General features: G+C 66.7%; 59 protein-coding genes and 1 pseudogene. 27 read left to right on the forward strand and 33 right to left on the reverse strand.

The genetic code is table 11. The annotated features are described in order from the left end of the window. Nucleotides 1-462 precede the first annotated feature (462 nt). Nucleotides 463-660 (forward strand): hypothetical protein, encoded by a 198-nt coding sequence (locus tag LGN19_RS16590; RefSeq protein WP_039344264.1) that lies wholly within the window; start codon nt 463-465, stop codon nt 658-660. After that, nucleotides 657-2,054: an ATP-dependent RNA helicase DbpA gene (gene dbpA / locus LGN19_RS16595; protein ID WP_174956701.1), complete on the forward strand. Its 1,398-nt coding sequence runs from the start codon at nt 657-659 to the stop codon at nt 2,052-2,054. Before LGN19_RS16590 ends, dbpA begins: the two co-directional genes overlap by 4 nt. 21 nt (nt 2,055-2,075) lie before the next feature. On the opposite strand, the gene LGN19_RS16600 is transcribed toward dbpA, so the two are convergent. Then, complete coding sequence (locus LGN19_RS16600) at nt 2,076-2,960, reverse strand: LysR substrate-binding domain-containing protein (RefSeq protein ID WP_226216042.1); 885 nt, start codon at nt 2,958-2,960, stop codon at nt 2,076-2,078. 122 nt (nt 2,961-3,082) lie between these two features. Here LGN19_RS16600 and hndA point away from each other — a divergent pair, with 122 nt between their 5' ends. Then, nucleotides 3,083-4,033 (forward strand): 2-hydroxy-1-naphthoic acid nonoxidative decarboxylase, encoded by a 951-nt coding sequence (hndA, locus tag LGN19_RS16605; RefSeq protein WP_226216044.1) that lies wholly within the window; start codon nt 3,083-3,085, stop codon nt 4,031-4,033. Between the two features lie 71 nt (nt 4,034-4,104). Here the strand turns inward: hndA and LGN19_RS16610 are convergent, their stop codons facing one another. From LGN19_RS16610 to LGN19_RS16690, 17 genes are all read right to left on the reverse strand, one after another. Then, nucleotides 4,105-5,007, reverse strand: coding sequence for a transporter (locus LGN19_RS16610; protein WP_226216046.1), 903 nt, complete (start codon nt 5,005-5,007; stop codon nt 4,105-4,107). Between the two features lie 121 nt (nt 5,008-5,128). Next, nucleotides 5,129-5,950, reverse strand: coding sequence for an alpha/beta fold hydrolase (locus tag LGN19_RS16615; protein WP_174956697.1), 822 nt, complete (start codon nt 5,948-5,950; stop codon nt 5,129-5,131). Between the two features lie 36 nt (nt 5,951-5,986). Continuing rightward, nucleotides 5,987-6,178, reverse strand: coding sequence for a 2-hydroxymuconate tautomerase (locus tag LGN19_RS16620; protein WP_226216048.1), 192 nt, complete (start codon nt 6,176-6,178; stop codon nt 5,987-5,989). Between the two features lie 28 nt (nt 6,179-6,206). Then, on the reverse strand, nt 6,207-6,995 hold the full coding sequence (dmpH, locus tag LGN19_RS16625) for a 2-oxo-3-hexenedioate decarboxylase (RefSeq protein WP_122948558.1): 789 nt from the start codon (nt 6,993-6,995) through the stop codon (nt 6,207-6,209). Further along, nucleotides 6,992-8,038: a 4-hydroxy-2-oxovalerate aldolase gene (dmpG, locus tag LGN19_RS16630; protein WP_011356549.1), complete on the reverse strand. Its 1,047-nt coding sequence runs from the start codon at nt 8,036-8,038 to the stop codon at nt 6,992-6,994. Before dmpG ends, dmpH begins: the two co-directional genes overlap by 4 nt. Nucleotides 8,039-8,078: 40 nt before the next feature. Continuing rightward, nucleotides 8,079-8,999 carry an acetaldehyde dehydrogenase (acetylating) gene (locus LGN19_RS16635; protein ID WP_122948557.1) on the reverse strand — a complete coding sequence of 307 codons (921 nt, stop codon included), beginning with the start codon at nt 8,997-8,999 and terminating at the stop codon, nt 8,079-8,081. Between the two features lie 40 nt (nt 9,000-9,039). After that, nucleotides 9,040-9,822, reverse strand: a complete 783-nt coding sequence (dmpE, locus tag LGN19_RS16640) for a 2-oxopent-4-enoate hydratase (protein WP_226216050.1) — start codon at nt 9,820-9,822, stop codon at nt 9,040-9,042. Between the two features lie 28 nt (nt 9,823-9,850). Then, entirely contained in the window at nt 9,851-11,362 is a 1,512-nt protein-coding gene (locus tag LGN19_RS16645) for a 2-hydroxymuconic semialdehyde dehydrogenase (RefSeq protein ID WP_226216052.1), read from the reverse strand. An 89-nt stretch (nt 11,363-11,451) separates the two neighbouring features. Further along, on the reverse strand, nt 11,452-11,901 hold the full coding sequence (locus LGN19_RS16650) for a GlcG/HbpS family heme-binding protein (protein ID WP_226216054.1): 450 nt from the start codon (nt 11,899-11,901) through the stop codon (nt 11,452-11,454). Nucleotides 11,902-11,923: 22 nt separating this feature from the next. Further along, nucleotides 11,924-12,868 (reverse strand): catechol 2,3-dioxygenase, encoded by a 945-nt coding sequence (locus LGN19_RS16655; RefSeq protein ID WP_174956692.1) that lies wholly within the window; start codon nt 12,866-12,868, stop codon nt 11,924-11,926. 17 nt (nt 12,869-12,885) lie between these two features. Beyond that, a complete protein-coding gene (locus tag LGN19_RS16660; protein WP_122948553.1) occupies nt 12,886-13,242 on the reverse strand; it encodes a 2Fe-2S iron-sulfur cluster-binding protein in 357 nt (118 codons plus the stop codon). A 1-nt stretch (nt 13,243) separates the two neighbouring features. After that, nucleotides 13,244-14,308, reverse strand: coding sequence for an NADH:ubiquinone reductase (Na(+)-transporting) subunit F (locus tag LGN19_RS16665; protein WP_226216056.1), 1,065 nt, complete (start codon nt 14,306-14,308; stop codon nt 13,244-13,246). A 25-nt stretch (nt 14,309-14,333) separates the two neighbouring features. Beyond that, nucleotides 14,334-14,690, reverse strand: a complete 357-nt coding sequence (locus LGN19_RS16670; RefSeq protein ID WP_122948551.1) for a phenol hydroxylase subunit P4 — start codon at nt 14,688-14,690, stop codon at nt 14,334-14,336. 80 nt (nt 14,691-14,770) lie between these two features. Beyond that, complete coding sequence (locus LGN19_RS16675) at nt 14,771-16,321, reverse strand: aromatic/alkene/methane monooxygenase hydroxylase/oxygenase subunit alpha (protein WP_226216058.1); 1,551 nt, start codon at nt 16,319-16,321, stop codon at nt 14,771-14,773. 38 nt (nt 16,322-16,359) lie between these two features. Beyond that, nucleotides 16,360-16,629: an MmoB/DmpM family protein gene (locus LGN19_RS16680; RefSeq protein WP_226216060.1), complete on the reverse strand. Its 270-nt coding sequence runs from the start codon at nt 16,627-16,629 to the stop codon at nt 16,360-16,362. A 35-nt stretch (nt 16,630-16,664) separates the two neighbouring features. Then, complete coding sequence (locus tag LGN19_RS16685; protein WP_226216062.1) at nt 16,665-17,660, reverse strand: phenol hydroxylase; 996 nt, start codon at nt 17,658-17,660, stop codon at nt 16,665-16,667. Between the two features lie 16 nt (nt 17,661-17,676). Beyond that, complete coding sequence (locus LGN19_RS16690; protein ID WP_307872252.1) at nt 17,677-18,009, reverse strand: phenol hydroxylase subunit; 333 nt, start codon at nt 18,007-18,009, stop codon at nt 17,677-17,679. 184 nt (nt 18,010-18,193) lie between these two features. Here LGN19_RS16690 and LGN19_RS16695 point away from each other — a divergent pair, with 184 nt between their 5' ends. Continuing rightward, nucleotides 18,194-19,882: a sigma-54-dependent Fis family transcriptional regulator gene (locus LGN19_RS16695; protein ID WP_226216064.1), complete on the forward strand. Its 1,689-nt coding sequence runs from the start codon at nt 18,194-18,196 to the stop codon at nt 19,880-19,882. A 1-nt stretch (nt 19,883) separates the two neighbouring features. Beyond that, nucleotides 19,884-20,639, forward strand: a complete 756-nt coding sequence (locus LGN19_RS16700) for a GntR family transcriptional regulator (protein ID WP_226216066.1) — start codon at nt 19,884-19,886, stop codon at nt 20,637-20,639. 24 nt (nt 20,640-20,663) lie between these two features. Here LGN19_RS16700 and LGN19_RS16705 read toward each other — a convergent pair whose 3' ends face one another. Next, nucleotides 20,664-21,488 carry a phosphate/phosphite/phosphonate ABC transporter substrate-binding protein gene (locus LGN19_RS16705; RefSeq protein WP_226216068.1) on the reverse strand — a complete coding sequence of 275 codons (825 nt, stop codon included), beginning with the start codon at nt 21,486-21,488 and terminating at the stop codon, nt 20,664-20,666. 301 nt (nt 21,489-21,789) lie between these two features. Here LGN19_RS16705 and LGN19_RS16710 point away from each other — a divergent pair, with 301 nt between their 5' ends. The 3 genes from LGN19_RS16710 to LGN19_RS16720 all read left to right on the forward strand — a co-directional run bounded on the left by LGN19_RS16710 (nt 21,790) and on the right by LGN19_RS16720 (nt 24,714). Next, on the forward strand, nt 21,790-22,815 hold the full coding sequence (locus LGN19_RS16710; protein ID WP_226216070.1) for a fatty acid desaturase: 1,026 nt from the start codon (nt 21,790-21,792) through the stop codon (nt 22,813-22,815). Between the two features lie 112 nt (nt 22,816-22,927). Further along, nucleotides 22,928-23,359 (forward strand): hypothetical protein, encoded by a 432-nt coding sequence (locus LGN19_RS16715; RefSeq protein ID WP_226216072.1) that lies wholly within the window; start codon nt 22,928-22,930, stop codon nt 23,357-23,359. A gap of 152 nt (nt 23,360-23,511) precedes the next feature. Then, nucleotides 23,512-24,714 carry a benzoate/H(+) symporter BenE family transporter gene (locus LGN19_RS16720; RefSeq protein ID WP_226216074.1) on the forward strand — a complete coding sequence of 401 codons (1,203 nt, stop codon included), beginning with the start codon at nt 23,512-23,514 and terminating at the stop codon, nt 24,712-24,714. A 25-nt stretch (nt 24,715-24,739) separates the two neighbouring features. On the opposite strand, the gene LGN19_RS16725 is transcribed toward LGN19_RS16720, so the two are convergent. Then, a complete protein-coding gene (locus LGN19_RS16725) occupies nt 24,740-25,627 on the reverse strand; it encodes an NAD(P)H-binding protein (protein ID WP_226216076.1) in 888 nt (295 codons plus the stop codon). Between the two features lie 360 nt (nt 25,628-25,987). Then, nucleotides 25,988-26,905, reverse strand: a complete 918-nt coding sequence (locus LGN19_RS16730; RefSeq protein ID WP_226216078.1) for an AraC family transcriptional regulator — start codon at nt 26,903-26,905, stop codon at nt 25,988-25,990. Between the two features lie 193 nt (nt 26,906-27,098). Between LGN19_RS16730 and LGN19_RS16735 the strand changes: the two genes are divergently transcribed. Then, complete coding sequence (locus tag LGN19_RS16735; protein ID WP_226216080.1) at nt 27,099-27,299, forward strand: hypothetical protein; 201 nt, start codon at nt 27,099-27,101, stop codon at nt 27,297-27,299. Between the two features lie 26 nt (nt 27,300-27,325). Here the strand turns inward: LGN19_RS16735 and LGN19_RS16740 are convergent, their stop codons facing one another. Next, on the reverse strand, nt 27,326-28,279 hold the full coding sequence (locus LGN19_RS16740) for a LysR family transcriptional regulator (RefSeq protein ID WP_122948538.1): 954 nt from the start codon (nt 28,277-28,279) through the stop codon (nt 27,326-27,328). A 100-nt stretch (nt 28,280-28,379) separates the two neighbouring features. Between LGN19_RS16740 and LGN19_RS16745 the strand changes: the two genes are divergently transcribed. From LGN19_RS16745 to LGN19_RS16755, 3 genes are all read left to right on the forward strand, one after another. Continuing rightward, nucleotides 28,380-29,738 (forward strand): NAD(P)/FAD-dependent oxidoreductase, encoded by a 1,359-nt coding sequence (locus LGN19_RS16745; RefSeq protein WP_226216082.1) that lies wholly within the window; start codon nt 28,380-28,382, stop codon nt 29,736-29,738. A 332-nt stretch (nt 29,739-30,070) separates the two neighbouring features. Further along, nucleotides 30,071-30,505 (forward strand): phosphatase, encoded by a 435-nt coding sequence (locus LGN19_RS16750; RefSeq protein ID WP_174378646.1) that lies wholly within the window; start codon nt 30,071-30,073, stop codon nt 30,503-30,505. Between the two features lie 179 nt (nt 30,506-30,684). After that, nucleotides 30,685-32,304 (forward strand): histidine-type phosphatase, encoded by a 1,620-nt coding sequence (locus LGN19_RS16755; protein ID WP_226216084.1) that lies wholly within the window; start codon nt 30,685-30,687, stop codon nt 32,302-32,304. 89 nt (nt 32,305-32,393) lie between these two features. Here LGN19_RS16755 and LGN19_RS16760 read toward each other — a convergent pair whose 3' ends face one another. From LGN19_RS16760 to LGN19_RS16770, 3 genes are all read right to left on the reverse strand, one after another. Then, on the reverse strand, nt 32,394-32,924 hold the full coding sequence (locus LGN19_RS16760) for a YcxB family protein (protein ID WP_226216086.1): 531 nt from the start codon (nt 32,922-32,924) through the stop codon (nt 32,394-32,396). Between the two features lie 230 nt (nt 32,925-33,154). Then, nucleotides 33,155-33,835, reverse strand: coding sequence for an alanyl-tRNA editing protein (locus tag LGN19_RS16765; RefSeq protein WP_226216088.1), 681 nt, complete (start codon nt 33,833-33,835; stop codon nt 33,155-33,157). Nucleotides 33,836-33,871: 36 nt separating this feature from the next. Beyond that, nucleotides 33,872-34,891: a sterol desaturase family protein gene (locus LGN19_RS16770; protein WP_226216450.1), complete on the reverse strand. Its 1,020-nt coding sequence runs from the start codon at nt 34,889-34,891 to the stop codon at nt 33,872-33,874. Nucleotides 34,892-34,985: 94 nt separating this feature from the next. Between LGN19_RS16770 and LGN19_RS16775 the strand changes: the two genes are divergently transcribed. Both LGN19_RS16775 and LGN19_RS16780 read left to right on the forward strand, forming a co-directional pair. Next, nucleotides 34,986-36,032, forward strand: coding sequence for an AraC family transcriptional regulator (locus LGN19_RS16775; protein ID WP_226216090.1), 1,047 nt, complete (start codon nt 34,986-34,988; stop codon nt 36,030-36,032). 83 nt (nt 36,033-36,115) lie between these two features. Further along, entirely contained in the window at nt 36,116-36,421 is a 306-nt protein-coding gene (locus LGN19_RS16780; protein WP_226216092.1) for a hypothetical protein, read from the forward strand. Between the two features lie 35 nt (nt 36,422-36,456). Here LGN19_RS16780 and LGN19_RS16785 read toward each other — a convergent pair whose 3' ends face one another. After that, a complete protein-coding gene (locus tag LGN19_RS16785; RefSeq protein WP_226216094.1) occupies nt 36,457-36,753 on the reverse strand; it encodes a hypothetical protein in 297 nt (98 codons plus the stop codon). A gap of 488 nt (nt 36,754-37,241) precedes the next feature. Between LGN19_RS16785 and LGN19_RS16790 the strand changes: the two genes are divergently transcribed. Both LGN19_RS16790 and LGN19_RS16795 read left to right on the forward strand, forming a co-directional pair. Then, a complete protein-coding gene (locus LGN19_RS16790) occupies nt 37,242-38,816 on the forward strand; it encodes an EAL domain-containing protein (protein WP_226216095.1) in 1,575 nt (524 codons plus the stop codon). Nucleotides 38,817-38,968: 152 nt separating this feature from the next. Beyond that, nucleotides 38,969-39,217 (forward strand): annotated as a pseudogene (locus LGN19_RS16795) (2-keto-3-deoxygluconate permease); the annotation flags it as partial. 431 nt (nt 39,218-39,648) lie between these two features. On the opposite strand, the gene LGN19_RS16800 reads toward LGN19_RS16795, so the two are convergent. The 7 genes from LGN19_RS16800 to LGN19_RS16830 all read right to left on the reverse strand — a co-directional run bounded on the left by LGN19_RS16800 (nt 39,649) and on the right by LGN19_RS16830 (nt 42,201). After that, entirely contained in the window at nt 39,649-39,855 is a 207-nt protein-coding gene (locus tag LGN19_RS16800; protein ID WP_226216097.1) for a hypothetical protein, read from the reverse strand. Between the two features lie 9 nt (nt 39,856-39,864). Continuing rightward, nucleotides 39,865-40,077 carry a 30S ribosomal protein S21 gene (rpsU, locus tag LGN19_RS16805; protein WP_226216098.1) on the reverse strand — a complete coding sequence of 71 codons (213 nt, stop codon included), beginning with the start codon at nt 40,075-40,077 and terminating at the stop codon, nt 39,865-39,867. A gap of 33 nt (nt 40,078-40,110) precedes the next feature. Continuing rightward, nucleotides 40,111-40,320 (reverse strand): hypothetical protein, encoded by a 210-nt coding sequence (locus LGN19_RS16810; protein ID WP_226216100.1) that lies wholly within the window; start codon nt 40,318-40,320, stop codon nt 40,111-40,113. A 47-nt stretch (nt 40,321-40,367) separates the two neighbouring features. Then, the gene (locus LGN19_RS16815; protein WP_226216452.1) at nt 40,368-40,646 is read right to left on the reverse strand and encodes a hypothetical protein; all 279 of its coding nucleotides are present in this window, start codon (nt 40,644-40,646) and stop codon (nt 40,368-40,370) included. Nucleotides 40,647-41,048: 402 nt separating this feature from the next. Beyond that, nucleotides 41,049-41,204: a hypothetical protein gene (locus LGN19_RS16820; RefSeq protein WP_226216102.1), complete on the reverse strand. Its 156-nt coding sequence runs from the start codon at nt 41,202-41,204 to the stop codon at nt 41,049-41,051. A gap of 234 nt (nt 41,205-41,438) precedes the next feature. Further along, nucleotides 41,439-41,642 (reverse strand): cold-shock protein, encoded by a 204-nt coding sequence (locus LGN19_RS16825; RefSeq protein ID WP_085038287.1) that lies wholly within the window; start codon nt 41,640-41,642, stop codon nt 41,439-41,441. Between the two features lie 274 nt (nt 41,643-41,916). After that, nucleotides 41,917-42,201 (reverse strand): hypothetical protein, encoded by a 285-nt coding sequence (locus LGN19_RS16830; RefSeq protein WP_226216104.1) that lies wholly within the window; start codon nt 42,199-42,201, stop codon nt 41,917-41,919. Between the two features lie 702 nt (nt 42,202-42,903). On the opposite strand from LGN19_RS16830, the gene LGN19_RS16835 reads away from it, so the two are divergent. The 11 genes from LGN19_RS16835 (at nt 42,904) to LGN19_RS16885 (ending at nt 55,590) form a co-directional block, all read left to right on the forward strand. After that, the gene (locus LGN19_RS16835) at nt 42,904-43,119 is read left to right on the forward strand and encodes a hypothetical protein (RefSeq protein WP_226216106.1); all 216 of its coding nucleotides are present in this window, start codon (nt 42,904-42,906) and stop codon (nt 43,117-43,119) included. Nucleotides 43,120-43,550: 431 nt separating this feature from the next. Beyond that, entirely contained in the window at nt 43,551-45,935 is a 2,385-nt protein-coding gene (locus LGN19_RS16840) for a DNA polymerase II (RefSeq protein ID WP_226216108.1), read from the forward strand. A 501-nt stretch (nt 45,936-46,436) separates the two neighbouring features. Then, complete coding sequence (locus tag LGN19_RS16845) at nt 46,437-48,503, forward strand: FUSC family protein (protein WP_226216110.1); 2,067 nt, start codon at nt 46,437-46,439, stop codon at nt 48,501-48,503. Next, nucleotides 48,500-48,724: a DUF1656 domain-containing protein gene (locus tag LGN19_RS16850; RefSeq protein ID WP_122948523.1), complete on the forward strand. Its 225-nt coding sequence runs from the start codon at nt 48,500-48,502 to the stop codon at nt 48,722-48,724. The genes LGN19_RS16845 and LGN19_RS16850 overlap by 4 nt, the downstream gene beginning before the upstream one ends. Nucleotides 48,725-48,726: 2 nt before the next feature. After that, nucleotides 48,727-49,626, forward strand: coding sequence for an efflux RND transporter periplasmic adaptor subunit (locus LGN19_RS16855; protein ID WP_226216112.1), 900 nt, complete (start codon nt 48,727-48,729; stop codon nt 49,624-49,626). Then, on the forward strand, nt 49,620-51,032 hold the full coding sequence (locus LGN19_RS16860; RefSeq protein WP_226216114.1) for an efflux transporter outer membrane subunit: 1,413 nt from the start codon (nt 49,620-49,622) through the stop codon (nt 51,030-51,032). The genes LGN19_RS16855 and LGN19_RS16860 overlap by 7 nt, the downstream gene beginning before the upstream one ends. Before the next feature lie 113 nt (nt 51,033-51,145). Continuing rightward, nucleotides 51,146-52,093 carry a transcriptional regulator CynR gene (gene cynR / locus LGN19_RS16865; protein ID WP_226216116.1) on the forward strand — a complete coding sequence of 316 codons (948 nt, stop codon included), beginning with the start codon at nt 51,146-51,148 and terminating at the stop codon, nt 52,091-52,093. Between the two features lie 427 nt (nt 52,094-52,520). After that, complete coding sequence (locus LGN19_RS16870) at nt 52,521-52,820, forward strand: hypothetical protein (protein ID WP_122948520.1); 300 nt, start codon at nt 52,521-52,523, stop codon at nt 52,818-52,820. Nucleotides 52,821-52,900: 80 nt separating this feature from the next. Next, nucleotides 52,901-53,866 (forward strand): LysR family transcriptional regulator, encoded by a 966-nt coding sequence (locus LGN19_RS16875; protein WP_226216118.1) that lies wholly within the window; start codon nt 52,901-52,903, stop codon nt 53,864-53,866. A gap of 155 nt (nt 53,867-54,021) precedes the next feature. Further along, a complete protein-coding gene (locus LGN19_RS16880) occupies nt 54,022-54,345 on the forward strand; it encodes a DUF4148 domain-containing protein (protein ID WP_174956668.1) in 324 nt (107 codons plus the stop codon). 108 nt (nt 54,346-54,453) lie between these two features. Continuing rightward, nucleotides 54,454-55,590: a J domain-containing protein gene (locus LGN19_RS16885; protein WP_226216120.1), complete on the forward strand. Its 1,137-nt coding sequence runs from the start codon at nt 54,454-54,456 to the stop codon at nt 55,588-55,590. The last annotated feature ends 38 nt before the right edge of the window (nt 55,591-55,628 follow it).

Raw genomic sequence — 55,628 nt, forward strand, 5'->3', positions numbered from 1 at the left:
TGCTCTTGTAGCCGTATCGGCCAGACGCGTAGCGCCTCACCACTTCCCGCTTGAATTTCTCGTCGTACTGCGCCATGAAAAACACCCCAAAGGTTGGATTCGCATCCAACTTTTGGGGTGCAGTTCATTCGGGGCGGCCGTTTTTTCTTGGTGGCGGCGATCAGGGCCTGTTTTCGCAAATAACAGGCCATGAATGCCCGCCATCCCCGAAGGCGTCGCCCGCAGCCGGTCGTCCGCAGCCGGTCGCCCGCAACCGGCCGTCCACAGCCGATCGTCCGCAACCGGCCGCCCGCTTCCGCTAGAATTGCGGCACGCGCGACCCCGTCGCCGCCCGATCCATCATCCGCATCGACGCATACAAGCGACGCCCGATGCGGCCCGCGCCCGAGCTGCGCGAGCGCCGCCCGCCGTTGCCGCGCCCGCCCGGGCGCGCCATCAACCGAATTCAGCTGGAGAAAGACCGTGTTTACCTGCCGAAACCAGAGCTGCGGCACGCAGTGGGAGCAGTCCGACGTCGTCATCAAGGACGAAGGCCAGGGGCTGCTGTTCCGCTGCCCGCTGTGCGGCGCGCGCAACTACCTCGAACGCTTCGAAGACGACGAAGGCAAGGTCGTCTACGAGCAGATGGAAGGCCGCCCTTACCTCGGAGACCTGGAATGACCCAGCCGACCGCCACGCCGTTCAGCGCGCTGTCGTTGACGCCCGCCACGCTCGCCAACCTCGCGCAGCTCGGCTATGTCGACATGACGCCGATCCAGGCCGCGAGCCTGCCGATCGCGCTGGCCGGCCAGGACCTGATCGCGCAGGCGAAGACGGGCAGCGGCAAGACCGCCGCGTTCTCGCTCGCGCTGCTGGCGCGCCTCGATGCGCGCAGCTTCGACGTGCAGGCGATGATCCTGTGCCCGACGCGCGAACTCGCCGACCAGGTCGCGCAGGAGGTGCGCCGCCTCGCGCGCGCCGAAGAAAACGTGAAGGTGCTGACGCTGTGCGGCGGCACGCCGATGCGCCCGCAGGCGCAGAGCCTCGAGCACGGCGCGCACATCGTCGTCGGCACGCCGGGCCGCATCATGGATCACCTCGATCGCGGCAACCTGAAGCTCGACGCGCTGAACACGCTGGTGCTCGACGAAGCCGACCGGATGCTCGACATGGGCTTCTTCGACGACATCGCGAAGGTCGCGCGGATGTGCCCGACCACGCGCCAGACGCTGCTGTTCTCCGCGACCTATCCGGACGGCATCGTGAAGCTGAGCCAGCAATTCCTGCGCAACCCGAAGGAAGTGAAGCTCGAAGAACGCCACGACAACAGCAAGATCCGCCAGCGCTTCTATGAAGTGACGGAGGACGAGCGGCTGCATGCGGTGGGCCAGTTGCTGAACCACTACCGGCCGGTAAGCACGATCGCGTTCTGCAACACGAAGCAGCAATGCCGCGACCTGCTCGACGTGCTGCATGCGCAGGGCTTCCACGCACTCGCGCTGCACGGCGAGCTCGACCAGCGCGAGCGCGACCAGGTGCTGATCCAGTTCGCGAACCGCAGCTGCTCGGTGCTGGTCGCAACCGACGTCGCCGCGCGCGGGCTCGACATCGCGCAGCTCGAAGCGGTGATCAACGTCGACGTGACGCCCGACCCCGAAGTGCACGTGCACCGCATCGGCCGCACGGGCCGCGCGGATCAGGACGGCTGGGCGCTGAGCCTCGCGAGCATGGACGAGATGGGCCGCGTCGGCGGGATCGAGCAGGCGCAGAAGCGCGACGTCGAATGGCATCCGCTCGCGGAACTGACGCCGGCCGACGACGGCGTGCTGACGCCGCCGATGGAAACGCTGCAGATCCTCGGCGGGCGCAAGGACAAGATCCGCCCGGGCGACGTGCTCGGCGCGCTGACCGGCGACGCCGGGTTCGACGGCAAGCAGATCGGCAAGATCAACGTGACCGAGTTCTCGACCTATGTCGCGCTCGAGCGCGGCGTGGCGCGCGACGCGCTGCGCAAGCTCAATGCAGGCAAGATCAAGGGCAAGCGGGTCAAGGTCCGGTTGATGGACGAGGAGTGATGCCGGCGCGCGCCGCGGCACTCACGCGGCGCGCTCACCCAGCATCGCCAGGTACTCCCGTACCGCCCCCCATTCCCCGCCGATCCGGCTGAGCGCGACGAGTTCAGAGCCCGGCACGCCGCCGGCGAGTTTCCGGTACACGATGTTCGGCGCCGCGATCCGGCTCAACGGCGACGGCACCAGCGCCACCCCGAGGCCAGCCCCCGTCAACGCCAGCACCGACAGCGTGCTGCTCACCTTGTGTGCGATGCGCGGCGTCTTGCCGAGCACCTGCCGCAGGATCGCAAGCTGCCCTTCGTCGTCACCGTCCGCCGCATAGAAAATGAACGGCTCGTCCGCGAGTGCCGCGACGCTCACCGAGCGCTGCTTCGCGAACGCGTGCCGGTCGTTCATCATCACGTCCCACGCCCAGCTGCCGACCGTCCGCACGGCCAGCTTCGGATCGAATGCCGTGCCAAAAGCCGGGCAATAGCCGATGTCGAGCCGGCCCGCGAGGATCGCGTCCTGCTGCGCGGCCGGCGCCATCTCGTGCAGGTCGAGCGTCACCTCCGGCCACGCCGCATGAAACGCAATCAGGTCGTCGGACAGCCGCCCCGTCGCGACCGCATTGCCGACGAAGCCGATCCGCACCACGCCCGTCTCGCCGCGCGCCGCGCGCTGTACGACCGCCTTCGCGCGCTCGGCCTGCTCAAGCGTGTGCCGCGCCTCGGTCACCAGCAGCCGGCCGGCATCCGTCAGCGCCACCTTGCGCGTGCTGCGCTCGAACAGCCGCGTGCCCAGTTCCTCCTCGAGCGCGCGAATCTGCATGCTCAGCGCGGGCTGCACGATATGCAGCCGCTCCGCCGCACGGCCGAAATGCCCCTCTTCGGCAACCGCGAGAAAGTAGCGCAAATGGCGAAGGTCCATACGGTCAATTCATCACTGAGAACAATCAATCCTGAAATTTAATCTATTGGATTGAAAAATCAACCACGCGCATCCTGACGGTCAGACGTTGCACCGCAGCGCACTTCCACAGGAGCCGAATCATGTCCGACCGCAACCGTATCGATGTTCACCAACACGTCGTCCCGCCGTTCTGGGCCGATGCGCTGCCCGCCCACGGCGGCGATCCGTCCGGCTGGGGCAGCCCCACCTGGAGCCCGGAAGGCGCGATCGCGTTCATGGATTCGCTCGAGATCCAGACCGGCGTGCTGTCGCTGACGGCACCCGGCGTCCAGGGCTGGACCGGCCAGGCCAAGCGCGACATGGCGCGCCAGGTCAACGAATACGTGGCCGGACTCGTCGCAAAGTGGCCGACCCGCTTCGGCAACTTCGCGACGCTGCCGCTGCCCGACGTCGACGGCACGCTCGCCGAAATCGACCACGCGTTCGACACGCTGAAAGCCGACGGCGTCGTGCTGCTGAGCAACTACGGCGGCGTCTATCTTGGCGATCCGGCCTTCGAATCCGTCTGGGCAGAACTCGACCGCCGCCGCGCGGTCGTGTTCATCCACCCGGCGAAGCCCGCGATCGATGCGATACCCGGGATGCCCGGCCCGCTGCTCGACTATCCGTTCGATACGACGCGCACGGCCGTCCAGCTCGTGCTCAACGGCGTGATCGCGCGGCACCCGAACGTGCGGATCATCCTGTCGCACGCCGGCGGCTTCCTGCCGTACACCGCGTACCGCTTTGCCGAACTCGCACCGGGCGTGCGCAACGATGTGCCGAACCGCGACGGGCTGCTCGACCTGCTGCGCACGTTCTACTTCGATACCGCGCTGTCGTCGCCGTCCGCGCTGCCGAGCCTCACCGCGTTCGCACAACCCGATCGCGTGCTGTACGGCAGCGACTTCCCGTACGCGCCGCCCGCCGTCAGCACGTCGTTCACCCACGCGCAGGATGCGTATGCGGCACTGGGCGCCGATCGGCACGCCGCGATCAACCATGCGAACGCATTGCCGCTGTTCCCGCGTCTCGCTGCGCTCGCGCGGTAACTTATGACGCGGTAAAGCGTGACGCCCCGCAACGGCGGCGTCACGCGTGCAACCGGCTGCGCGCCGTCAGGTCAGAACGGAATGACGGCCTTCGCCCACACGGCCTCCCCGGCCGGCCGGTTGCGCACGAAGAACTCCTTCACGACGCGCGCTTCCACGCTGATCTTGCTGAACTGATAGCGAAACCCCGGCCCGATCGCGAAGGTCTGCCCGCGAAAGCCGTCGCCCGCGACCGGCTGCCCGTTCTGCATGTCGTCGGTGGTCTGCTTGACGAAGTAGCCGGACAACCCGACCCGCGCCTTCGGCGTGACTGCATAGCTCGCCGAATAGTCGATGTGAAACAGGTTCCCCGAGTGATAGTGCGTGTCGTTGTTCGGCGAGTTGAAGCTGTACGTGATCTTCGCGGACACCTCGACCTTGTCGTTCGGCAGCCACGACACGCCGAATACCGGCCGTGCGGTGTAGTAGTTCTTGCCGGTGTTCAGCGCCGAATGCGCGTCGTACTGCCCGGTCGGAAACACGAACTCGATCGCCGCGACCGTGCGCAACGCGCCCGAACCCCACGCGATCAGCGCGGGGCTGACGATCAGGTCGCCGAGATTGGTGCGGTCGAACGACGCGCCGCCCGCATCGAGCGCAAGGTGCTGCATCGGCAGCACCGCATACGCGCCATAGCGCCCGCCGAGCACCGACAGGTTCGACATCCAGACCACGCGCGGAATCAGCACGTCCGCATCGAGCTTGAAGCCCGGCACCGAACCGTTGCCGTGCGAATCGTTGAAGCGCGACGCGTGGTAATGCGTGTAGTACAGCAGCGCGTACAACCCGGCCGGCGGCAGCGCGCCGGCAAAAAATGCCTCCGCGCCCTCGCCGATCGTGTCGCCGCCGCCTTCCGTCGCCCACGCGCCCGTGCTCAATGCGAGGCCCGCGCATGCGGCGAGCGAACACAACCCGAATGCAGACTTCCGTTTCATCGATGTCTCCAATATTCGTTCTACTGAATTGATTTTTTATAGGTGTGCCGTCATGGGCACCCGCATTGCCGCCGCTTGCGCCGGTGCTCGCTACGCGGCGGCAACACGTCCTGCCGATAGGCTATGCGCTGAAATGGTCGATGACGAGCTGGTTGAAGCGTGCTGCGTGCTCGATCTGCGTCCAGTGCCCGCACCGGCCGAACACGTGGAGCTGGGCATTCGGCAATAAATCGAGCAGCTTCAGCGAACTGTCGAGCGGAATCACGCGGTCTTCGCGCCCGTGCACGATCAGCGTGTCGTGCGTCAGCGCGCGCAGCTGCGCTTCATCGCTCGCGAGCGCATCGACCCAGCGCTGGCGCGGCGCCGGAAACATGTTCGCGAACGCCTCCTGGTAGCCGGGCCGCACGCTCGCGTCGTAGCGCAGCTTCGCGAGTTCGTCGTTCACGAGCGCGCGATCGAACGCGAAGATGTCCAGCAGCGCGCGCATGTTGGCGATCGACGGCGTATAACCCCATACCGCGTCGAGCCCTTCGGTCAGCGTGAAACGCGTGCCGGCCGCGCCCATCAGCACAAGCTTGCCGACCCGCTCGGGCGCCCGGATCGCCAGCGCCAGCGCGAGCGCGCCGCCGAACGAATTGCCGACCACGTGCGCGCGCTCGATGTCGAGCGCGTCGAGCAGGCCGAGCGCGTGATCGACCCAGTGGTCCATCGAATAGCGGTACCCGGCCGGACGCTCGGTTTCGCCGAATCCCGCCATGTCCGGCGCGATCACGCGAAACTGCCGCGCGAGCGCGGGCATCGTGAGCCGCCAGTTCGCATAGGCGGTCACGCCCGGCCCCGAGCCGTGGATCAGCAGCACGGGCGGCCCGTCGCCGGCGTCGTGATAGTTCGTGTCGATGCCGCCGGCAACGATCCGGCGGCCGATTTCAGGATTGGATGACATGACGCTCCTTCAGTCGATTCATGGGGACGTGGCGCGTTACCGCCCGCGCTGTTTCGCGCTCTGCCCGCCGATCCCGAAATGCCCCTTCGGCATCTCGGTGATGATCACGCGCACCGATTCGACCGGCGCCTCGAGCGAGCGATGAATGGCCTGCGTGACTTCGGCGATCAGGCGTTCCTTCTTGTCGTCGTCGCGGCCTTCGAGGATGTAGAGATGAGCAACCGGCACGATGGCCTCCTGTTTGGTCGTGTTTCGTTCAGATGAAACGCAGGCCGATCGAGCCGATGTCCTGCACGCGCAGCGTCACGCTGTCGCCGGCTTCGACGGCCACCGCCTCGGTGATGCCGCCCGACAGGATCAGGCTGCCCGCGGGAATCGATTCGCCGCGCGCGCCCAGGTGGTTCGCGAGCATCGCGACCGCGGCGGCCGGATGCCCGAGCACCGCCGCACCGGCGCCGAACGCCACCGGCAGGCCGTTTTTCTCGAGCACGATGCCGAGCGTGCGCAGGTCGACGCCCTCCACCGCGAGCGGCCGCCCGCCCGCGACGAAGCGCGCGGCCGACGTGTTGTCGGCCACCACGCTCTTCAGGTCGAACTTGAAGTCGCGGTAACGGCTGTCGATCACCTCGATGCCGGCGATGACGAAATCCGTCGCGGCGAGCACCGCACCGATATGGCAGCCCGGTCCTTTCAGCTCGGCCTTGGTCACGAATGCGATCTCGGGCTCCACCTTCGGATGGATCAGTGCCGACGTGTCGCACTCGCCGCCGTCGGGCAGGTCGTACAGATCGGTGAGGAAGCCGAACACGGGCGTGTCGACGCCCATCTGGCGCATCTTCGCGTGCGACGTCAGGCCGGCCTTGTAGCCGACGATCCGTGCACCGCGCCCGAGTTGCCGGCTTCGGATGGCGTCCTGCACCGCGTAGGCATCGTCCCAGTCCATCTCCGGATGACGGTCGGTGATCTTCGGCGTGTCGCGCGCGTCGCGCATGCAGCCGTCGAGATGCTCGGCGAGCGCTTCGACGATATCGGTGGTCAGGTTCATGCAGCCTCCCGCTTGGCTTGCGCCGCGCGCGCCTTCGCGAGCGTCAGCGCGGTGTCTTCGATCATGTCCTCCTGCCCGCCGACCATCCCGCGCCGGCCCAGCTCGACGAGAATGTCGCGTGCCGGAATCCCGTACTTGTCGCCCGCGCGCTTCGCGAACAGCAGGAACGAGCCGTACACGCCCGCGTAGCCGAGCGTCAGCGCGTCGCGGTCGAGCCGGATCGGGAAATCCATCATCGGCACGACGAGATCCTCCGCGACGTCCTGGATCTTCCACACGTCGACGCCCGTCTCGATGCCCATCCGCTCGCACACGGCGACAAACACTTCGAGCGGCGTATTGCCCGCGCCCGCGCCGAGCCCGGCCGCCGCGCCGTCGATCCGGTTCGCGCCGGCCTCGATCGCGGCGATCGAGTTCGCGACACCCATCGCGAGGTTGTGGTGGCCGTGAAAACCGAGTTCCGTCTGCGGCTGCAGCGCGTCGCGCACCGCGCCGAGGCGCGCCTTCACGTCGTCGGGCAGCATGTAGCCGGCGGAATCGGTGATGTAGATGCAGTTCGCGCCGTACGACTCCATCAGCTTCGCCTGCTTCACGAGCCCTTCCGGGCTGTTCATGTGGCTCATCATCAGGAAGCCGACGGTATCCATGTCGAGCTTGCGCGCCATCGCGATGTGCTGCTCGGAGACATCCGCCTCGGTGCAGTGCGTCGCGACGCGGATCGTATGCACGCCGAGCGCGTGCGCCTCCTTCAGATGGTCGACGGTGCCGATGCCCGGCAGCAGCAGCGCCGATACCTTCGCGCGCTTGAGCAGCGGGATGACCGCGCCGAGGTATTCGGCGTCGGTGTGCGCGGGAAAACCGTAGTTGACCGACGAGCCGCCGAGCCCGTCGCCGTGCGTGACTTCGATCAGCGGCACGCCGGCCGCGTCGAGCCCGGTCGCCACCGCGCGCATCTGGTCGAGCGTCATCTGGTGACGCTTCGGGTGCATGCCGTCACGCAGCGTCATGTCGTGGACGGTGATTCGCTTGCCTTTGAGATTCATTGCCATTTCCTTGTTCGTCCGGTCGTGGGATGCGCGCGCGTCAGGCTGCCTGCGCAGCGGGCTGGAGCGCGAGGCGGCCGGCCAGCAGCTCCTCGGCGAACATCTCGGCGGTGCGCGCGGCGGCGGCCGTCATGATGTCGAGGTTGCCCGCGTATTTCGGCAGGTAGTCGCCGAGGCCTTCGACTTCGAGGTAGATCGACACGCGGTTGCCGTCGAACACGGGCCCGTTGACGAGCCGGTAGCCGGGCACGTAGCGCTGCACGTCGGCGATCATCGCGTGCACCGATTCGACGATGCGCGCCTCGTCGGGCGCGGTCTCGGTCAGGCAGTGCACGGTGTCGCGCATGATCAGCGGCGGGTCGGCCGGGTTGATCACGATGATCGCCTTGCCTTCCTTCGCGCCGCCGACCTGTGCGACCGCCGCCGCCGTGGTGCGCGTGAATTCGTCGATGTTCTTGCGCGTGCCGGGGCCGACCGAGCGCGACGACACGGTCGCGACGATCTCGCCATAGGCAACCGGCTGCACGCGGGACACCGCGCGCACCATCGGGATCGTCGCCTGGCCGCCGCACGTGACCATGTTCACGTTCATCTCACCGGAGCCGATGTGCTCCATCAGGTTCACGGGCGGCACGCAGTACGGGCCGATCGCGGCCGGCGTCAGGTCGATCATCAGCACGCCGAGCGCATTGAGCTTGCGGCTGTTCTCCGCGTGCACATACGCGCTCGTCGCGTCGAACGCGATCTGCACGCCGTCGGCCTGCACGTGCGGCAGCAGGCCGTCAACGCCGTCCGCGGTCGTCTTCAGGCCGAGTTCGCGCGCACGCTTCAGGCCGTCGGAATCGGGATCGATGCCGACCATCCAGACAGGTTCGAGCACGGGGCTGCGCATGAGTTTGGCGAGCAGGTCGGTGCCGATGTTGCCGGGGCCGATCAGCGCGCAGCGGATCTTTCGGGTCATGGGGAATTCCTCGTTTGCCAGTAAAGGGGAACGGCGCCGCTCACGCGAACCGCACCGAACATGCGCCGATCCCGCCGATCGACACGCGGAAGTTGTCGCCGGGGCCGGCCGGCGCCATCGCGGCGAGCGCGCCGGACAGGATCACTTCGCCGGCCTTCAGCGGGATGCCGAGCCGGCCGAGCGTATTGGCGAGCCACGCGACGGCATTGACCGGCGAGCCGAGCGCGGCCGCGCCGGCGCCGGTGCCGATCACGTCACCGTTCTTCTCGAGCACCATCCCGCAGGTCGCGAGATCGACGCGGCGCGTGCTCACCGCCTGGTCGCCGAGCACGAACACGCCGCACGACGCGTTGTCGGCCACGGTGTCGCCGATCCGGATCTTCCAGTCGCGAATCCGCGAATCGACGATCTCGAAGCACGGCATCACGCATTCGGTCGCGGCCAGCACCATTGCGTTCGTCACGCCGGGCCCGAGCAGGTCGCGCTTCAGCACGAACGCGATCTCGCCTTCCGCCTTCGGCTGGATCAGTGTGTCGAGCGCGATGCACGCGCCGTCGCCGTAGACCATCCCCGACAGCAGGTAGCCGAAATCGGGCTGGTATACGCCGAGCATGTCCATCACGGCCTTCGACGTGACGCCGATCTTCTTGCCGATCACGGTTTCCCCGGCGTCCAGGCGGCGCTGCACGAAGCGCTGCTGGATCCGGTATGCGTCGTCGACCGACAGGTCCTCGTGCTGCGACGTCAGCGGCGCGATGGGCGTGCGCGAGGTCATCGCGTCGTACAGCCGGTCGCCCAGCGCGGTAATCAACGTGGAGTCCATAAGAGTGTTCCGATCAGTAACGGGTGGGTCAGAGCTTGATGCAGACGTTGCGCAGTTCCGTATAGAACTCGAGCGAATGCACGCCGCCTTCGCGGCCGATGCCCGATTGCTTCGCGCCGCCGAACGCGGTGCGCAGGTCGCGCAGGAACCAGGAATTGACCCACGCGATGCCGACGTCGATCGACGCGGCGACACGATGCGCACGGGACAGGTTGGTGGTCCAGATCGCGGTCGACAGCCCGTATGTGTTCGAATTTGCGCGGCCGATCACCTCGGCTTCCGAATCGAACGGCATCACGAGCGTGCACGGCCCGAAGATCTCGTCGCGCGCGATCGGCGAATCGTCGCCAAGGCCCGTCCAGATCGTCGGCTGCACCCACGCACCGTCGCGCAGGTCGTCCGGCATGGACGGCACGCCGCCGCCCGTCACGACCGTCGCGCCGAGTTCGGCCGCCTGGCGGTAGTACGACAGCACCTTGTCGCGGTGCTCCTGGCTGATCAGCGGGCCGATGCCGGTCGTGTCCGCTTCCGGGCGGCCCGGCCGCAGTTGCTCGGCACCGGCCTTCAGCGCGGCGACGAAGCGCTCGAACAGCGGACGCTCGACATACACGCGCTCGGTGCCGAGGCACACCTGCCCGGCGTTCGCGAAGCACGAGCGCAGCGTGCCTTCGACGGCCGCGTCGAAATCGCAATCGGCAAACACGATCGCCGCGTTCTTGCCGCCCATCTCGAGGCTGACCGGCCGCGCGCCGTCGGCCGCCGCCTTCATGATCGCCGCGCCGGTGCGCGTCTCGCCGGTGAACGTGATTGCGTTCACGCCCGGATGGGTCGTCAGGAATTCGCCGGCCGAGCCGGGCCCGAACCCGTGCACGACGTTGTAAACGCCGCGCGGCACGCCGGCTGCGTTCATCACCTCGCCGAGCAGCGCGGCCGTCTGCGGCGTTTCCTCCGACGGCTTCACGACCACCGTGTTGCCGCACGCGAGCGCGGGGCCGACCTTCCACGTCATCAGCAGCAGCGGCAGGTTCCACGGGCAGATCACGCCGACCACGCCGACCGGGCGGCGGATCGCGTAGTTGAGCGCGCCCGCGCCGTCCGGCGTCGCCATTTCGAAGGTTTCGCCCGGCACGTTCTTCACGACGTCGGCGAACACCTTGAAGTTCGCCGCGCCGCGCGGGATGTCGATGTGGCTCGCAAGGCTGACCGGCTTGCCGGTATCGGCCACTTCGGCTTCGAGAAAATCGTCGAAGCGGCGCGTGATGCCGTCGGCCACCGCGTACAGGATGTCGACGCGCTGCGCGACGGTCAGGCCGCCCCACGGCCCCGACAGCGCCGTGCGCGCCGCCTGCACGGCCGCGTCGACATCCGCGCGGCTCGCTTCGGCCACGCGCGCGATCACCGCGTTGTCGAGCGGCGAGCGCTTGTCGAACCAGCGGTCGCCCGCGCGATAGTCGCCGTCGATGAAGTTGCGGACGCGCCGCGGTTCCGGCTGCCCGCCGGCGGGGCCGCGTGTCGCGGCGAGAGGTTCCGTGTCGTACATGATGTGGTTGCCGATAGTCGTGAATCCGTGATCCGGCGCGGTCGCGAAGGACGTTCGCGCGCCGCGTGCCGTGTTGCGCATGCCGCCCGTCACCCGCCGCCGAAGCCGGCCGCGTCGAGGCCCGCACGCGCGCATTGCTCGTCCTGCGCCTCGCTGCCGCCCGACACGCCGATGCCGGCGATCAACGCGCCGTCGTCGACGATCGGCAACCCGCCGCCGAACGCGACGAAGCGCGGGCGCAACACGAGCCCCTGCCGCACGGCCGCCGAATGCGCGGCCAGCGCGTCGTGCCACGCACCGGTCGACAAGCCGAAGCTCGCGGCCGTGTACGCCTTGTCGATCGCGATGTCGATCGAATGCAGCGGCGCGCCGGGCATCCGCACGAATGCCGCGAGCAGGCCGGCCGCATCGACGACCGCGACGTTCACGCGCACGCCGAGCCGCTCGGCCGCCTCTGCCGCCGCCTGCGCGGCGCGCGACGCGGCGGGCCAGTCGATCGTGCGCGTGACGACGCTGCGGGTCGAATCGTTGCTAGCCATGACGTTGTACTCCTTGCGTGGGTCAGGTGTAGACGGTCGTGAACGCTTCGTTCAGTTCACCGGAATGGAAGAAGATCCCGCGCCCGAGCTCTTCCTCGGTCCACGTCGTGACCGGGCGGTCGGGCTGCGCGAGATAGCCGAGCCCCGCGAAGGTTTCGTTGCGGTTGCCGCTCGGATCGAAGAAATAGATGGTCGTGCCGCGCGTGATGCCGTGCCGCGTCGGCGCGACGTCGATCTTCACCTTGTTCTTCGCCATCACGTCGGCCGACTTCAGCACGTCGGCCCAGTCGTCGAGGAAGAACGCGATGTGATGCAGCCCGTTACGCGGGCCGCCGACGAACGCGATGTCGTGCGGCGTCGAGCTGCGGAACATCCACGTCGCGGCCTGGATCGTGTTGCCCGGGCCGACCATGACCTGCTCGGCCAGATGGAAGTCGAGACACTCGGCCATGAAGCGCGTGTTCTCCTCGACACGGTTCACGCCGGCTTCCGGGTTCAGCTCGCACATCAGCAGGCAGTGGTCGAGCCAGTGCACGGCCGAGCCCGGGATGTCGTCGGGCCACGGATCGGGATTCAGCGAGCCGACCGCGGTGCCGACCAGCTCCTTCTTCGCGAACAGCCGCAGCTCGTGCCCGCTCGGCAGCAGGAAGCGCAACTGGCGGCCCACCGCCGGCAGCGCGCCCTCGGGCAGCATCTCCGTCCGGATGCCGTACGCCTCGATCCGCTGCTGCAACGCGTCGAGATCGGCGTCGTGCTCGACCTTGTAAGCCGCATGCTTGAGCCCCGCCTGATCGGACGGCGACAGGATCAGCGAGTACCGATCCCATTCGTCCCAGCATTTCAGGTACACGTTGCCGGCCGCATCGCGCATCGTCTCCTGCATGCCGAGCACGCGGATGTAGTGACGCAGCGCCGCCTCCATGTCCATCACCTTCAGATTGACATGACCAATACGCATCACACCCATGGTGAGTCTCCTCCTGGTTACTTGTTGAATATCGGCGCCCCGGCGCAGGCCGAGCCGCAGAAAAACGGCTTTTTCAGCCGGCCCGCCACTTCCAGCTCGACGTCGCCGTCCGGCGCGACGCGGCACGCGAGCGCATAACCGTCGCGCTCTTCGTCGGCGCTCACGTGTGCGCGGCTGATCGGCCCGAGCCGATGCACGGCGCCGCGCAGCACACGCACCTTGCACACGCCGCACCCGCCGTTCAGGCAGCCGACCGGGATGCCGCGCCGGCCGAGCTTCGCCATCCCGGCCAGCAGCGATTCGCCGGAGGCGCACGCATAGCGCTCGTCGGTCTGCGCGATCGTTACCGTGGCGCACACGCGGCCCGCGTCCATCTCACACCCGCCGGAACAGCGGGCTGCGCGTCTGTTGCGCGTCGGCCGCCGAGATGAACTTCTCGTGATAGATGTCGCGCTCGAACAGGCGGCCCTTCATCAGCGCGGTGATGCACGCGTCGATCATCGCGGGCGGCCCGCACAGGTAGGCCTGATGACCCGAGAAGTCGCCGTCGAAATGCGCGTTCGCGACGTCGTGCACGAACCCTTGTGCGACCCCGCCGCCCGCATCCGCTGCGCCGTCGGACAGCGCGGGCACATACGTGAAGTTCGGGTAACGCTCGGCGAGCGCGCGGAATTCGTCGTGGTAATAGAGTTCCTTCGCGTTGCGCTGGCCGTAGACCAGCGTGATCGGCGCGGTGACGCCGCCGTCGAGCAGGTCCGCGATCATCGAGCGCGGGCTCGACAGGCCCGAGCCGCCGGCCATGAAGATCATCGGCAACGCGGCCGAGCGGCGCACGAAGAAGCGGCCGTACGGGCCCGACAGCCGCACGCGGTCGCCGGTCGCCAGCTGCTCGTGCAGGTAGCCGGTGCCGAGCCCGCCCGGCACCTGCCGCACGTTCAGCTCGATCTCGCCGGTGGCGGCGACGTCGGCCGGTGAATTCGCGATCGAGAACGCGCGGCTCTGCCCGAGCCCCGGAATCTCGAGCTGCACGTACTGGCCGGCCTGGAAATGGATCGGCTGCGACAGCTTCAGGCGGATCGACTTGATGGTCGGCGTGAGTGGCTCGATGCGCGTGACGTCCGCCGCGAAATCCCTGACCGGGATGATCTCGGCGTCGGGTTCCTCGTCGACGTCGGCCTCGATCACGGTGTCGGCCTGCAGCGTCGCGCAGCACGCGAGCGCCTTGCCTTCCTCGCGCTCGAAGTCCATCAGCGCGAACGGGTTCGCGTCGCCGAGATCGGTCTCGCCGTCGAGCACCGCGACCTTGCAGGTGCCGCACAGCCCGTGACAGCACGCGTGCGGAATGTAGATGCCCTGGCGCAGCGCCGCGTCGAGCATCGTCTGTCCTTCCTCGACTTCGATCGTGACGCCCAGCGGCTCGATGGTTAGTTGGTGGCTCATGATGGTTCGCCCGTCCGCGTCGCGGTCAGAAGCTCGCGCCGCCGAGGCCGTCGAGGCCCGGCGTGCGGAAGCTGATCAGGTCCTTGTGCCCGAGGCCGTTGCCGGCCAGGCTCTTCTCCGCGTCCGGCGCCCACGGCTCGCCCGAGCGGAACCACTCGACGCGATCCCAGTCGATCTTCGCGAAATCCGGGTGGTAGCCGTAGACGGGCGGCAGCACGTCGCGCGCGAGCGCGCCGAACGGCAGGTCCGGCGGCAGCGGCAGGCAGAACGGCGCCGGGAACATCAGGTGGTCTTCCCAGCACACGTAGAGCAGCGGTGCGGGAAACTTCCCGACCGCGTCCTTGATCGGGAAGTCGTAGGGTTTGAGCGCGATGACGGCCATGCTTGTCTCCTGTCGGCCGGCGTTCGCGCATGCGCGCGTGCGCCGGTCTCGTTCAAGGTTTCGTCGGTGTGACGTATTGATCAGTTGCTCGTGGCCTGGCCACGCCATGCCGCGAAGTTCTTCTGGTCTTCCGAGCCTTCGAAATCGAGGTTGTCTCGGCCCATGCCCACCGCGTAGTAATCGAGCACGGCGGCGAGCGGATCGAAGCCTTCCGCGCTCGGGTCCACATCGGGCGGGAAGCAGTTGCCCTGGTGGATCTGGTGCACGGGCAGCCACGCCTGCACGTACTTCTGCGGCTCGTGATCGAAGATTTCCTTGCAGTGATCGCTGCAGAAATGGAACTTGTTGCCGAGGTAGTCCGATTCGCGCGCGCCGATCTTCCGCGGGTTGCCTGGCTCGGTGAACAGCATCGGGATCTGGCAGGTCTGGCACAGCATCGGCAGCGTCTTCATGTAGAAGCGGTTGCCGGCCTTCGCCTGCTCGCCCCAGTAGTCGAAGCGCGGGCGGTAGTAGCGGTCGAACGAGTCGGGATACTTCGCGGACAGCCACGCCATCTCGTCCTCGGTCGGCACCCACGTGTGGAACGCGGACGCCGCGTTGAAGCCGTAGAACGTCGACCAGGCCTGGTGGCTGATGTGATCCTTGCCTTCGCACGCGTCCTGCCAGCCCTTCGGCTCGCGAATGCCGTAGCGCGCGAGATCCTTGAACAGCGCGCCGCCGTTCTGCTCCGCGTACATTTCCCACGATTCGCGCCAGCTCATCACGCGCTTCGGCTGCATGTAGTCCATCATCATCGCGACGAGCGTCAGCAGCCGGTAGCCGCGCCAGAACCATTTGTCGATCCAGCGCTGCACGATCGGCACGTTGCCCGGATCCTGCTCGAGCAGGAACTTGATGCACTCGATGCCGAGCGTCATGTGACGCGATTCGTCCGACTGCGCGGAGAAGCCGAACGTGACGGTCGACATGTCGCCGTTGTACGCCGCGCCCGACATGAACGGCACGAACAGCAGGTTCGTCAGCACGTATTCGAACGAGAAGCTCACGGCGGTCAGGAACTCGAACGGCCCCGACGAGTACGCATCCTCGAAGAACGACTTCGGCACCGACAGGTACCAGACGCGATCGAACCAGTGATTCGAGTGATGGAACCCGTTGAAGAACTTGTTGTACGTCGACATCGCGTGCGTTTCGGTCTGGTAGTGCCGCAATTCGTCGATCGACTGCATCTGGCACGCGATGCGCGCGCCCTCGCCGGTGAAGTGCCGGCCGACGTGCGCGAAGCCGCGATGCGCGAGGTATTCGAGCGGCGTCACGCCCTGGATGAACAGCTTCAGCGCGTTGATGTAGCGTGCATCGGTCACGCCGAGGAACGCGTTGTTCTGCGTGAACGCGTCGATCACCGCGTACAGCTTCTTTTCCTTCTCGCCCTGGTATTTCCAGTACGCGTCCATCGTCAGGCGAAACGGGTCGACCCACTTGTCCCAGTCGTGGATCTTGATGCCCTCGTAGCGGTCGTACGGGAATACCTTGTCCATCGGCTGGTAGGTCGTCTCCCAGCCGAGGCCGCGCGTCATCGCCGCGTAGCGGTCCTTCAGGCCGAGTTTTTTCTTGAGCGTTGGCGTGTCCATTCGTGTCTCCGGTGTTGTCGGTGCGCGTGGCGCGTCGTTCAGTGCGACCAGCTCAGCGTGAACTGGTCGTCGTCCTCGTCGATATGGCCGGACAGCGTGATCAGGTTCACCTGAAGCTGCTGCAGGTCGAAACGCGTGCCGGTCAGTTCCTCGATCGTTTCGCGGCGGATCGTCAGCCGGTCGGGCGAATCGATCTTGACCATCCCGGGCGACTCGACCACCACCGCGAGCGGGTTGTCGGCGACGATCGCCTCGACGATCGGTATGGACTCCTCATTGGCCTGGAAGGCGATGAATACGTTGGACATGCTGGTTTCCTGGATGAAAGGTGGGCGGCCCGGGCTCAGAGCACGATGCCGAGCTTCGCGACACGCGTATGGAACTGTTCCCGCACTTCGTCGAGCGCCGCGCGGCCGTCGTCCTGCAACGCCAGCGCCGCCACCGGCGCGAGCGCGGCTTCAGCCCGCGCGGACCAGTCGCGCGTCCAGCGTGCCAGCAGCGCGCGGTTGTCGTCGGATTCGGCGGCCATCGTCTTCACGACGGCATCGATCCAGCGGTTCGATTCGGTGTGCCATTCGGGCATGAACGCGGTCAGCATCGCCACCGCCGAGCCGCCCGCGAGCGCGATCCGTTCGTCGACGAAGCGGTCGTACACGAGCGGGTAAAGCAGCCCGTCGAGCGCCAGGTTCTGCGCGACGAACAGCTCGACCGGATCGGCGACCACCAGCGTGTCCTCGACATAGCGCCGCAGCGGCTGCCACGCGGCGCAGGTCGTCCACGCCGCCTTGGCGGTGTCGAGCACGTCGGGCTCGGCCATCGCGAGCGCGAGCCGCGTGAGGTACTGCGCGACCCCGAGGTTGTCCATCGCGTGGAACATCGCGGGCGCCGTGAACGCGGTGCCGTAGCCGAGCGCGCAGACCTGCGCGTTGTTCATGTTCGCGCCCCAGGCCGCGTGGCGCAGCGGCACCAGCACGTCGAGCGCGTGCGCGGCGACGTCGTCGCGCATCAGGCCGATCATCCGGCGCGACTCGACGAACTCGAAGTTCGCTTCCATCGTGTCCTGCTGGCGCGCCCGCGTGGTCGCCCACGACGCGTAGTAGAACTGGCGCGGATCCTTCAGCGCGTACCAGTTCGCCATCCGGATCGCCGAGCGCGACGCGTCGAAGATCTCGTAATCGGGATCCCACGTCGGGCGGTAATGGAAGTTCGCCTGGGGCTGCGCGCCCATCATGCCTTCCTGGTAGCGCGTCGCCGTCTTGTCGCCGCCGATGTTCTGCGCCACGTGCGCAAAGGTGTGCCGGAGCGGCTTGATGTCGACTGTCTTCAGCTCGATGGTCACTTCTTGCTCCTCAAGGTCATGGGTTCGCTTCGACGTCCAGCCGCGTGACCTGCTGTTCGCGGCAGAACGCGTCGAAGGCGGCAGGAGGCAACGTCAGCTCGACGCACAGCTCCGGCGCGCCGCCGATCGACAACTCGAATTCGACGAAGCCGCGGGTGTTCGTGCCGGTGACGCGGACGCACTTGCGGCCCGGGTCGAGCGGGGAAAGATCGGTATCGGGTGGATTCATGATCGGTGTCGCCTCCATGCCGTCCTTCAATGCAGCATCCGTGCCACGCGAGTCCGGTTCGACAAAAAATCTCGATAATTCAGGGAAAGCCCTGACGCGAAGTTCAATTTCGCGATCCACAATGGCGGTTAACCAGAAGGGAAAACGCGCCCGATCAATCGCGCCAAACGCCTGATTCGGCGGCCCTCTTCATCATTTGAGCAACCCGGCGGCACGCATTTGATGAAATGATCAAACGGTTGCCCGGGTTGGGGCGCCGCTTGCGGAAATTTCGAAAATCACGAGAAATCTCGACGGAGGAGACATGACGCGGCCCAGCCTGCCCCCCTTGCCGCCGGACACCGACCTGCGCAAGCTGATCCATTTTTCGGCGAGCGACGGCCGCATCTGGCTCGCCGGACAGCGGATGGTGCTGCTCCATGCCGGCGCGCTGGCGACGCTGCGCCAGGAACTGATGGAAAGCGTCGGGCCGGCGCAGACGCGGCGGTTCTTCACGCGCGTCGGCTTCGCCGCCGGCGAACGGGATGCCGCGCTCGCCCGCGAGATCCGCAGCGGCGCGTCGCTGTTCGACATGTTCCACGTCGGCCCGCAGCTGCACATGCTCGAAGGCGCCGTGCAGGTCACGCCGTTGCGCTTCGAAGCCGATCCCGCGACGGGCGCGTTCTATTGCGAATACCGCTGGGAACATTCATGGGAGGCCGACGTGCACCGCCGCACGTTCGGGCCGCAGCCCGAACCGGTGTGCTGGATGCTGATCGGCTATGCGACCGGCTATACGAGCGCGTTCATCGGCCGGACGATCCTGTTCAAGGAAACGAGCTGCGTCGGCATGCAGGACCCGCACTGCACGATCGTCGGCAAGCCGGCCGAGGAATGGCCCGACGCCGAGGAAATCTCGTCGTGGTTCAAGGCCGATTCGCTGATCAACACGATCCGCGACCTGCAGACCGAGGTCGAATCGCTGCGCCTCGAGATCGCGCCCGACGACGGCCGCACGCGGCTCGTCGGACGCTCCGACGCGTTTCGCGCCGCCTATGCGCTGCTCGAGACGGCCGCACCGACCAAGGTGGCCGTGCTGCTCACCGGAGAGACGGGCGTCGGCAAGGAGCGCTTCGCCCGCGCGCTGCACAGCCTCAGCCCGCGCGCCGCGAAGCCGTTCGTCGCGATCAACTGCGCGGCGATTCCGCACGCGCTGATCGAGTCGGAACTGTTCGGCGCGGAGAAAGGCGCATTCACGGGCTCGCAGGTTGCGCGCGCCGGGCGCTTCGAGCGCGCGAACGGCGGCACGCTGTTCCTGGACGAAATCGGCGAGTTGCCGCTCGACGTGCAGGCGAAGCTGCTGCGCGTGCTTCAGGAAGGCGAGGTCGAACGGCTCGGTGCGACCGACGGCAGGAAGGTGGATGTGCGCGTCGTCGCGGCGACCAACCGCGATCTCGAACAGGCCGTGCGCGACGGCACCTTCCGCGCCGACCTCTACTACCGGATCAACGTCTACCCGGTGCTGATTCCGCCGCTGCGCGACCGGCAGGACGACATCGCGCTGCTCGCCGACGCGATGCTGGAACGCTTCGCTTCGCTGCACGGCAAGCCGGCACCTACGCTGACCGACTATGCGTACGACGCGCTGCGCGGCTACCGGTGGCCCGGCAACGTGCGCGAGCTCGAGAACCTGATCGAGCGCGCGGTGATCCTGTCGCGTCCCAACCGGCCGGTCGACGCGAAGGACCTGTTCCCCGGCGTCGGGCTGCCCGGCGGCGCGACCGTCGACCGTGCGGGGCAGATCAAGCCGGCCGCCGCGCTGTCGATCGATTGCGCGACGATCCTCGACCAGTTGCAGGGCGGCGGCGGGCTCGACGGCCTCGAGCGCGCGCTGCTGCACGAGGCCGTCGATCGCGCGAACGGCAACCTGTCGGCCGCCGCCCGCCTGCTCGGGCTGACGCGTGCGCAGCTCAGCTATCGCCTCAACCGCAAACAGGATCAGGAGGAAGCTTGACATGAACACCATCCTGCCCGCCCACCCGTTCGCCGACGCGCTGCACGACGACACGTCGCCTGCGATCGAGCCGGCCGCCGACGACGCGGTCGAACCGCATGCGCGCACGCTCAGCGAGCATGCGTACCACCAGCTTCGCCAGCACATCATCGAAGGGCACTACCCACCCGGCGCGAAGCTGCGCGTCGAGCACCTGAAGGACGTGTACGGCGTCGGCGCGGGCACGCTGCGCGAGGCGCTCACGCGGCTCGTCAGCGATGCGCTGGTCGTCGCCGAAGGGCAGCGCGGGTTTCGCGTCACGCCGATGTCGGTTGACGATCTCGAAGCGATCACGCGGCTGCGCATCCATATCGAGGTCGATGCGCTGCGCGAATCCGTGCGGCGCGGCGACGATGCGTGGGAACAAAGAGTGCGGCAGAGCTTCGAGATGCTGTCGGCGTGGGAGCAGCCGGTATCGATCGAGCACCGGACCGCGTGGGAAGCGTGCAACCGGCGCTTTCACGAAGCGCTGATCTCGGCGGCCGCGACGCCGTGGACCTATCTGATCCTGCGCATGCTGTCGCAGCAAAGCGAACGTTACCGGCGCGTGTGCATCGGGCTCGGCGATTCGAAACGCGACGTGCATGCGGAGCACACGTGCCTGTTCGAAGCCGCGATGCGGCGCGCCGATGCGCGCGCGGCGCTCGCGCTCGAAGACCATATCGGCACGACGCTCGCCGTCGTGCGCAACGCGCCGCCCGGCACGCTGCCGTTCTAGCGCTTCAACGCGCGCTCGCGGCGCTCAGGCCAGCGCGGGATAACCGTGCGCGGCCGCCTGCTGCTCGAACCGCGCAATCGTGTCGTAGTCGGCTGGCGACAGCCGTTCGAATCCCTTCAGCCGCAACACGCGCGCCCGTTCCGCATCGGCCGCGACCGCGCCGTCGAGCGCATCCTGCAACGCAGCGACCTGTGTGGCTTCGAGCGCTCGCGATGCGATGAACGGCAACCCCGGCGCGAGCGCCGTCATCCCGACGATCCGGATGTCCTTCAGCAATTCGGGCAGTGCATCCCTCACGTATGCGAACGTCACGCAGTCGATCGCCGCGCAATCGGCTTCCCTCGAAGCGAGCGCACGCAGCACGTTCAGGTGCGAGCCGAGCGCCGCAACCGATCCGAAGAATCGCCCGTCGCGCGCATGCGGCGCAACCGCATGCCGGAGCGCATTCATCCCGCTGTGCGAATCTGCACCGTTGAATGCGGCCCGCAGCCCCCGGCATGCAGCGAGCGTCGTCGCGCCGCCCGCATGCGCGTGTGCCGACACGGCCAGCACGCTGCTGTAGTGCGCGCCGTGGCAGCCGTCCGCGTCGAACACGGGGGTCGCGATCAATCGCACTTCATCGCGCAAGCCCAGCATCCGGTACGGGTAGCCGCAGGTCTGCGACAGCAGCAGATCGTCGCGCCGCCACAGCGCATGCAGGTCGTCGAACGGTTCGTCGGGAAGCGCGACATCGGCGGGCCCGCCCGCGTTCGCGAACGCATCGAGTGCGTCGCGCAGCAGCGCGCGCCACAGCGCGTCGTGGCGCGGCGTCACGTTGTACATCGGCAGGGCGGCGATCCAGGGGCTCATGCGGGCATTCTACGCATCGCCGCGCGGGCAACGGAACCCGGTTCGATCCCGGCAAAACGGGGGCCGAACGTGGCGCGGTACGCCTGAAGCTTATCGGCCGCACGACGATAAGCAAATCCGAATCGATTGGTTGGCCGCGCGGCGCGATCCCGGTACCGTCCAGATGCCTGCTTGAGCATCGCCACCTCGCGTGATGCCGGACAGGCCGACCGTGATCCGCGAGACACCTGCGCACCCGGGCCGAGCTGGCCGGTTCAACCGCGCGTTCCCCGCACCGCCCGTTCACTCCCGCCTCAACGCCATGGCCGAATACTTCGACGTCGACCACGCGCGTGCGATTGCCGCGCTCGACACCCGCTTCACCGCCCGCACCGAGTGGCCGACCTGGCTGCTGGTCGTCGCGATCTACGGCGGCTGGCTCGCCGTGCTGCTGCTCGTGCGCGACGGCACCCTGTCGCTCGCGGCCGCGACGCCGCCGCTGATCCTGCTCGGCGCATGGCACCTGTCGCTGCAGCACGAGTTGCTGCACGGCCATCCGACGCGCTCCGCGCGCGTGAACCAGCTGCTCGGCTATCCGCCGCTGACGGTCTGGTATCCGTACACGCTGTATCGCGACACGCATCTCGACCATCATCGCGACGAAGACCTGACCGTGCCGGGCGTCGATCCCGAAACGAATTACGTCACGCGCGAGCACTGGGCGCGGCTGCCACGCTGGCGTCGCGTGCTGACGCTCGCACGCAAGACCTTCGTCGGGCGTTTCATCGCCGGGCCGCCGCTGAGCATCGCCGCGATGGGCGTCGACGCATTCACCGCGTTCCGGCGCGGCGACTTCCGCTATCTGCCGATGTGGGCGACGCACGTCGCCTGCGTGGTGGCGCTGCTCGCGTGGCTGCAATGGGCGATCGGCGTGCCGTGGTGGTACTACCTGCTCGCGGTGACCTGGCCCGCGTTGTCGATCGCGATGATCCGCTCGCTGTACGAGCACCGCGCCGCGCCGCATCCGAAGGCGCGCATCGCAATCAATGAAGCTGGCTTCGCGATGCGGCTGCTGTACCTGAACAACAACTATCACCTCGTCCATCACGACTTGCCGAAGCTGCCGTGGTACGACCTGCCGCGCGCGTACCGGATGCGCCGCGACGCGTATGCGGAGAAATGCGGCGGTTTCGTGATTCGCGGCGGGTATCGCGAACTGCTGGCGCGCCATGCGTGGACGCCGACCGATACGCCCGTGCATCCGTTCGAGCAGGGCACGGCGTCGTTGTCGACGGGGCGGGGCGTGAAGGTGGCGGTGGTCGACGAGGTGTTGCAGATCAGTACGTGACCCTGGAGCGATGCGCGTCGCAGGCGGCGACAACGCCCCGATCCCGCCGCTTCCGGTAGAGTCTCCACCGGGGAATCGGGCCACGGACATCCGGCAGGAGAAGACGCCAAGCATGCACGCACCAGAATCGACATCACACACGCGCAACGGGCTCCGGCGCGTCCTGGCGGCCCTCCTGCTGACCCTGCTTCCACTGACCGGATTCGCGGAAGGCACCGTCGGATTCCGCGACGACATCCTGCCCCTGTTCCGCAACAAGCCGGCGCTGGAGCGCTTCGTCCTGGCAAGCTTCGAGATTCGCGGCGCCGCGGTCGGCATCCGCCTCTCGGGTGCCGCCATCCCCGGCTTGTCCGGCGCGAGAATCGGCCCCTACACGGTACCCGTCGACTGGAACGATCACGGCAAGCCGGTTCCCGCCACGCTGACGATCTACACGACCCAGACCTTTTACGACAGCCACGGCCGCACGCTCGAAGGCGATCTGACACAGGCGGTCAAGGTCGTGGAGCACGTCGATTCGATCTCCGTCGATCCGGCTCGCTAACCGCCGAAATCTTACGAAATACCAACAACATCGCTCATACCCGCGCATTGCCAATTGCATCGGCAATGCCCAGAATGACGGCTCGTCCGGGGCTTCCAACAATCATTCGCCCCGGCTCTGCCCCCGGCCGCGCGCCGCACTTCCCCACGACGATGCAACCGAACACCCCGCCCGGCGCGATCCGCGCGATCGGCAACGACTGGTCCGTATCCGCGATTACCGCGGGCTTTCTCGCGGTATTGATTTCCTATGCGGGCCCGCTCGCGATCTTCTTCCAGGCCGCGCAGGCAGCCCATGTGTCCGACGCGATGGTGTCGTCGTGGGTCTGGGCGATCTCCATCGGCGCGGGCGTATCGGGCCTGTTCGCGAGCTGGAAGCTGAAGGTGCCGGTCATCACCGCGTGGTCGGCGCCCGGCACCGCGCTGCTCGTCGGCCTGTTTCCGCAACTGACGCTCAACCAGGCCGTCGGCGCGTACCTCACGGCCGCGCTGATCATCCTGCTGATCGGCGTGACCGGCTATTTCGACCGGCTCGTCCGCCACATTCCGCGCGGCATCGCGTGCGGGATGATGGCCGGCATCCTGCTGCCGTTCGGCACGCATGCGTTCGCCGCCGCGTCGGAACAGCCCGCGCTCGCGTTCGGGATGATCGCGGCCTACGTGATCTTCAAGCGCCTGCTGCCGCGCTACAGCATCGTGCTCGTGCTGCTCACGGGCGCCGCGCTCGCGACGCTGCTGGGGATGACGCATCTCGGCAACGTATCGGCGAGCATCGCGCACCCGATCTTCATCGCGCCCGAATGGACGCTCGGCACGACGCTCAGCCTCGCGCTGCCGCTCGTCGTCGTCAGTCTCACCGGCCAGTTCCTGCCGGGCATGACGATCCTGCGCGTGTCCGGCTATCACACGCCTGCACGCCCGATCATCACGGCGACCAGCGTGATGTCGCTCGCGGTCGCGTGCTTCGGCGGGATCACGATCGTCGTCGCGGCGATCACGGCCGCGCTGTGCACCGGCAAGGACGCGCACGAGAACCCGGACCGGCGCTACATCGCCGGGCTCGCGAACGGGGCGATCTACCTGGTCGGCGGGCTGTTCGCGGGCACGATCGTCACAGTGTTCTTCGCGCTGCCGAAGGCATTCGTCGCGATCCTCGCGGGCCTTGCGCTGATCAGCGCGATCGGCGCGAACGTGCACGGGATCTTCGAGGACGAGAACCACCGCGAGGCGTCGCTGATCACGTTCCTCGCGACCGCATCGGGCATGACGTGGCTCGGGCTCGGCTCCGCGTTCTGGGGAATCGTGATCGGGTCGCTTTCGTATGCGGTACTGAACAAGGTGCGGCGACCGGCGTGATGTGCAACGCCAGTCGCCACCGCCGTTACCGCGCGTGCTGGCGCACCAGTTGCGCGAGGGCATCAGTCAGCGTCGTCGTCCCGTAAAGCCGCTCCGACACACCGTCCTCGACGTCGATCTGCCCGGCGTTGTGCACGTCGTAGAGATCGACGATCAACTGCGCATGGCGTTCGCTGAGCCCCGCGCGCAGCAGCGTCGCGGCCCACGTATCGCGCGGCAGCTCATGCGCGACGATCGCGCGGCCGGCCGCCGCGCCAAGCGTATCGGCGATCGCCGTCACACTTACCCGCCGCGGCCCTTCGACACTGACGATGCGCGGCCCGTTGCCGCCTTCGGGCGCATCGAGCAGCAGCCGCGCCGCGATCACACCCACATCGGGCGCCCAGACCGTCGGGAACGCCTTGCCGACCGGATGGTGAAAGCTCGGCAGCACGCCGGTGCCGAGCGCGACCGGCAGGATGCGCGTCCAGTTCTGCAGATGCTCGGCCGAACGCAGCAGCGTCACGTGCGTCGGGATCGTCTTCAGCCGTTCCTCGAAGTGATGAAACAGGCGGGTGATGCCCGTATTGCCGTCGCGCTCCGCGCCGTAGTCCGACAGCGCGAGCAGCACCGGCGGCGGGTTGGCGGCGAGCGCGGCGGTCGCCACGTCAATCGTCCGCGTCATCGTCGCGGCCGGGTCGGGGTCGGCGACGGGTACCGGGCACAGTATCTGAACGGCCCGCGCGCCGTCGATGGCCGACGCGATCGCGTTCGTGTCCGTCAGCTCGGCGATCACGACGTCGCAGCCGAGCTGCGCGAAACGTTCACGATGGCGTGCGTCGCGCAACACCGCGCGCACGGGATGGCCGGCGTTGCGCAAGGCCGTCACAGTCGACTGGCCGACGTTGCCGGATGCACCGAAGATCACGAACACGATTCGCTCCTGAGGGGATGAAGGTGCGGTGATTGTCGGGTTGGGCGGCCGGCCCGGCGCGCATGGAGGGATGAATACAGCAGGAAAGGATGATGGATTGGGGGGTGGCGGCCATGCGAGCCGTCCGTTGCCTCGCTGGTCGCGTCGAATCCTGCGGTCTGCCGATGACGAGCAGCGACACACTGGCGATGGATGAGCCGCTCACACCCGAGGCGCTGCGCTTCAGCAGGCTCGTCGAGACAGGGGGCGGTGCAGCGCGTTCTGGATGAGGGCGAACGCGGTCATTGTCCAGCGGCCTGTTGGACAATGCCCCCGAGATCCGAAGCGACGAGTCATGTCCGCCGCGGTGCCGTCGCCCCGCTACGCCCCACTCCCGCTGCCCTCGCCGTCATAAGCCAGCCGCAGCCCGCCACGCGCGCCCGACCGCGCAATCTCGGTCGGCGTCGCGCCCAGCACGCGATTCATCCAGTTCGCCATGTGGCTCTGATGTGCAAACCCCGCTTCGAGCGCGATCTGGCTGATGCTGAGCCGACCTTCGAGCAGCAGCGCCTTCGCGCGCTCGACCCGGCGCCGCACGACGTACTGGTGCACGGGCATCCCGAGCGTTTCGCGGAACAGCACCTTGAAATGCGGCACGCTGATCGACACGAGCGCCGCGAGTTCGGCAAGCGTCATACGCTGGTCGAGGTTCGCTTCGACGTAGTCGATCACGCGCGCGGCCGCCTTCGGCGCGAGGGTGCGGCGGCGCTCGCGAAACGCCGGCTGGCCGTCGACCAGCCGCGCGACGAGCGCCGTGCACAGGCTTTCCGCATAGAGCGGATCCGATGCGTCGTCCGCTTCGAGTTCGGCGGCCATCGCCCACGCGATGTGCTGCAGGCGCGGGTCGCGCACCTGCAGCCGGCGGCGGATCTGCCCCTGCGACGGCTTCAGCTCGAGTTGCTCGACGGTCCGCCGCACGAACGTGTCGCTGAGCGCGATATGGAGGATCTGGCAGTCGGCGCTGTCGGTCCACTGGCCGGGCAGGCCGGCCGGAATCACGTCGACGTCGCCATGCGCCTGGATGCGCGACACGCGCTCGCCGTCGCACACGCAATCCGCGCGAACGGGCGACCCGATATGCACGCCGATCCGGTGATGCTCGGCCGCCGGAATCCGGTAGGTGCCCGCGCGGATTTCCAGCAGCGACGCGCCGAAGCCCTGCCAGCCGAGCCCGCGGCTGGAGCGCAGGCTGACCGGGACGCCGTTGTCCGTCGGCGCCGCGAGAATCGCATCGCTCATGGCCTTCCTCCCGTGGATGGGGATGTCGAACGCGCATTGTGACGCGTTTTCGGGCCGCCTGCCGGGCCTGCCGGGGCGCGCCCGGGCCGAGCAGAAAAAGATCATCCGTTTCTGCTCGCGGCCATCCTTGCGTGTGCGCCGGCGGGCGCGGCGCCACTTACGATGGCCCCATCCGACACCTACGGAGACCGTCATGCCCCATCAGTGCCTTGCGCGACGCGCCGCGTTCACCGCGCCCTCGCCGTCCGCCCCGCCCCGCCCGTCATCCGGCCCTCGCTCCCGCCACGGCCGCACCACGCTCGCCACGTGGTGCCTGCGCATCGTCGGCTGGTACCGGCTCGAGCGGCTGCTCGCGTCGATCCCCGACAGCAACGACGACTTCGGGCTCGTCTGACCGGCCTCGCGGCCGGCGTCGTCCGCCTACTTGCGCCGGCGCTCGTGCGGCGCCACCGTCGCGCCGTCGATCACCGGCGCACCCTGCTTGATCAGGAAATCGCGGAACAGCCCCGTGACCTGTGAAATGCGCCGGTCGGCGAGCGTGACCACATACCATTCGCGCTCGATCGGGTTGCCGGGGAACGGCAGTTGCCCGAGCAGCCCCGCGCGCAGTTCGAGTGCACACGCGTGCAACGACAGGAACGCGATGCCGAGCCCCGCTTCGGCCATCTGCTTGATGGCCTCGTTGCTCGACAGTTCGGAGCCCACATGGAACCGGTAACCGGCGTTCTTGAACAGGCTCTCGACGGTCGAGCGCGTGCCCGCGCCGCGTTCGCGCACGAGCAGGTGCGCAGATTCGAGATCCTTCAGCGCGACGCGCTTGCGCTGCATCAGCGGATGGCCGGGCGCCGCGACGAACACCATCGGATGCTTCGCGAACTCGACCGCGTGCGTGCGCAGCTCCTTCGGCGCGCTGCCCATCACCGCGAGATCGATTTCATGGGTCGCGAGCATGCGGATGATGTCGTCGCGATTTCCAACCTTGAAATAGGTTTTCACATGCGGACGCGTCGCGGTGAATTTCACGAGCAGCGGCGGAATCAGGTACTCGGCCGTCGTGATCGCGCCGATCCGCAGCGTGCCGCCGAGATCGCCCGTCAACGCGGCCACTTCGTCACCCGCCTCGCTCCACAGATGCAGGATCTCGCGCGCATAGCGCGACACGATCTCGCCGGCCGCGGTCAGCTGCACGCCGCGCCCCACCCGCTGCAGCAACGCGGCGCCCACCGCCTCCTCGAGCAGGCGAACCTGCAGCGACACGGCCGGCTGCGTCAGGTTCAACTCCTCGGCCGCCCGCGACACGCTGCCGAGCCGCGCAATCATGTCCAGCGCCTTCAGCTGCCGGAACGTCGCGGTCTTTCCTATAAGTGAATACATATGAGTCGCTTATAAACATTAAATTGTTCGAGTGGGTTCGAAACTATATCGTCGGTTCTTGAGCAATGTCATCCGAATCGTCATTCAGCGGGAGCCCACCATGGACAACACCACGCCCAACCTTGCAACGGACCGCGCACCGCGCCTGCCGCGCATCGTGATCGTCGGCGGCGGCGCCGGCGGCCTGCACCTCGCCACGCGTCTCGGCGATACGGTCGGACGCCGCGGGCAAGCCGAAGTCGTGCTCGTCGACCGCTATCCGACGCACTTCTGGAAGCCGCTGCTGCACGAAGCCGCATCGGGCCATCGCGATCCGGCCTCCCACACGATCGAATACGCGGCACAAGCGAAGCGCCACGGGTTCCGTTTCGTGCAGGGCGCGCTGCAGAAGGTCGACCGCACCGCCCGCACGGCGACGATCGCGGCCGTGCAGGACGCGGACGGCACGGAGATCCTGCCGCAGCGCGAGCTCGGCTATGACGACCTCGTGCTCGCCGTCGGCAGCGTGACGAACTTCTTCAATGTGCCAGGTGCGGCGCGCCACGCACTGCCGCTCGAAAACCTCGACCAAGCCGAGGATTTCCGCCGGAAGTTCCTCGCGGCGTGCACGAGGGCCAATCACCTGGCCGAGCAGCAGCCTGCGCAGCGCGCGGCGCCGATCTGCATCAACGTGATCGGTGCGGGCGCAACGGGTGTCGAGCTGGCCGCCGCGCTGCGACACGCGATCCAGCAGCTGACGACGTACCGCTTCAAGGCGCTGGTGTCCGCGCGCGACGTGCACATCCGGCTGATCGAAGGCGGCCCGCGCATCCTGCCCGCGCTCGACGAGCGGTTGTCCGGCAAGATGCACGCGCAGCTTCGCGCGCTGAACGTCGACGTGCTGACCGATACACGTGTGGCGGAAGTCGGTGCGGATGCCGTGACGACCGCGACCGGCGAACGGCTCGCCAGCGACATCACGATCTGGGCGGCCGGCGTGGCGGGCCCCGCGATCCTGCGGGAGATCGGCGACATCGCGCTCAATCGGTCGAACCAGGTGATCGTGACCGATACGCTGCAGACGCCGGACGATCCGCACGTGTATGCGTTCGGCGACTGCGCCGCATGCCCGACCGCCGGTGCGAGCGGCTTCCTGCCGCCGCGCGCGCAGGTCGCGTACCAGCAGGCCGTGTATCTGGTCAACGCGTTCGCGCGCCGCGTCGCCGGCAAGCCGGTGGCCGGCTTCACGTTCCGCGATGCGGGCACCGTCGTGTCGCTCGGGCATGCGGGCGCCGTGTACCAGGCCGACCTCGGCGTGCGTTCGCGCTCGCTGATCGTCGACGGGCTCGCCGCGATCGGCCTGTACAAGTTCCTGTATCGCAAGCACCTGTTCAGCGTGGTCGGCGCGAAGCGCGCGCTGTTCCAGTCGCTGAGCCACTGGCTGCAAAGCCGCAACCAGCCGTCGATCAAGCTGCACTGATCGCACCCGTTCGCACGCAGCATCGCAACACGGCATATCGGGCGTGCATCGCTCGATATGCCGTCTTTTTTTGATGCACATGCACGGTGCAGGTCATTCACCGCGTGCGCGAATCTGGTGCATCACATCGACGGCCGTCGATACGATGTCATTCGCGCGAACCATGCTGCATCACACGCATCCCGCGCCCACGCTGGCTCGCCACCCGATTCATTAGCCAAATCGTATGGGTCGGATAAAAATATTAATTGGTCGCGTTTTCCGGATCGACGCTAAGGTGTGTGGCATTCCCGTCGGCGAACGGATCATCACGTCTCTGTAGAGGAATCACCGTGGTTATCGAAGCCATCGTCACCCGTCTCGACGCAGCATTCGCGCAAATCGAAGCAACACCGGACTCGCACGAATCGCGCCATCAACGCGACGCGATCATCCAGTGGCTAGACCGAGCATCGGAAGAAGGATATCGACTCGGTCTCGTCACGACGCTGCCGGCCGCACGGCTCAGCGACATGTTCGAAGGCCAGTTCGGCCGCGCGAACCTCGACCGCTTCTCGGTCGTCGTCACGGACGCCAATCAGCAGGAGTCCGGATCAAACCAGCATCCTTTCGACGTCGCGCTGCAGGCACTCGGCGTGCCGCCCGAACGCGCGGTCGCGATCGCGAGCAGCGAACCGGAGCGCCGGGAAGCCGAGCATTTCGGCCTGTCGCGCTGCGTGAACATCACCGACACCGTGCGCTCGATCGCATCGGCCGGGCTGCACTGAACGCCGGCAAACCGGCCGGCTAGGTCCGGCCGTCCACGATCCGGCGGCAATCCGACGATTGCCCGACCGAATCCTGACATTCTGCTGTCAAAGTTGCTTGCAACACTTCCGGGCTTGATCGATCACTCCCGGAGACGGAACGACGCGAACCCGCATCGTCCCGTCCGTTGCACGCCACGATGACACGCCCGACCCGCACTGCCACCGCCCTCGCGATTGCCTGCCTGCTGCTTGCCGCATGCGGTGGCGACGACTCGACACCGCCCGCGGCTTCTGCCGACAACAGCGGCTCGACGCCCGCACCGCAGCCGCAACCCCAGCCCACGCCGGCACCCGCGACTTACTACCAGACGAAGACGCCGTACCGTCCGCAGCAGGACGCCGCGACATACGAAGCGCCGCCCGCCGGCTACGCGCCCGTCTATGCCGAACTCGTCGCCCGCCACGGCTCGCGCGGGCTGTCGGGCTTCAAGTACGACGGCGCGATCTACGCGATGCTGGTCAAGGCCGAGGCCGACGGCGCGCTGACCGCGCTCGGCGCGCAGCTCAAGGCCGACACGTTCGCGATGATGAAAGCCAATGCGCTGCTCGGGTATGGCGTGGCGGGCATCTCGACGCCCGGGTACGGCAACCTCACGCAAACCGGCATCCGCGAACACCAGCAGCTCGCCGCGCGTCTCGCGCAGCGGCTTCCCGCCTTGTTCGCGGCCGGCAACCGGCAGGTCGTCGTTGTCAACTCGGGCCAGGATCGCGCGGTCGACAGCTCGACGTATTTCTCCGCGTCGCTCGTGGCCGCGCAACCGGCACTGGCCACGGCGATCACGCTGCCCGCCGCGCCGTCAGGCTATCCCGCGAACGCGCCGGTCGCGCAGCCGGCCGGCACCAACCGCTTCCTGCTGTATTTCCACTCGCTGAAACCGGCCACCGATCTCGTGACCGATACGAGCAATCCGTACTACGCGACCTACCAGGCGAGCCAGGCATACCAGGCCTATGCGAACGACCCGACGGTGGCCGCGAAGCTCAACGCAATCAAGGCCGCACCGCAGGCGGCCGACGTCGCGCAAACGGTGCTGTCCGCACTCGTGTCGCAGGCATTCATCGCGAAGCTCGGCACCGACGGCTACACGTTCGCGAACACGGGCACCTACGCATTCACATCGGCGGACGGCAAGTTCACCAACACGCTGAAAGGCGACGGCAAGACGAAAATCGCGACGGCCGTCGATGCGGTGAACGTGCTGTACAACCTGCTGCAGGTCGCGCCCGCGATGACGGCGGAAACCGGCGGTGTCACGATGGAGAAGTACATCGGCGCGCAGCAGGCGCAGTATCTCGCGTATCTGCAGGATGCCGAGGACTACTACCAGAAGGGGCCCGGCATCCAGGAAGCGAACCCCGTCACGTACCGGATGGCGAAGGTGCTGCAGGACGATTTCTTCGGTGAAGTCGATGCGATCGCGCGCGGCGACCTGACCCGCGCCGCGAAGCTGCGCTTCACGCATGCGGAGATCGTGATTCCGTTCGCGTCGATCATGAACCTGAAGAACGTATTCGTGCCGACACCGCAGGCGCAGACCTACACGTATTCGAACAATCCATGGCGCGGTGATCAGGTGTCGCCGATGGCCGCGAACATGCAGTGGGATGTGTACCGCAACGGATCGCGGCTCATCGTGAAGATGCTGTACAACGAGCGCGAAACGGATTTCCAGGCCGCGTGCGACGGCGCGAAGATCGCGCCGGGCAGTCACTTCTACGACTATACGGGATTGAAGCAGTGTTACGGGTATCAGTGAGGTGATGCGGGATACGCATCCTGCGACAAACCCGTTCGAAACCCGGGCGATGCAACGCGTCTGGGTTTCAGCATGCGCTCACCGGCCTGCTAGATCTTGCGGACGCCGTTCTGCAGCAGCGTCTGGTGCAAAATGGCCACCTGCGGTTCCGCAAGCACCCGCTTCGGTATGAGGCGAAACATCAGCGCCGACTGATAAAGCAGGATCGCGTCACGATCTTCGCTCCAGTGAATGAGATCCGCAAAGCGGAATTCCTCGTGCGACGTCGGGGATTCGACGATGAAACATTCGCTTCGCCAGATGACCGTGTGTGGCTGATGGAGCGTCTTTTGCTGGCTGTAGATCTTGCGGGCGACTCGACCCAACATCAGATGGTAGAGCAGCGGCACGCCGATCGAAACCACCGCCGCGATTCCCGCTATCCACCAGACATTGCGCCATTCCAGCCAGGCGCCGGTTACCACCCGGAAACCACCGAAAAAAATGACGATGTACGCGATCACCATGATCGCGAATGTCGTGAGCAGATACTTCCAGTTGTATTTGCGCCGAAGATTCAGGCGGTAAGCGTGGACCAGGTCTTGCTCGGTCAGTTGAAACAGGATCTCGGTATCGCTCATGCGCGGGCTCGGAATGTTCGCTGTTTTTTATGCTTGCGCTGGATGTTTCACCGCGCGCGCCGCGATCCGGACAGTCGGCGATGCGTGCGCAGGGTGACCTGCAAACGAAGCCAGGTGAAATCGCCGGCCATTCGATGCATGGACCGTCAATATACATGTGTGGAACAAAGGCTTCGCCGAATCACGTATCGGCGACGGCGTTCGGCCTTTCGGGCGTGCCCTGTCGAAGGCTACACCACCCGCTCGCCCCGCTGCCCGCCGGCCATCTCCGGCTCGACCAGCATCACCTCGATCCGCTCCTTGCCCTTTCCGGTATTCCTGCGCTTGAGCGTCAGCATGCCGATCTCGCCGGTGGATGCCGGATGCGTGCCGCCGCACGCCATCGTCGCGAAGCCGTCGACCGCCCAGAACCGGCGTTGCGCGTCGACATCGCTGAAGTCGGTCACGATGCGCAGGTCGCGCTTCGACAGGTCGGCCGCGGCCGATTCGATCTCGGGAAACAGCGGCGCCACGCTCGTGTCGCTCGCGAAGTCGATGCGCGCCTTGTCCTGCCCGATATGCGCACCGATGCGCTCGATGCCGGGCCGGAGCCGATAGACCAACTGCAGCACCATTTCGGCCGCAAAGTGCAGACGCATCAGCCGGTACCGCCGCGTCCAGTCGATGCGCCAGGTCACGCGATCGCCGACGCTCAGCGAATGATCGTGCGGCAGCGTATAGACGATGTCGAGGCCCTGCTTGTCGGCCTGGATGACCGGATAGCCGCCAAGCGACCCCGCGTCGCTTTCCTGCCCGCCCGAAAACGCAAAGAAGATGGTCGCGTCCACCCGCACGTGAGCGCCGTCGACGTGGCTCACGACGGTATCCAGCGTGGTCCGGTACGGATCGTCCCAGAATACTTTCTTCGTCATCGCCCGCCGTGCCTTTCGCCGAGGAAAGCACGCAGGTTAGCCGGAACGCGTGCGGGTGGCTTGTACGATCTTGCGCCCTGGCGCCAGCGCCTCCTCGTCAGGCATGACACGCGCCGCAGTCGCAGCCGCATCCTCGCCCTTGCGCTCGACACTCCACGTATGAATCGGCCGATGCCCCGGCCGCTCCCACCCGGGTGGCATCCACAGATGTTTCAGCCGCTGCAGGACGGGCCCGGGCGCGAACACGTCGCGCCACATGTCGACGAATTCGTGCAGGTTCAGCACCAGGAAGTTGTACGAACGAATCTGCTGCGTGATCCCGTAGTCGACCGGCTCCGTTTCCTCGACATACGTGCCGAACAGGCGATCGAAGATGATCAGCACGCCGCCGTAATTCTTGTCGATGTAACGCGGGTTGCGGCCATGATGCGCGCGGTGGTTCGACGGCGTGTCGAACACGTACTCGTACCAGCGCGGCAGCCGCCCGATCGCTTCGGTATGCACGAAATACTGGTACGCGAGATCGACTGCGAGCAGGAACAGCACGACGGCGGGCGGGATGCCGAACCAGACCGGCGGCAGATAGAACACGAACACGCCGACGAACGCGTTCAGCAGCGACTGCCGCATCGCCGTCGTGAAGTTCATCACTTCGCCGCTGTGATGCGGCACGTGCGCGGCCCAGAACCAGCGCACACGGTGCGACGTGCGGTGAAACCAGTAGTAGCAGAACTCCACGACGACAAAGATCGGCACGATCGTGAAGCCGTTCACCGGCACGTCGAACCAGCGGTGCCGGTAAAGCCACGCGAAGATCGCGCCCGTGAACAAGAGCCCCATCACGGTCTCGGCCACCTGATAGCCGGCGCCGAGCGACAGGTTCGCGACGATCTCCTTCCAGCGAAACGGCTCGCGGCGGCCGCGCCCGGTCATCACCGCGTATTCGATCGCGAACGCGATCAGGAAGACCGGTGTCATGCCGATCAGCAGCACCTGCTTCCAGTCCACGTCGTTACCCAGGAACGCATGGAGCCACGTCATCAACTCGGTCGGCATGTTCGCGGCCTCGATCAGGAACTGACCGGCAGTATGGTCGCGCACGGGTCGCCTCGCGTTGACACTTGCCGACGATTACTTGACACTTTCCGCCATGCCCGCCGCCTCCCCGCTATCGACGCAGCGCGTCTACTACTCGAGCACCTACGTGCGGCTGCTGTTCGACTATCTGTCCGAGCAGGGCAAGGATGCCGCCCGCGTGCTCGGCGAGGCGCGTCCGCCCGAGGACGATCGCGGGCTCACGCTGTACGCGAGTGCGCACTGGCGGCGCCTGCTCGAATGCGCGGTCCGCGCGCTCGACGATCCGCTGCTCGGCCTGCACGTCGGCCAACGGATCACGCCCGCCCACCTCGGTGCGCTCGGTTACGCGCTGCATGCGTGCCGCGATGCCGGCGCCGCACTCGCACGCTGGCAGCAATACGAACACCTGATCGCGAACGTCGCGCGCATGGAAGTGCGGGTCGAGGTGACCTCGGTCGCGATCGAATGGCACGACGCGCCCGAGCCGCTCGGCCCGCTTGTCGACGAAGTCGCGCTGACGGCCATCGTCCAGTTCGCGCGCAATATCACCGGCACGCATCACGGGCCCGACGAGGTCTGCTTCGTGCACCCGTCACCCGACGACGAGCGGCCGTACGTCGAGTATTTCGGCTGCCCGGTGCGGTTCGGCCAGCCGGTGAACCGGCTCGCGTTCCCGTTGCACCTGCTCACGCAGCCGCTGCGCCAACCGGACGACGCGCTGCTGCAGATGATGGAACGCCAGGCGAGCGCGCTGCTTGCCGAGTTGCGGCAGACGGACGACCTCGAACAGTCGGTGCGCGAAGCCGTCGCGCGCCTGCTGACACAAGGCGAAGCGAGCATCGAACAGATCGCTGCGGATCTGCATGTGTCGTCACGCACGCTGCATCGTCGGCTTGCCGAACTCGGGCTCAACTTCCGGATACTGCGCGAGGACACGCGGCGACGGCTCGCGATCGACCACCTGAACGATCCGCGGTTGACGCTCGCGGAAGTCGCGTGGCTGCTCGGCTATTCGGAACACAGCGCCTTTACGCGCGCCTTTCGGCGCTGGACCGGCGAATCGCCGCAGCAGTGGCGCAGCCGGCAACCTGCGCGGGCAGCGAACGTTGCGCGCGGCTGAGCGCGGCACGCCTCCGTGGCCACCGTGCCGCCGACGAACTCGCGTCCGCCCGCGCGGTCGAACGAGCATCGCCGGAGAATCCCATGAAACGCGTTGCCGCTGCCGCTGTCCTGACCCTGCTTGCCGCCGTCAGCTTGCCGGCAGCCGCCGGCGCACCATCCGGCGGCGCCGAGCCGGCGCCCGTTCAAGCGCACGCGAAAAACTGCGTGCCATCCCGCGACGCCACGCCCGACGCCCGCTCGCCATCGAAGGCGCCGCCGATCCGCGTCTGCGTCGGCGATTCCAATACGCAACTGAACCTGCCGTGGTTCGTGACCGATGTCCTCACCGCGGTGGATACGCACCAGTCGGCCGGCGATCTGCTCCGCAAGATGCGCAACGATTTCTGAATCGCGGCTCGCGCGACGCACCGGTACCGCAACGTTCATTCACCGCCGGATTCCTGCAGCACCTGCACGAACGTGCCGACCATGCCGGCCCACATCGCGGGGTCGGCAATGCGGCGCAGCAGCGCGAGCAATGCCTTTCGCTCAGCTTTCGAAAGCGGCCCATGCCCACCGCTGATGGCGTTGTAGCGCGGCGTCCCGCGCGACGTCAGCGCGCGATCGAGCCGGTAGTTGCGGACTTGCCCGTTCACGGCAATCTGGAGCCACAGCGAGCCGCCGTCGGCTGCGGCCGCACCGTCGGTCACGACGACCGTGGGCACGGTGTTTTCTTCCATCTCAACACTCCGGCGAGACGCGCGACCGTGACGCGCGGCGACCGCTTGCAAGCCAGCGGCAGGTCGACGAAAACAACATTCTGAACGAATGTTTCCCGTCGAGACACAATGACAAAACTACACCAATTGTTGAATAACAATATTTCACAATCGCTCGTCACATCTTATACTTGCCGCGCACCATCCTCGTGCCAAGAGACGGTGTTTTTCGTCCCGGCCGCACGACCCTGCGGCCGGGGGTTTTTTCGGTGTGCTACGCCCATAACCGTGCACTGCATGCGCATGTTTATAGAGGTCGGCCTCCGAAATGAACGGCCGATTGCGACGGAGTTGCCTCAGATGCCCGTCGCGACCGTAGAATCGATCGCATCGCGATACCGGCGCGCACACCGCCTTGCCCGCACCCGGCATGACGCATGCGCGACACGGCTGGATCGACCGGTTCGACTTGCTGCTTCATACACACAACACCAAAGGCGACCGCGGGAATGTTGGCGTTCACGCCAGGCTCGAAGCCCGTTTTCCAGCGCAGCGGCGCGTGGCCGGGGGTCGTCTTTTTCGTCGCCGTAATCGTTTGCGTGCTCGTGCCGGCGTGCGCGATCGTGCTTGCCGACCGCTACGCGCGCGACACCGTCACCCAGCATGAACGCGTGATCGCGAACGACATCGTCGCATCGGTGGATCGCATCCTCGACGGTGCCCGCCTGCGACATGTGGACGAACTCACCGCGCTCGTTGGACGGCCCTGCCCGACGGTATTCCGGACCCTCGCCGAGATCGGCACGCGCCTGCGCTACCTGCGCGCCGTCGCGCTGGTGAACGGCGGCCGCGTCATGTGCTCGTCCGCACTGGGGGCGATCGACTTGCCGCTCGGCGCCTACACACACGAACCGGAACCGGGGTCGACGCTCGTCACGCTGCTGCGCCAGACGCCGTTCCAGCAAGGCATCCCGGTGCTGCCCGTGTTTTACGCCACCGCGCCCGGCGCGGGCGTGCTCTATCTGATCGAAGGCGACTATGTGGCCGACGCGCTCGCGCACGGCGCCCGCTACGGGACGGAAACCGCGACGCTGTCGATCGCGGGGTCGGGCCATCTCGATCAGCACGGGAAGTTTTCGCCGGAATCGGCCGCGGAACCTGCAGGCGGAAGCACGATCGCGTCGCCCCGCTGGCCGTTCACGGTATCGGTTGCCGCATCCGCGCACTACACGTCGCAGGTCCGGCACCACTATCGGCTGATCGGCATCACGATCGTGCTGCTGGCGGATGGCCTCGTGATGGCGGCCTACCTGCTGGCGATGGCGCCGCGCCGCCTGCTGCTGAAGGCCGTCCGCAACGCACTCAGGCGCGACGAACTTCATGTCGTGTACCAGTCGATCGTCGATGTCGAGACGCGCAGGACCGTCGGCGTCGAGGCGCTGCTGCGCTGGCAGCATCCCAAGTGGGGGGCCATCAGCCCGGCCGTGTTCATCCCGCAAGTCGAATCGAGCGCGGTGCTGCCGAAAGTGACGGAATTCGTGCTGCGGACGGCCGTGGCGGAACTGTCCGCGCTGACGCCGTCCATGCCACTGCGCATCGCCATCAACATCGCGCCGAAGGATCTCGAGCGCGCGCAGTTCGTGTCTGTCGTCGAGGCGGCGATCCGCGCGCTGCCGCCCGGCTTTACGCTGGTGCTCGAAGTCACCGAACGCATCCTGCTCGAAAAGAACGCGCGGACCACCGCGATCTTCCACGCGCTGAGAGCGAAAGGCGCGAAGTTCGCGATCGACGATTTCGGCACGCATCACAGCAATCTCGACATGCTGTCGCGCTTTCCGTTCGACTACGTGAAGATCGATCGCCAGTTCGTCTCGCCACTGAACGGCGGCAATGCGGGGTTGATCGAGGGGATCGCAGCCGTTGCGCATCACTACGACCTGAAGATCATCGCGGAAGGCGTGGAAACGGAAGCGCAACATCGTGCGCTGCATGCGGTCGGGATTCAGTACGCGCAGGGCTACCTGTATCAACGGCCGCAGCGCGTGGAGCATTTGAAGGAGGGGGTTGCGTGGGTGTCGGTGTAATGGCGTCGCTGACCAATCCTGCATGACCCCCGCCTGCGCGACGCCTGCCGCGTCCAGACGATGCCCGATCCGCGCAAAAATCGCCTGCCCGGCTTCCGTCAATACTGCGACATGGCCGCCGACCACCTTCCGGACGGGCTCATGCTGCCCCGATGCTGCTCGGCGCATGCGCATACATTCTTGGTGCGGCCGACGTCGCGGTGTTCAAGACGCGGCTGTTCGTCCTCGCAGGGCTGCTGTTCCTGATCGGCTTCGCGCCCGGCAACGGGATCGATCTCTACGTGATCGCGAAGAGCGGCCTGTCCGGCTTCGCACTCGGGCTCGCGATGATCGTCGTGACGGGCGTGCCGCCGATCCTTGCGGACAAACGCCTCAAGAGCGGCAACGGCACGGCCGGGCTACGCAAGGACGAGCGGCCAACGCAGGTTGGCGACCGCAATTTGCGTGCCGCCCGTGCGAGCGCGACCAAGATCAGACATGCTCGCGAAGGTAGCGGATGCACGTCATTCGCAAACTCAACCGGTCTGCCAGGGCATCCCGTGGAGAGCCCGTCTCTTCAGATGCAGTGTTGTCGACCGGGCGGGCCGACTTCGCAATCTGAAGAGACGCGTGTCCTATCCAGACGCGATCGCGCCACTCGCATTTCGCACGGTGAATAGCCAGCCAGGCTTGCAGCGATTCGACGAGTTGAAACGGCGACAGCCACGCGCGAGTCTGCCTTTGCGTGACAAGTTGCAGCACAACAAGGAAATAGAGCAGATCCACGTACTTCGTCGCGATGCGCATGGCTCATCATTTGGTTGTCGATGCTCGTGCGTGTGTCGCCGTCAGCTCATCCCTGGATGCTGAGCGCCTTCTCTATCGCGGCAATCAATTTGAACGCATCGTCGCGTCCGATCAGAAAGCCGCGGCTGGTGTACTCGCATCCGAATGCATAGAAGCTCGGCAGCAGCGTCACCATATCCTTCTGCCGATCGAAATCGACTTCGCATTTCGTCAGCGGGAAAAACGGGGGCTCCTCGGCCGGCATGTTGTACACGATGCTCTCCTAGTACATTTTGCGGGGCGGCAACATGCGTTTCGCCCGCAAGCGCTGCCTGGCAACGGCGCTCTCCTTCTTCCGTTTGCGTTCCGTCGTGGGCTTTTCGTAGCCGGTGCGACTGCGCAGTTCCCGAATCAGCCCGGTTTTCTCGATGTCGCGCCGGAATCGTCGCAGCGCGACATCGATCGGTTCGTTGACCTTCAGCGTAATGGTTGTCATGGTGATCCTGTTTTTGAATGGTGGAGCGGAAAACTAGCCGAGTCGCGTCATGACGGCACTCGCTATCTCGTCGGACTCGAACTCTGAATATCCGGCCCCGATCGACAGTGCGCGTACCGCCACGAACATTTGCAGCTCCTGCTGGCGGCACTGTGCTGAATCGGCCATGCCAGCAGGCAGGCTGGCGTCGGTCCGGATGACCTCACGCCGGCTGATCAAGCCAAGCAGTTCGTCGATGATCATTTCGTCCTCCGAATTGAAAACTCATCGCGTTACCTTGATGACTCACCTCAAGGCGTGCCGGAAAAGAAGCCTTGCTTGTCGCGATTGTCGTCGATGATGTTCTCCGCATAGCGCACCGAAGCACGACGTGCATCGCCGGCGCTGCCGAACGGGGCGTTGTCGCGCAATCTGAAAGTCTGGCTGCGCGTCAGCGTATCGCCGCGAAAGCAAATCTTGACTGCCGCATCGAAACCGGCATCGTAGTTGTGCGGGCAGCCGTCCAGCGCCGGCACGTGCGGGTAAATCAGTGGATAGATCTCGAATCCACGGTAGACATGCATGCTCATGACAGGCTCCTGGCATTCGGCCGCGCCGAAACGCACGAGCGAACGCAACCGGCCAATACCCCGTTGCGAGGCGGGCCAGTGGGGTGAAAGGGACAACGTTGCAGCGCGGAGGCGGGGCGATGCAGCAAGCGGGTAGATGGAGGGGCGAGCGACCGGAACACCAGGGTCAATCGGGTGAACCCATCATACGCGCATCGTTTGTCGGGCGTCCAACTTATTCCGGATTGCGCACAACAGCAGACCGGGGTGCCGGCAGGCGCACCATGTCGGATTGCGAGGTATCGGGCGGGGGGCGTCGCGTTGTCCGGGCGAAGACGGCCACGATCCGGCCAGCGTCGCACGAATCGCTTTCCTGGCGAAGCAGTCGGCGGCCGCCCTCGTCATGCGGGACGATTCCGATCGCTATTGCGGAACCGGCGGGCGCTTTTTCGGACGCGATTTCGTGGCGACGGCCGGCTTGGGCGGCACCCAGTTCAATGCCGTCCCGAGCTTGGGCAGCACCATGACCTGCTTGACGCGCGGTGGCACCTTGTTGCTGCGAGACTGACTTCGGGTCATGCGGGTTCTCCTGCTGCGCAGCTTGCATGATCCGATGAGCGCTGCTCGTCCGATCGTGCACGCGCTACGAAGGCAGTTGGCGCACAGGCCTGCACGCGGGTTCGACATCCCGATGCGAAACGGCTGGCCCTGTCGGACCTGCATCGAGACACGTGGCGCCCGCGACGACAACGCGTAGCGCAAGAAGCGGCGGTTACCTGCCGCTCCGTGAACGAGGCGAACGACTCAGGTCGACTACAGAGGGGTAATGTTCGACGCCTGCAAGCCTTTGGGGCCGCTCTTTGTCTCGTAGCTGACTTTCTGGCCTTCGGCGAGGGTCTTGAAGCCGTCGCCGCGAATCTCGGAGAAGTGCGCGAACAGATCGTCGCCGCCCTTGTCGGGCGTGATGAAGCCGAAGCCCTTGCTGTCGTTGAACCACTTGACGGTACCGGTATCCATGTTAGATCTCCTGAAAACGGACGAGCGTATGCGCCCCAAGCGGACGCGGGCAAAGAATCAAGGAGGGGGAGGATAACGAATACCGCAGGCCACGGTCGATGATGAGCAGCAATCGCGCTTCTTGAATACTTCACCGACTGACACTACGTGTCATCACAGAGTGTGTCAAGCGCTTTCACCCGACGGGCAGACCACGCGGCCTTCGCCCGGTCTTCATTGATCGTCGATCAGACTGGAGAAGCGCTCGTCGACCATGGCCACCCCGGCGACAGCATCAGAGGGTGGCCAGCAAATGCAACTGATGCTCGGTCTCGGTTCCATTGATCAAAGCAAAGAACCCGGTCTCCCGACGCTCGACCACCGACAGACCCTCGGCGGCTGAAAAGACGTTCCACGCAACGTCATCGACATGCGCAAACCCTCCGCGCGCCCGCGCAAACGCGCGCAACAACGGGCTCGCTTCGCGGCGGAGCACCAGGCGGTCCGCATTCAATACATAGGGGGGCCATCCGGCACGAAGGACGAGGAAGCAGGGAATGGAGCTGCGATCGATTTTCATGGAGGCGCCGTTTCGTCCGGATCCGGTTCGTGCAAGCCAGGGCACTGCCTGCTTCAAAGTCGACGACACATTCACAATGCCAACCTGGAGCATCAACACCCCTGCACGGCCCGACGCCCGGACGATGTCCCCCCCTGAACACGAGGACTGTTCAATGGAACCGGCGACAAGGCTAGCCCCACTATACGCGCTGCCGCCGTCACGCACACCTTCGCGGCAACCCGAAGGCCTGCTGCGGCTGCAGGCGTGCCTCGAAATTTCGCTATACAAACGTATGGAACGGCGTACGATCAAACCGTCGGATGACCGGTGACCGACTCCGGCGCATCGCTCGGCATACCCCCTGAATGCGGTCTGGCCCCTCACCGTGACCCAGCGTCCGGGCACCATTGAATGGCGTCGACGCTCCCCTCTTGCCCCGTCGCCTGAGCGTTGCTCCGAAGGGTTGCCGAAGCAACGGGTTCCCCCTCCCCCCCCAGGCGACATGTCATTCGCCAGCCTGTCCGTGACCCTCGCTGCGAGGTCGATACGGATGATTTCCCGACGTTCGTGCCCGGTCGCGCGCCACGCTGCGAAAACGGGACGGCAGGTCGTGCTTCCGGTCAGGAAGCGTGCCAGACCATCGCACTTCTTGATGTCTGACGCTTTCTTGCGCTGCTCCCGCGACAGCCTGGCTCGCGGTAACCCGACAGGGAGGAACCCATGCTATTCAATTTGACACGGTTCCGAATCGATCCAACCCCTCGCAGGGCAGATGGAGAGTACATCGCGCATGTGAGGATCACCACGATGCTTCTGGATGGCGACGAGCAGGAAGTACACACCAGCGGCGATCTGGCTGGTTTCGATGCGCGTGATGATGCAGTTGCATACGCAACGAAATGGGCCGAACGATGGTTGACTGCCCAGTTCGGTTGAACAGGACGACCCGCTCACGCCGAACCGGTAGTCATGCGCAGCGCAGCACGGGCCCGAAGCGCAAGCGTATCGTGCGAGCGGGCCTCCCTCGCCGCACGGGCAAGTGGATCGGCGCCTTCATTGCAGCGTGTCGCATCGTCGGTCGCCTTCGATCGACGACATGGCATAAACTCCGCGACGGCTCCCCGAGCCGACGCTGTGCTCGATACACGCCGCCCGATTGCCGATGAACAGAAATGATCCCGTCCGTCGGGAGAACGATGTGCATCGCTCCGCGCCGGTTCGTGATCGATATGGCCAGGCGGCCCTACCCCACCTGCGCGCATGACGACCCGCCCTGCTGCTCCCCGTTTGGCTCACCGCCTGCGCGAGCGGGAACCCCGCCCAAGCGCTAAAATCCGCCGCCTGGGCATCCACGACGGGCAAGCGTTTTGACGGAGTTCGAGCAGGGTTTCATCCTCACCCGCCACTGGCGGGACACCGCGACCGGCATCGAGATCGAGTTCTGGCTGGCAACCGAACACGGTCCGCGCCGCGTGCAGTTGCGCCCGCAGGAAGCCGTCGCGTTCATTCCGGCCGACCAGCAGACGCTCGCCGAACGCGCGCTGGCCGGCGAGCGCGAGGCCGAGTTGCGCCCGCTCGCGCTGCGCGACTTCCGGCAGCGCCCGGTCGTCGGCCTCTATTGCAAGCGCTACCGCCATCTGTCCGGGCTGCAGAAGCGCCTCGCGGCGGCCGGCGTCGACGTCTACGAAGCCGACGTGCAGCCGCCCGACCGCTACGCGATGGAGCGCTTCATCACGGCCTGCGTGCAGTTTCGCGGGCAGCCCGGCCGCGACGGCACGCTGACCGGCGCCGAACTGAAGACCGCGACCGGCTATCGCCCGACGCTGCGCTGCGTGTCGCTCGACATCGAAACCAGCGTCCACGGCGAGCTGTATTCGATCGCGCTCGAAGGCTGCGGGCAACGGCAGGTCTACATGCTCGGCCCGCCGAACGGAGACGCCAGCGACGAAGCCCACGCCGTCGACTTCCGCCTCGACTACTGCGACAGCCGGCCCGCGATGCTGGCGCGGCTCAACGAATGGTTCGACGAGCACGATCCCGATGCGGTAATCGGCTGGAATCTCGTGCAGTTCGACCTGCGCATCCTGCATGCCCATTCGGAGCAATACGGCATCCCGCTGAAGCTCGGGCGCGGCGGCAGCGTGCTCGACTGGCGCGCGCACGGCCAGCAGCCCGACCACTTCTTCGCGGGCGCGGCCGGCCGGCTGATCCTCGACGGCATCGACATGCTGAAATCCGCGACGTGGACGTTCCCGTCGTTCAGCCTCGAATACGTGTCGCAGGCGCTGCTCGGCGAAGGCAAGTCGATCGACAACCCGTACCAGCGGATGGACGAGATCCAGCGCCGCTTCGATCACGACAAGCCGGCGCTCGCGCGCTACAACCTGAAGGACTGCGAGCTCGTCACGCGGATCTTCGACAAGGCCGACCTGCTGTCCTTCGCGCTCGAACGCGCGAGCGTGACGGGCCTCGCGGCCGATCGCACCGGCGGGTCGGTGGCGGCCTTCACGCACCTGTACCTGCCGCGCATGCACCGGCTCGGCTATGTCGCGCCGAACCTCGGCGACGTGACGGGGCAGAACAGCCCCGGCGGCTTCGTGATGGATTCACGCCCCGGGCTGTACGACTCGGTGCTCGTGTTCGACTACAAGAGCCTCTATCCGTCGATCATCCGCACGTTCCTGATCGATCCGGCCGGGCTGATCGAAGGGCTCGCGAATCCCGGCGACGACGTGTCGGTGCCCGGCTTTCTCGGCGCGCGCTTCTCGCGTACCGCGCACTGCCTGCCCGATATCGTGCGCCGCGTGTGGGAAGGTCGTGACGAGGCGAAGCGGCAGCGCAACGCGCCGCTGTCGCAGGCGCTGAAGATCATCATGAATTCGTTCTACGGCGTGCTCGGCTCGACGGGCTGCCGTTTCTTCGACCCGCGCCTCGCGTCGTCGATCACGATGCGCGGCCACGAGATCATGCACCGCACGCGCGAGCTGATCGAAGCTCAGGGTTACGAAGTAATCTATGGAGACACCGATTCGACGTTCGTGTGGCTCGGTCGCGCGCACGACGACGACGAAGCCGGCGCCAAGGGCCGCGCACTCGTCGAGCACATCAACCGCTGGTGGCGGGCGCACCTGCGCGACCACTTCGGGCTCGAGAGCGCGCTGGAGCTGCAGTACGAGCGGCACTACCGCCGCTTCCTGATGCCGACCGTGCGCGGGGCGGAAGAAGGCAGCAAGAAGCGCTACGCCGGCCTCGCGGCGGCGGCCGGCGGCGGCGAGGATCTCGTCTTCAAGGGGCTCGAAACGGTGCGCACCGACTGGACGCCGCTCGCGCAGCAGTTCCAGCGCGAGTTGTACCGGCGCGTGTTCAGCCGCGAGCCGTACCAGGATTTCATCCGCGACACCGTGCGGCGCACGCTGGCCGGCGAATTCGACGACCAGCTCGTCTACCGCAAGCGCGTGCGCCGGCCGCTGCGCGAGTACGAGCGCAACGTGCCGCCGCACGTGCGCGCGGCACGGATCGCCGACGAGTTCAACCACGCGCAGGGCCGGCCGCTGCAGTATCAGCGCGGCGGCTGGATCAGCTACGTGATGACGACGGCCGGCCCCGAGCCGCTCGAAACCATGCGCTCGCCGATCGACTACGCGTTCTACCTGAGCCGTCAGCTCCAACCCGTCGCCGATGCGATCCTGCCGTTCCTGCGCGACGATTTCGAACGCGTGATCTCCGGTCAGGGGCAGTTGTTCGGCGACTGACGGAGCGGCATCCGGCCTGCCCGGTTGCGCCTGCAACCGATTCCCGGCACGCCGCCCATCGCGCGCCCGCGGTGGGTCCGCCGATTCGTCCGCGTCGCCATCGATCGGCATTCTTGCGCGCCGGCATGCCGAACGATAAGTAAAACCGATTGCCCCGGTCGGAAATCCGACTTGGACGCCGCGCGCGCCGCAGCGCACAATTTCGGGCATCGCAATCGAATGAAACCCTGATCCTTCCTACCCGAGATTCCGTGGCACCCGCCGTCCCCCCAACGCGTGGCCATGTGCTTGAATAAAAAGGAAAAGGCGCGCACTCCGTGCTAGACATGCCTGCCAGAACACCCCGTTTCGCGTGGACGCTTTTTTCCATGCACCCCGCCGCCCTCCCGCGCGGCACATGCCGTAAAACGGCGCCGCACGACATGACCTGCGGCGCGCCGCCTCCCGCGCCCTAGCGCATTCGCTGCATCCCCTTCGCCAGTCTCGCCAAAGGAACCCGACGTGTCGCAAGCCACTGTCGCGCCGCTTCGGCCGCGCGACCCATTCTCCATCGATCCGAGAAAGCTCCTTTTCTCGATCAGCACGTTTATCGCGGCCGCAATGGTGCTGCTGATCTCGTTCACGGTCAGCTTCCCGCGCCCGTGGTGGGCGCTGCTGACCGTCTACGTGACCGCGCAGCCGATGGCCGGCGCGTTCCGTCCGAAGACGATCTACCGGCTTGCGGGGATCGCCGCGGGCGCGGCCGTGACGGTCGTGGTCGCCCCGAACCTGCAGAATTCACCGGTGTTGCTCGTGCTGTGCCTCGCACTGTGGATTGGCTTCTGCATCTATCTCGCGGTGCTCGACCGCACACCGCGCGCGTTCCTGTTCCAGATGGCCGCGTTCAGCTCGGCCGTCATCTGCTTTCCGTATCTCGACGATCCGACCAACATCTTCATCACCGCGGTGTCGCGCGTCGAGGAAATGACGGTGGCGATCCTGTGCGTGACGATCACGCACATGCTGCTGAAGCCCGCGAACAGCCGGCCGGTGATCCACGAACGCGCGCTGTCGTTTCTCGGTGATGCGTGCCGCTGGACCGCCGAAGCGTTCGGCACGCATCACACGCGGCTCGAGCACGAGCATCGCCGCAAGCTCGCGGCCGACGTCACCGAACTCGGGATGATCGCGACGACGCTGCCGTTCGACCAGCGCTTCGCGCTCGCCACGAGCGACACGGCCACGGCATTGCAGCATCGCCTCGCGGCGTTGCTGTCGATCGCGTCGGCCGCCGCGAACCGGCTCGACCAGTTGCGCTCGCTGAACGCGGTCGATGCGCAAACCGCCGCGCTGGTCGATGCGGTGATCGACGACCTGCACGCGTCGCAGGAAGTGGGAGACACGCTCGACGTCGGCCTCGCCGCGCGTTGCCGCGCACTGGCGGCCGAGCGCCTGGCCGATCCGGCCTGGACATCGCTGCTCGCCGCAAACCTGTTGGACCGCACCGCCGAATTCATCGACACGCTGCACGCGGCGCGCGGGCTCGTGCGGACCTTCGCGGAAAGCGATGCCGAGCTCGAACGTCACCTGCCGCCCGCCGACGGCACGCGCCGCTTCAAGCTCGCGCGCGATCACGGCCTCGCGCTGCTCGCCGGTGCCGCGACGACCAGCGCGATCGTGATCTACTGCGCGGTGTGGATCCTGCTCGCCTGGCCAAACGGCTCGGCGACCGCCGCGTTCGCCGCGCTCGTCACCTGCTCGTTCGCGGCACAGGACGATCCCGCGCCGGTGATCGGCCGCTACCTCGTCTCGACGCTCGTCACCTTTCCGCTCGCCGCGCTGTACCTGTTCGTGATCCTGCCGCGTGTCGACGGCGCCGGGATGCTGATCCTGACGCTGGCACCGGCCCTGATCTGGATGGGCTACATCCAGGCCGATCCGGCGCGCACCGCGCGCGCCCTCCCGATGTTTTCCTGCTTCATCGTCGCCATGGGCTTTCTCGATCGCTTCCAGGCCGATTTCGCGCTGTTCCTCAATACGGGGCTCGCGCAAGTCGGCGGCATCGTCACGACACTCGTCGTGACCAAACTGTTCCGCTCGGCCAGCACGCGCTGGACCGCCTACCGGATCGTGCGCCAGAACTGGGCCGATCTCGCGCAGATGGCCGACCCGCACCGGCCGCTCGACGCGCCGACCTGGACCGCGCGCGCGGTCGACCGGCTCGGCCAGGTCGCCGCGCGCATGGCGTTCGCGAATCCGGGCGATGCGCTGCATGCGGTCGACGGATTGAGCGACCTGCGCATCGGCCGCAACATCATCCAGGTGCGGGAAGGACTCGACAGAAGCGATGCGCAGACGCGTGTCGCGATCGAGGCCGCGCTCGAAGCCGTGTCGGCGCTGTATCGCGCCCGCGCCGATGCGCACCATCCGGTTCCCGCCACCGCATCGCTGATGCGCACGCTGAACCGCGCGATCGGCGCGGCCGCGCGCAACCCGACCGGCCGCGACGACGCCACGCTGCTCGCGCTCGTTGGCATGCGCTGCAACCTGTTCCCGCATGTGCAACTCGTCGAAGGAACGACGCGATGATCGAAGAGATCCACATTTTCGGCATCTACCTGCCGTCCGCGCTGGCGTGGGCCATCGTCGCGCTGATCGTCACGTTCCTGTTGCGCGGCGTGCTGCTTCGCCTGCCGCTGCGCGTGCTGCTCTGGCAACCGGCGCTGCTCGAACTGGCGGCCTTCTTCGTGCTGTGGTGGGGCATCGCCCGTCTCGCCGACGCGTATTTCCCGTATCGCCTCCTATCCTGAACATGAAGCGAATCATCCCCCTGTTACGCACCGTGCTGACGGTCGCGATCATCCTCGGCATCCTCGGCGCGATCTACGGGCTGTGGGTCCGCTACCAGATCGAACCGCTCACGCGCGACGGCAAGGTGCGCTCGGACGTGGTACCAATCGCCCCGGACGTCAGCGGGCTCGTCACCGACGTGCGCGTACACGACAACCAGAAAGTGACGAAGGGCCAGGTTCTGCTCGTGATCGACCCGTCGCGCTACCGGATCGCACTCGAACAGGCCGACGCGAACGTCGCGAGCGAACAGGCCGAACTCGACGAAGCGATTCGCGAGGATCGCCGCAATCGCGCGATGCCGGACGTGGTCGCCGAGGAATCGACCCAGCAGGGCACGACACGCGTCGAAAAGCTGCACGCCGCGCTCGCGCAGGCCCGCTCCGCACGCAACCTCGCCGCGCTGAACCTCGAGCGCACACTCGTCCGTGCGCCGATCGACGGCACGGTGACCAACGTCGGGCTGCTGCCCGGCGCGTATCTGAACGCCGGCAAGGGCGCGATGGCGCTGGTGAACGACACGTCGCTGCGCGTCGAAGGCTACTTCGAGGAAACCAAGCTGCCGGCGATTCATGTCGGCGATCCGGCCAGCATCTATCTGATGGGCGTCGCGAGCGAGATCCGCGGCCACGTGCAGAGCATCGCCGGCGGCGTCGAAGACCGCGAGCGCGCGGGAGGCGACGCCCAGCTCGCGAACGTGAACCCGGCGTTTACCTGGGTGCGGCTCGCGCAGCGCATCCCGGTGCGGATCGCGATCGATGCGGTGCCGCCCGGCGTGCGGCTCGTGCCGGGACAAACCGCGTCGGTCGAGATTCATGCGCGGGCCGGCGATGTCACGGTGCATCGGAGCCTGCCATGGTAAGCCTGCGTACGACCACCATCGCGGCGCTGTGCGTCGCGCTCGCCGCATGCGCAGCGGTCGGCCCCGACTATCGCGTGCCGTCGAACGCCCTCGTGAACGCACCGGCCGCCAACCATGCGTTCGTTGCGGGGGCATCGGTCGCATCGAGCGACCCGCTGCCCGACCGCTGGTGGCGCCTCTACAACGACCCGACGCTCGACGGTCTGGTCGAAAAGGCGCTGGCCAGCAACGTCGACCTGCGCGCCGCGCAGGCGAACCTCGAACGCAGCAGTGCGCTGCTCGCGGCGACGCGCACCGCGCGCGAGCCGAGCGTCGGCGTCGACGCGTCGACCAACTACACGCAGCAATCGGCGGCGTCGGTCCTGTCGCATGTCGAGCCGCCGCGGCACGAGATCTACAACATCGGACTCGAGATGAGCTATGACCTCGACCTGTTCGGCGGGATCCGGCGCGGGATCGAAGCGGCGTCCGCCGACCACGAGGCTGTCGCCGCCGCGCGCGATCTCGTGCGCGTGAACGTCAGCGCGGAAGTCACGCGCGCGTATTCGGACCTGTGCAACGCCGGCAACCAGATCGACGTGCTGCAGCGCTCGATCGACGTCCAGCAGCGCCGCCTCGCCCTTACCCGCCAGCTGATCGCGAACGGACGCGCGCCGACCTTCGAGCAGCAGCGCGACCAGGGCGGCATCGAGAACAGCCGCGCGCAGCTCGCGCCGCTGCGGGCACGCCGGCTGAACGCGGCATTCCGGCTCGCGACGCTGACCGGCCAGCCGCCGGAAAACTACGATCGCGCGCTGCTGTCGTGCAACAAGCCGCTCGAACTGTCGCAGCCGATTCCGTCCGGCGACGGGCGCGCGCTGCTGAAGCGCCGGCCCGACGTCCGTGCGGCCGAGCGCCGGCTCGCCGCGTCGACCGCGCGCATCGGCGTCGAAACGGCCGCGCTGTATCCGGATATCCGGCTCGGTGCAAGCATCGGTTCGACCGGCGGCGCGGCCGCGTTCTTCACGCCGCTGACGAACCGCTTCGCGATCGGCCCGCTGGTCACGTGGAATCTCCATCGCAGCACGATTCGCGACCGCATCGACGCCGCGCAGGCCGACAGCCGTGCGAGCCTCGCGCATTTCGATGCGACCGTCCTCACCGCGCTGCGCGAAACCGAGACATCGCTCGACACCTACGCAGGCGCGCTCGACCGGCTGCAGCGCCTGGAGGCGTCGCGCGACGCAGCACGCGACGTGATGGCGCGCACCGAAGAACTGCGGCGCGGCGGGCGGATCGGCGGACTCGCGGCCCTCGACGCCGAGCGTACCTGGCTCGCGGCCGAAACGGCCGTGGCGGCGGCCCGGCAAGCAGTGAACGACGACCAGATCACCACGTTCCTCGCACTCGGAGGCGGCTGGCAATGACGAACCGTGACATCGTCGCCGACTACCCGGCGCCAGCACGATCCGCCGCCCGCCTTCCGGCGCATAATGGCGAGATGCCGGACCTACGCGACCCGCGACCCATTCCGCGAAAAATGAAGTTCACCCAACGCAGCCCGCTGCTTCGCAATATCAGTTATCTGCTCGCGATCGACGAGCACCGCAATTTCACGCGCGCGGCCGAAGCGCTCAGCGTGTCGCAATCGGCGTTGTCGCAGAAGGTGCGCCAGCTTGAGGACGAGCTCGGTGCGCAACTGTTCGACCGCAGCGGACGCATGGTCCAGCTCACCGATTTCGGCAGTGTCTACCTCGAATACGTGCGCCGCGCGCACAACGACCTGCTCACCGCGCAACGCGCGCTGCACGACGTGCACGACCTGTCGCGCGGCAAGCTGCGGATCGCATTCACGCCGACCTTCACCGAGTATCTGGTCGCGCCTGTCATCGAGCTGTTCCACGAGCGTCATCCTGGCATCGTGATCGAGATGACCGAGATGTCGCTCGATGCGGTGGAGGCGGCGCTCGGCGACGACCAGGTCGACCTTGCGTTCGGGTTCGTCGATGTTCGCAACGACGAAATCGAGGCCGAAGCGCTGTTTCCCGAGCGCCTGATGCTCGTGGTCGGCCGTTCGCATCCGCTGACCACCCAGCGCGAGCCTGTCACGCCGGTGCAGCTCGCCGAAACGCCGCTCGCGCTGCTGACGACGAGCTTCGTGTCGCGCTTTTATGTCGACAGCTATTTCCAGACGTACGACATGCAACCCGATGTCGCGTTGCAGGCGAATTCGATCAGCGCGGTACTGAAGATCGTGAGCCGCGGCAAGATCGCGACGATCCTGCCCGGCACCATTGAATTCGAGCATCGCGACTTGCAGTACGTGCCGCTCGATCCGCCCTTCCCGGTGCGCACCGTCGCGCTGCTGCGCCGCAAGGGCGCCTATCGCACCGTCGCGTCGACCGCGTTCGCCGACCTGGTTCACGAGATGCTCGAGCACGGCAGCCTGGCGTCGCTGCGCACGCTAACGACGCTCGACCGCGCATGAGCTCGCAGGGTGCGTCGTCAGCCTGACGACGCACCGGCATACTCCCCCGCACAAGCACCTGGCATGATCGCCCGCATGACGCGTACGATGGCTGCCATCTCGCGCTCCGAATTTTTGATTCGCAATCCATATCATGTGGATTCGGATGTGAGTGAGTCATCGCTTTGACTTATCGACAGCATCGGAAATTCGCCTTGGACGCGATCAGGGATTTCCTTCATTCTTTCACTATCGATTCCAGGTGAATCGGTCGCGCCGAATCCCGGCGTCGAGGCTCCGGCGCTCATGTCGCAGACACCTTCCGTACTACGTCGACCAGACTCGACAGAAGGTCCGACATGCCCCTGCCCATCGACAGGACGATTCGACTGCTCCGGTATACTAGGTCGATCTGGAGAAACACATCCAACTATTATCGGAATCCTAAATGTCAAAGCCTATCCTGACCCGTCTCGCCGTTGCATTGATCGCTTTCTCGGGCGTGGCCGCCAGTGCCTGCGCGCAGCAGCAACCAGCTCCGCCGGTGGTTCGCCAGGCATCGCAACCTGCCGCCCCGGCTTACACCGCGCAACTCGCCGCACGTTCGAGCGATGACAAGGGCACGCAAGCCACCGCCGCGACCAGGGCCGTCGTTCCGCTGCGTGTCGCGCCGGCCAGCCATCCGGCCGCGCCGGATGCCGACTGCGTCGGCCCGGTGAGCTTCTGCAACGTCTACTTCGGCAGCTGAACCCGCAAGCGTCATCCGGCCGGCTACGGAAGCCGGCGACAGGCCACGCCTCCCCCTTCAACGCCTCCCCGGAAACCGACGTGAATCATCTGTTCAGTGCGATGCGGGTCTTTCTCAAGGTTGCAGACACGCACCATTTCTCTCATGCCGCCCATCAGCTGAACCTGTCGCCGTCGCTGGTGACGCGCTATGTCGGCGACCTCGAGTCGCACCTTGGCGTCAAGCTGCTGCAACGCTCGACACGCAAGACGGTGCTCACCGGGATCGGGATCCGCTACGCGGAAGCGTGCCGTGCGCTGCTGACCGACCTCGCCGAAATCGAATCGCGCGCCACGCAGGAATCGAGCCGGATCGCGGGCGACCTGAACGTCGTCGTGCTGCACAGCGTGATGTCGCCGGAACTCGCCGGCCTGTTCGCCGACTATCAGTCGCGCCATCCCGACGTGCGGCTGCACATCACGCTGACCGAATCGGAAGTCGACCTGCTCGGCGGCGGATTCGACGCCGGCATCGTCGCCGACACGATGATCACATCGGTTTCCGTCGTATCGCGCACGCTGGTCCATGCGCCGCTCGTCGCCGTCGCGTCACCCGCCTATCTGCTGGACGCGGCAGCGCCGCGCCGGCCGGTCGATCTGGCGGCGCACCGAATCGTCGGCCTGGCGAGCGGTGCACGCACCTACCGGTGGGCCGGCCCGAACGGCACGATCGACGCGATCGCGCTCGACGCGCCGATCACGGTCAACAGCGCACTGATGCAGCGCCAGCTCGCGCTGGCCGGCAGCGGTGTCGCGTTGCTGCCCGAGTACATGGTCGCGAACGACCTGCGCATCGGCACGCTGACCCGCGTGCTGGACGACTACCGGATCGTGAACGACAGCGTCACCGTCTCGCTCGTGTATCCGGGCCGCGAATTCCTGCCCGGCAAGGTCCGCGCGTTCGTCGATCTGACGGCCGCGCGCTTCAGGCTGCCGTCGCTCGCCGCACCGCGGTCGTCAGGCGCCGTCCACGCGGGAACGGCCATCGCGGCGATCGCCGATGCTTGATCGCATCGCCGCGCGCGTCGCTCACGCTCGCGCATTCCGCAACTCAGCGCGCCAGGAATCGCCGGGTATCCGGCCGTTCCGGGCGCCTGAACCTGCCCCATCGGTCCGGCCTGCCGCAGTCGCGCCGAACCGCAACGAAACCGTCTGAGGAAATCATGAAATCCATCATCGTCACCATCGCCACCGTTGCCGCTACCGCCACCGTTCTTCTCGCCGCACCGTCCGCGTCGTATGCGCAGTCGTCGCACTCGACGCTCACGCGCGCCCAGGTACGCCAGGAACTGTTCGATCTCGAATCGGTCGGCTACGACCCCGCTGCCGGCGACGGCGGCAACTATCCGGACGACATCGTCGCCGCACAGGAACGCCTGGCCGCCAAGCGCGTCGCCGAACGCAAGAACACCGAAGCGGCCTACGGGTCGAGTGGCGCGCCGGGCACGTATTCGGGCGCGCCGGCGGTCGCAGCGGTGAAGCGCTAGCGCGCGCCCGGTCGCTGCGGGGCAGAACGCCCATCCCGGCAACCCCGCAGGACATCCGGCTAAAATACCGGCCTGCTGCGCGTCCTGCCGCGGCCGGAGGACATTCACATGACCGCACGTCGCGGAACAGCGGTCGCCATCGCGCCCGGCCACGAGACAGCCAGCCTGTCGACAGCCCAGAAAGCGTTCAATGCGCTCGTCCAGCAAATCGAGAAGCGGCGCGAGCGTCTCGGCGCGTGGGAAGCCGTGATGCCGGTCTTCCAGAAGAAATTCGTCGACGAGCTGTTGCCGCTCGAACAGACGTCAACCGCGCTGCGGATCCGGTTGCTCAATCAGCTCGACGACGCGTATCTGCAGAAAGGATTGAGCAAGGCCGAGCAGCACACCCTTTCCGGGATGATCGCCAACATGGCGCGCGACCTGCTCGACTTCAGCGACGACGCGCAATTGAAGGCCATCCACGACCGGCACAGCGGGGCCGATCACCACAGCAGCACCGCAACCGAGCCCCGGCAGACCAGCCCGGAGCACGAGGCGGAACCGGAATCGGGTGCGACGCCCGGCGGGGCCGCGGAAGACGATCTCGATTCGCTGTCGCCCGAAGAGCTCATGGCGCGCATGCAGGCCGAACTGGACGAGCAGTTCGAGCGGGACATGGCCGAGCACGCGGCCCGCGAGGCCCAGCGGGCCAAGCGCAAGAAAGCGCCCCGCCAATCGGCCGCGCTGGCGAAGCGCGAAGCCGAGCGGGCCGAAGCGAGCCGGTCGATCCGCGAGGTCTATCGCAAGCTGGCGAGTGCGCTGCACCCCGATCGCGAGACCGATCCCCAGGAACAGGAACGCAAGACCGTGCTGATGCAGCGGGTCAACCACGCTTATGCGAACGGCAAGCTCCTGCAACTGCTGGAGCTGCAACTGGAGATCGAACAGATCGACCGGCACGCGATCAACGGCCTCGGCGAAGATCGGCTCGCGCGCTACAACGGCATTCTGGAAGATCAGCTGCGCGAGCTGGATCAGGAGATCCAGGACGTCGAGACCGGATTCCGGCGGACTTACGGGATTGCGCCGTCGGTCAAGGTCGCGCCCGATACCGTCATGCGCATGCTCACGCGCGACATCGCGGGCACTCAGCGCAGCATCCACGACCTGAACCTGACGTTGCGCGAGTTCGACGATCCAGCGAACGTCAAGGAATGGCTGAAGGACATGAAGCGCCAGCGGGCATTCCCGCGCTTCGACGATTAGTCGTGTCGGGCGGGCAGGTGTCTGCCCGCCGGATGTCG

The organism is Burkholderia sp. AU30198 (genome assembly GCF_020419825.1).
GTDB lineage: Bacteria > Pseudomonadota > Gammaproteobacteria > Burkholderiales > Burkholderiaceae > Burkholderia.

Bases quoted from the DNA above. Each gene is read 5' to 3' on its own strand.
- dbpA (WP_174956701.1), top strand. From the start codon at position 657: ATGACCCAGCCGACCGCCACGCCGTTCAGCGCGCTGTCGTTGACGCCC.
- LGN19_RS16600 (WP_226216042.1), bottom strand. From the start codon at position 2,960: ATGGACCTTCGCCATTTGCGCTACTTTCTCGCGGTTGCCGAAGAGGGG.
- hndA (WP_226216044.1), top strand. From the start codon at position 3,083: ATGTCCGACCGCAACCGTATCGATGTTCACCAACACGTCGTCCCGCCG.
- LGN19_RS16610 (WP_226216046.1), bottom strand. From the start codon at position 5,007: ATGAAACGGAAGTCTGCATTCGGGTTGTGTTCGCTCGCCGCATGCGCG.
- LGN19_RS16615 (WP_174956697.1), bottom strand. From the start codon at position 5,950: ATGTCATCCAATCCTGAAATCGGCCGCCGGATCGTTGCCGGCGGCATC.
- dmpH (WP_122948558.1), bottom strand. From the start codon at position 6,995: ATGAACCTGACCACCGATATCGTCGAAGCGCTCGCCGAGCATCTCGAC.
- dmpG (WP_011356549.1), bottom strand. From the start codon at position 8,038: ATGAATCTCAAAGGCAAGCGAATCACCGTCCACGACATGACGCTGCGT.
- LGN19_RS16635 (WP_122948557.1), bottom strand. From the start codon at position 8,999: ATGACCCGAAAGATCCGCTGCGCGCTGATCGGCCCCGGCAACATCGGC.
- dmpE (WP_226216050.1), bottom strand. From the start codon at position 9,822: ATGGACTCCACGTTGATTACCGCGCTGGGCGACCGGCTGTACGACGCG.
- LGN19_RS16645 (WP_226216052.1), bottom strand. From the start codon at position 11,362: ATGTACGACACGGAACCTCTCGCCGCGACACGCGGCCCCGCCGGCGGG.
- LGN19_RS16650 (WP_226216054.1), bottom strand. From the start codon at position 11,901: ATGGCTAGCAACGATTCGACCCGCAGCGTCGTCACGCGCACGATCGAC.
- LGN19_RS16655 (WP_174956692.1), bottom strand. From the start codon at position 12,868: ATGGGTGTGATGCGTATTGGTCATGTCAATCTGAAGGTGATGGACATG.
- LGN19_RS16660 (WP_122948553.1), bottom strand. From the start codon at position 13,242: ATGGACGCGGGCCGCGTGTGCGCCACGGTAACGATCGCGCAGACCGAC.
- LGN19_RS16665 (WP_226216056.1), bottom strand. From the start codon at position 14,308: ATGAGCCACCAACTAACCATCGAGCCGCTGGGCGTCACGATCGAAGTC.
- LGN19_RS16670 (WP_122948551.1), bottom strand. From the start codon at position 14,690: ATGGCCGTCATCGCGCTCAAACCCTACGACTTCCCGATCAAGGACGCG.
- LGN19_RS16675 (WP_226216058.1), bottom strand. From the start codon at position 16,321: ATGGACACGCCAACGCTCAAGAAAAAACTCGGCCTGAAGGACCGCTAC.
- LGN19_RS16680 (WP_226216060.1), bottom strand. From the start codon at position 16,629: ATGTCCAACGTATTCATCGCCTTCCAGGCCAATGAGGAGTCCATACCG.
- LGN19_RS16695 (WP_226216064.1), top strand. From the start codon at position 18,194: ATGACGCGGCCCAGCCTGCCCCCCTTGCCGCCGGACACCGACCTGCGC.
- LGN19_RS16700 (WP_226216066.1), top strand. From the start codon at position 19,884: ATGAACACCATCCTGCCCGCCCACCCGTTCGCCGACGCGCTGCACGAC.
- LGN19_RS16705 (WP_226216068.1), bottom strand. From the start codon at position 21,488: ATGAGCCCCTGGATCGCCGCCCTGCCGATGTACAACGTGACGCCGCGC.
- LGN19_RS16710 (WP_226216070.1), top strand. From the start codon at position 21,790: ATGGCCGAATACTTCGACGTCGACCACGCGCGTGCGATTGCCGCGCTC.
- LGN19_RS16715 (WP_226216072.1), top strand. From the start codon at position 22,928: ATGCACGCACCAGAATCGACATCACACACGCGCAACGGGCTCCGGCGC.
- LGN19_RS16720 (WP_226216074.1), top strand. From the start codon at position 23,512: ATGCAACCGAACACCCCGCCCGGCGCGATCCGCGCGATCGGCAACGAC.
- LGN19_RS16730 (WP_226216078.1), bottom strand. From the start codon at position 26,905: ATGAGCGATGCGATTCTCGCGGCGCCGACGGACAACGGCGTCCCGGTC.
- LGN19_RS16735 (WP_226216080.1), top strand. From the start codon at position 27,099: ATGCCCCATCAGTGCCTTGCGCGACGCGCCGCGTTCACCGCGCCCTCG.
- LGN19_RS16740 (WP_122948538.1), bottom strand. From the start codon at position 28,279: ATGTATTCACTTATAGGAAAGACCGCGACGTTCCGGCAGCTGAAGGCG.
- LGN19_RS16745 (WP_226216082.1), top strand. From the start codon at position 28,380: ATGGACAACACCACGCCCAACCTTGCAACGGACCGCGCACCGCGCCTG.
- LGN19_RS16755 (WP_226216084.1), top strand. From the start codon at position 30,685: ATGACACGCCCGACCCGCACTGCCACCGCCCTCGCGATTGCCTGCCTG.
- LGN19_RS16760 (WP_226216086.1), bottom strand. From the start codon at position 32,924: ATGAGCGATACCGAGATCCTGTTTCAACTGACCGAGCAAGACCTGGTC.
- LGN19_RS16765 (WP_226216088.1), bottom strand. From the start codon at position 33,835: ATGACGAAGAAAGTATTCTGGGACGATCCGTACCGGACCACGCTGGAT.
- LGN19_RS16770 (WP_226216450.1), bottom strand. From the start codon at position 34,891: ATGCCGACCGAGTTGATGACGTGGCTCCATGCGTTCCTGGGTAACGAC.
- LGN19_RS16775 (WP_226216090.1), top strand. From the start codon at position 34,986: ATGCCCGCCGCCTCCCCGCTATCGACGCAGCGCGTCTACTACTCGAGC.
- LGN19_RS16780 (WP_226216092.1), top strand. From the start codon at position 36,116: ATGAAACGCGTTGCCGCTGCCGCTGTCCTGACCCTGCTTGCCGCCGTC.
- LGN19_RS16785 (WP_226216094.1), bottom strand. From the start codon at position 36,753: ATGGAAGAAAACACCGTGCCCACGGTCGTCGTGACCGACGGTGCGGCC.
- LGN19_RS16790 (WP_226216095.1), top strand. From the start codon at position 37,242: ATGTTGGCGTTCACGCCAGGCTCGAAGCCCGTTTTCCAGCGCAGCGGC.
- rpsU (WP_226216098.1), bottom strand. From the start codon at position 40,077: ATGACAACCATTACGCTGAAGGTCAACGAACCGATCGATGTCGCGCTG.
- LGN19_RS16810 (WP_226216100.1), bottom strand. From the start codon at position 40,320: ATGATCATCGACGAACTGCTTGGCTTGATCAGCCGGCGTGAGGTCATC.
- LGN19_RS16815 (WP_226216452.1), bottom strand. From the start codon at position 40,646: ATGAGCATGCATGTCTACCGTGGATTCGAGATCTATCCACTGATTTAC.
- LGN19_RS16820 (WP_226216102.1), bottom strand. From the start codon at position 41,204: ATGACCCGAAGTCAGTCTCGCAGCAACAAGGTGCCACCGCGCGTCAAG.
- LGN19_RS16825 (WP_085038287.1), bottom strand. From the start codon at position 41,642: ATGGATACCGGTACCGTCAAGTGGTTCAACGACAGCAAGGGCTTCGGC.
- LGN19_RS16830 (WP_226216104.1), bottom strand. From the start codon at position 42,201: ATGAAAATCGATCGCAGCTCCATTCCCTGCTTCCTCGTCCTTCGTGCC.
- LGN19_RS16835 (WP_226216106.1), top strand. From the start codon at position 42,904: ATGCTATTCAATTTGACACGGTTCCGAATCGATCCAACCCCTCGCAGG.
- LGN19_RS16850 (WP_122948523.1), top strand. From the start codon at position 48,500: ATGATCGAAGAGATCCACATTTTCGGCATCTACCTGCCGTCCGCGCTG.
- LGN19_RS16855 (WP_226216112.1), top strand. From the start codon at position 48,727: ATGAAGCGAATCATCCCCCTGTTACGCACCGTGCTGACGGTCGCGATC.
- LGN19_RS16860 (WP_226216114.1), top strand. From the start codon at position 49,620: ATGGTAAGCCTGCGTACGACCACCATCGCGGCGCTGTGCGTCGCGCTC.
- cynR (WP_226216116.1), top strand. From the start codon at position 51,146: ATGAAGTTCACCCAACGCAGCCCGCTGCTTCGCAATATCAGTTATCTG.
- LGN19_RS16870 (WP_122948520.1), top strand. From the start codon at position 52,521: ATGTCAAAGCCTATCCTGACCCGTCTCGCCGTTGCATTGATCGCTTTC.
- LGN19_RS16880 (WP_174956668.1), top strand. From the start codon at position 54,022: ATGAAATCCATCATCGTCACCATCGCCACCGTTGCCGCTACCGCCACC.
- LGN19_RS16885 (WP_226216120.1), top strand. From the start codon at position 54,454: ATGACCGCACGTCGCGGAACAGCGGTCGCCATCGCGCCCGGCCACGAG.